We start from the raw sequence: 55,959 nt of genomic DNA, 5'->3' as shown, positions 1-55,959 counted from the left end.
GTCCCCAGCCACAAGCTGCTGGTGCGTGCCGGTTATGTGCGCCGCGTCGCGCCGGGCATTTATACCTGGCTGCCGTTGGGGCTGCGCACCCTGCGCAAGATTGAAGACGTAGTACGCCAAGAAATGGACGCCATAGGCGGGCAAGAGATGCTGTTCCCGGCGCTGCTACCGCGCGAGCCCTATGAAAAGACCAACCGTTGGGTGGAATACGGTCCCAACCTATTCCGGCTGCAGGACCGCAAGAACGCGGACTTGCTGCTGGGCCCCACGCACGAGGAAATGTTTGCCAATGCCGTTAAGGACATGTATTCCTCGTACAAGGACTTCCCGGTCACCTTGTATCAAATTCAGACCAAGTACCGCGACGAGGAACGCCCCCGCGCCGGGGTGCTGCGCGGGCGCGAGTTCGTGATGAAGGATTCCTACTCCTTCGATATGAACGATGAGGGCCTCGATTCCTCCTACGCCCGCCACCGCAAGGCGTATCAAAATGTTTTTGACCGCTTGGAAATCGATTACGCCATTTGTAAGGCCACTTCTGGGGCGATGGGCGGATCCGCCTCCGAGGAGTTCTTGGCAGTTTCTGAGGTGGGCGAAGACCTTTTTGTTCGCTCTACTGAGGGCGATTATGCAGCCAATGTAGAGGCGGTCGTGACCCAAGCGCCCCCAGAAAAGGACATCGCGGGCCAGCCGGCGGCAAAGGAATACCGGACCCCGGATGCCGCCACCATTGAAGCGCTTGTGCACTGGGCGAAGACCGAGGACATTGCGGTCGACGGTCATGAGGTTCGGGCCACAGATATCCTCAAGTGCGTCATGGTGGAAGTAACCCACCCGGCGCTAGAGGATTATGAAGAGAAGAAGGAATTGGCGGCCGTGCTGATTCCGGGCGACCGCGAACTAGATCCCAAGCGCCTTGAAGCGGCCTTGGAACCGGCAGAGTTCAGCCTGGCAAGCGATAAGATTTACGCGCAATACGATTTCTTGGAGCAGGGCTTTGTGGGCCCTCGCGTGCTGAATTCCAATGGCGTGAAGGTCTTTGCCGATCCCCGCGTGGTCAAGGGATCTTCCTGGATCACCGGCGCCGATGCACAAAGCTGCTACGTCGTGGGCTGCGTGGCAGGCCGCGATTTCCACGTCGATGAGTTTGTGGAAGCGGCCGAGGTTAAAGAGGGCGATCCCGCACCAGATAACCAGGGCACCTTGGCTTTGCAGCGCGGCATCGAGCTGGGCCACATCTTCCAGTTGGGCCGGAAGTACACCGAGGCTTTTGACGTGCAGATTCTTGATGAAAACGGGAAGCGCGCTATTCCCACAATGGGCTCTTATGGTATCGGCATCTCCCGCATGCTGGCCGTGCTGGCAGAGCAGCGCCACGATGATAAGGGCCTGAATTGGCCGGTTGCGGTGGCGCCGTACCAGGTGCACGTGGCGGTGGCGAATAAGGATGCAGCGGCCATGGAGGCCGGCGATAAGTTGGTAGAAGAGCTGTCCCAGGCGGGCCTTGAGGTGCTTTTCGATGACCGCCCTAAGGTCTCTCCAGGCGTGAAGTTCAAGGATGCAGAGCTGCTCGGCATGCCGTTTGTGGCCATCTTGGGACGCGCCTTCAAAGATGGCATCATCGAGCTGCGCATCCGCGGGCAGGAAACGCTGGAGGTCCCAGCGGAGAAAATCGTGGATAAACTCCTCGAGTTGGTGCGGGCTTAGCTCAAAGCACCGCGCCAAGGCCCAGCGCTCATAAGCAGCGGCAAGGTATCGTGGGGAAGCATGAGACTTAATAAGAAGGTGCTTCCCACGGCTCTTATCACCATGGGAGCGTTGCATTTCCTACGCGCGAAGAATTTCGAATCCATTGTGCCGCCGCAGCTGCCGGGCTCGCCGCGGTTGTATAACTTTGCCTCCGGCGCCTGGGAAATAGCTACGGGCTGTTTGCTTACCGATCGCGCCACCCGCGAATCCGGCGGCGCGTCAGCCGCGGCGCTATTTCTTGCCGTGTGGCCGGCGAATATGTACCACGCCTGGATCGAGCGCGACGCAGGATGGCCGAAGAAGCTTTATCACATCATTCGGCTGCCGCTGCAGATTCCGTTGATTCGCTACGCATGGAAGATTGCGCAGGGTAGGGCATAAAACCAAAAAGAACCGACTCCCCTGTTTTCCCGGGCAATAGGGTCCGAGAAGAATACCGGGGGGAGTCGGTTGTCTGCGTGATGCCGCGCTGGCGGCGGCATCACGCTACCGCTGTGGGAGGAAGCCGATTAGCCAGCCACGGGGCCGCCGCAATTAGGCCATGCGCCAGCACCCTGGGTGGCAAGAACGTTTTCAGCGATTTCGATCTGCTGTTGCTTGGTGGCTTGATCAGCGGTAGGCGCGTACTGGGTGCCGCCGCTACCGGCCCAGGTTTGCTGCGAGAACTGCAGACCGCCGTGGTAGCCATTGCCGGTGTTGATGTGCCAGTCACCGCCGGACTCGCACGCGGCGACCTGGTTCCACGCGCTTTCCGGGGCGGCGTTGGCGGCAGGGGCGGCAATGCCCGCGATGCCCAACGTAGCTGCGGCCATAGTGAGCAAAGTCTTCTTCGTACGCATTGAGAAAGCACTCCTTCTCATTGTGTTTTGGGGCTTGTGGTATCTCCACCAAGCACGTAATCCACCAAATTACGTAAGGGCCGAACGAATTATCAATGAATAACGGCCTATAACTCGCTGACTTTTCTCTGCCCGCCGGACAGTGAATGTTCAGGTAGACACGGTGGGTCAATACTCGAAGCTATGCGGCCTTGGCTTCGGCGGCGATGCCGATTAACCAGTTCAGCCACTCCTGGTTTGGGCTTTCTTGTTGTGCGGCAGCCACCGCAGCCGCGTGCCACTTGTCTGCGTCTAGTTCAACCAAGGTATCGAGGAAGGCTGCAGCGGAGTCCGCATCGCTGGGAAGCGTGGCTGCGCCGGAAGAATAGGCAGGCTCCGGCTGGGTAGCCCCGCCATTCTGGCTAAGCGCCTCTTGCAGTTGGTCGATGCGGCGGTGATGGAGGCTTAAGAGCTTATCGATGCGCCCCTCGGCAGCAGGATCGCTATAAGCCCGAGCGAAATCCAGGCCAAAGACCTGCTCGTATTCCCACTGCAACAAATCAGCCGCGCTCTCGCGGTGTGGCTGGGAGAGCGTGGGAATATCGGGGACATCGCCAGGCAGCCAGGCATTAAGCGTGATGGCCTGTTGCGTGACTATGGGCCGCGACTCAGAACTGACCTCATCGGCGGCTTCCGTTGTGGCAGAGGCGGCTTCTTCTAGCAGCTGGGAGGAATCTGTGGCAGGTGGTGCCTGCGTCGGGCGTTCCACCTCACAGCTGTGTGGGACGTTTCCTTGGTCATCGGTGCCGCAGAGGCGCGCAATCTTCTCATACAGCGCATCGGCCTGCGAGCTGCGCATATCCGCGGCCACATCATCAACCCCCTGGAGGGCGAGGCTATCGCTCGCGGCGGCCACGGCGAGGCGCTCGAGCGCGTCTTCTGGGCGCGGGCCAAAATAGTCGACGACGGAATCGACTGCGGAACAGCCCGCGAGGGCGGGCAGGGCGGCAGTCGAGGCTACACAGGTTAAAGCAATACGTCGGCGGTTCACCCAAAAGACTGTACCTCGAAGGACGTAGGCTAGTGGGCATGGCTTTCCCAGATGCACAACAATTAACTGATTTGCTCCAACCTCGCCTAGAAGCCCGCGGGCTGGACGTGGAGGATATTAAAACCACCAAGGCGGGAAAGAAATCACAGGTCATCATCCGCATCGATGGCGATAGGCGGCCCAGCTCTGACGTATTGGAGGAAGTCTCCGACGATATTTCGGCCTTCTTCGATGAAAAAGAGGCTGCGGGCGAGCTGAATTTTGGCGCCGGATATACCTTGGAGGTCTCTACCCCCGGTGTGGATTTGCCGCTGACCGCACCGCGCCACTGGCGCCGCAACAAGGGACGGAAGGTGACCTTTAACCGCGGCGACGACACGAGCCACACCGCGCGCATCGGCGCGCTCAACGCGGACGAAAATGCCGTTGTCCTTATCACCTCTGAGAAAAACGAGGTGCATACAGAAGTGGAGCGATTGGAAAACATTGCCCACGCAGTGGTAGAAATTGAGTTTGCACAGCCATCACAGCGTGAGTTAGACGCCGTGCACCAGCCATTTGCAGAAGCCGAGAGTTAACCGGCAATCGAGAGGATAGACAAGTGAATATTGATCTTGAGGCACTTCGTACCATCGAATCCGAACGGCAGGTCCCCGTCAATGACTTGTTGGAGTCGATTGCAAGTGCCTTGTTGTATTCCTACCTGGATTACCGCGAATCCACCGCGGAGGGCAAGGCCGAAGGCACCAAGTCCCGAGTAGACATCGATACCACCACCGGTGCCGTCAGTGTCATCGTTACCGAGCGCGACTCCGAAACCGGGGAGGTAACCAGCGAGTACGATGACACCCCGGATAACTTTGGCCGCGTGGGTGCACGCGCCGTGCGCGAAGCTATTTTGCGCAAGCTGCGCGAGGCTGAAGCCGAGCGCACTTTTGATTCTTATTCGGAGCTTAGCGGGCGTGTAGTCAGTGGCATCGTCCAGCGCGATGCGCGTGCCAATGCCCGCGGCATCGTTGTGGTCCAGCTCGGTTCCGAGTTGGAATCGCAGGACGGAATCTTGCTTCCCGCAGAACAAATCCCCGGAGAGAAGCTGCAGCATGGTGACCGCATCAAGGCGTATGTGGTGGGCGTAAACCGCAATGGCGCCAATGTGCAGATCAACTTGTCCAGGACCCACCCGGAGCTAGTGCGCGGGCTTTTTGAACTGGAAGTTCCGGAAGTTGCAGATGGCAGCGTGGAAATGATCGCCATTGCCCGCGAAGCTGGGCACCGCTCCAAGGTCGCTGTTATTGGCCACGCTAAAGGCCTCAACGCCAAGGGCGCGTGCATTGGCCCGCGCGGTCAGCGGGTGAATAACATCATGCGCCAGCTCGGTGGGGAAAAGATCGACATCATTGATTACAGCGAGGATCCCACCGTATATGTGGGCAATGCTTTGGCCCCCTCCAAGGTGATCAAGGTGACCGTGCTCGATAGCGAAGAGCAGGTGGCGCGAGTTATCGTCCCTGACTACCAGCTGTCCCTTGCCATTGGTAAGGAAGGCCAGAACGCGCGCCTAGCCGCCCGTTTGACCGGCTGGAAGATCGATATTCATTCAGACGCGGACGCGAATTAAGGAAATGCGGATAAATAGCGTAGGCTAGTAAACGGCCCAGATGCAGAAAGGGACATGCAGACGCAGCGAAAGTTAAGGAGTTCGATGTCGCAGACTCAACGGCTTCGTACTTGCATCGCTACGCGTCGCCGCATGCCCGATACGGAGCTGCTGCGGGTGGTCATTGATGCCAATGATCCTCAAGGCAGCCGTGCGGTGGTGGATCCATTCCGGCGGCTTCCCGGCCGCGGCGCATGGATTAGCCCTACGCTTTCTGCACTCGAGCTAGCTGAGCGCAAACATGCTTTTAAGCGCGCGCTCCGCACGTCCGCATCCGTGGACACAGGTCAGGTACGTAGGTACTTGGAAGCACAGTGCGAAAATGTACAGGGCGAAAAGTACCGTGTGCGGAACAAGCTGCACAAGGTTCGTACACACCAGAGTTAAAAAGGAAGACCGAACACTGATGAGCGCACAACGATGAAGCATCAGCGATGAAAGTCCAGAACGTTTAACTAGGAGTCAGGCCAGTTTTTCGCGGCCTTGGCTCCTAGGCGATACCAAGAGGAGACAAGTGCCCGGAAAGCTACGTGTTCACGAGTTGGCAAAACAGCTCGGAGTAACCAGCAAGGAACTGCTCGCCACCCTGAAAGAACAAGGCGAGTTCGTGAAAACCGCATCCTCGACCATCGAACCACCGGTGGTCAAGAAGATGCGTGCTCACTATGAAGCACAGTCCGGTGGCGATGCCACCGAAGCTAAGGCAGATAAGGCTGAGAAAGCTGCCAAGCCCGCTAAGCCCGGTCAAGGCAGCGCCAAGAAGCAGGCATCGCCTGCGCCAAAGCCAGGCGCTGGCGCACAGGGCGGAGCGAAATCCGCTGCCCCTAAGCCCGGCGCACCGAAGCCAGGGGCACAGGCACCGAAGCCATCCGACGCTGCGCCGAAGCCAGGCGCAGGGTCCGCTAAGGCTGCCCCCAAGCCTGGTAAGGCAGCACCAAAGCCGGGCGCTGCCGCTGGCAAGCCAGCACCGAAGCCCGGCCAAGGTGCACCGAAGCCAGGTCAAAACGCAGGCCAAGGCGATGCCAAGAAGTCGGGCGAGCGTCCGACCCCTGGCAACGCCATGCCGCGACCGATGCCTAAGCCCGGCGGATCCCGCCGCGTAGCCAATAACCCATTTTCCACGGGTGGCGGCGACAATCGACCAGGCCCACGCCCCGGTGGCTCCAAGGGGCAGCGCGGCGGCAACCGTCCCGGCGATAACCGCGGTGGAAAACGCGGCGGCCGCAACGAGGGCGGCACTAACCGTCAGGGCCAGGATCAGAACCAAGGCCAGGGTGGCGGCGGTGGACGTCGTCCGTCGCCAGCCATGATGCCTTCGCATCCGAACCCTGCCTCGATGCCCTCCAAGGCACCGAGCGGTGGTGGACGCGGCGGCCGCGGTCGAGGTGGTCACGGCGGACCTGGTGGTCCAGGTGGCCCAGGCGGCGGTCGTCCCGGCGGTTTCCGCGGTGGACGCGGTGGGCGTCGCGGCGGCACCGCTGGTGCATTCGGCCGTCCAGGTGGCGCACCACGCAAGGGCAAGAAGTCGAAGCGGCAAAAGCGCCATGAGTTTGAAGAGCAGCAGAAGCACGTCGTAGGCGGCGTCCGCTTGCCAGATGGCAAGGGACAGACCGTCCGCCTGCGCCGCGGCGCTTCGCTGTCTGACTTCGCGGAGAAGATCGGTGCCGATCCAGCAGCATTGGTACAGGCACTGTTCAACCTTGGTGAAATGGTCACCGCAACCGCATCCGTATCGGAAGATACGCTGCAGCTGCTCGGTGACGAGATCAACTACAAGGTAGAAGTCGTCTCCCCAGAAGACGAGGACCGCGAGCTGCTAGAGTCCTTCGACCTGCAATTCGGCGAGGACGAAGGTGGCGAAGAGGCCCTCGAACACCGCCCTCCAGTCGTCTCCGTCATGGGTCACGTTGACCACGGTAAGACCCGCCTGTTGGACACCATCCGTAAGACCAATGAGGCAGCCGGTGAGGCCGGCGGTATTACCCAGGGAATCGGTGCTTACCAGACCACGGTTGACGTGGATGGCGAGCGCACCATTACCTTCCTGGATACCCCTGGTCACGAGGCCTTTACCGCCATGCGTGCCCGCGGTGCGAAGTCCACCGACTTGGCCATCTTGGTAGTCGCCGCCGACGACGGCGTCATGCCACAAACGGTTGAGGCCATCAACCACGCCAAGGCTGCCGATATCCCGGTGGTCGTGGCCGTGAACAAGGTGGATAAGCCGGAGGCGCAGCCGGAAAAGATTCGTGGCCAGCTCACGGAGTACGGCTTGGTGCCAGAAGAGTACGGCGGCGACACGATGTTCGTGGACATCTCTGCTAAGCAGGGCCAGAACATCGACCAGCTGCTAGAGTCCGTCATCCTGACTGCTGATGCCGCCCTCGAGCTCACGGCTAATCCAGAGATGGATGCCCAGGGTGTGGCCATCGAGGCCCACTTGGACCGCGGTCGCGGCCCAGTGGCTACGGTCATCGTCCAGCGAGGTACGCTGCACGTCGGCGATTCCATCGTGGTAGGCGATGCACATGGTCGCGTGCGCCGCATGCTCGATGAGTTTGGTGAGGACGTCAAGGAAGCCGGTCCTTCCCGCCCGGTACAGGTGCAAGGCCTGTCCGGCGTTCCAGGTGCTGGCGATAACCTGCTCGTGGTCGACGATGACCGCGTGGCCCGCCAGATTGCCAACCAGCGCGATGCTCGTAAGCGTTCTGCCTTGCAGGCAAAGCAGCGCAAGCGCGTGTCTCTGGAAGATCTGGACAAGGTATTGCAGGAGACCTCGACCCTCAACCTCATCCTCAAGGGCGACAATGCCGGCTCCGTCGAGGCGCTGGAAGATGCCCTGTTGGATATCAAGACCGAGGACGAAGTCGAGCTCAACATCATCGACCGCGGTGTTGGTGCCGTAACGGAGACCAATATTTCGTTGGCCGCCGCTTCCGATGCCGTCATCATTGCGTTCAATGTTCGCTCGGAGGGCAAGGCCACGGAGATCGCTACCCAAGAGGGCGTGGATATCCGCTACTACACGGTTATCTACAAGGCCATCGAGGAAGTCGAGGCCGCTCTCAAGGGCATGCTCAAGCCGATCTACGAGGAGCGCGACACCGGTGCGGCCGAAATCCGCGCCCTGTTCAAGTCCTCCTCGGTGGGTACCATCGCCGGTTGTATGGTCACCGAAGGCAAGGTTGTCCGCAACGGCAAGGTTCGCCTGCTCCGCGATAACAACGTGGTTACTGCCGATGCCAAGATCGAGTCCCTGCGTCACGAAAAGGACGACGCTACTGAGATCAAGGCCGGCTATGAGTGCGGTATGGTGCTGTCCTACCCGGATATCCAGGTAGGAGATATCATCCAGGCTTATGAAGAAGTCGAGGTACCGCGCGACTAGTCGCTGCTAGTTTCGGCCCGCTGTGCGTGCCCACCTCAAGATTCTTTCTCCCCGGAGGGAGATCGCGAGGTGCGGCAGGTAGAGCGGGCCGTTTCGCGTTTTCGCATGTGAGGTTTTCAAGCGGTTTCCATTGGGTGCGGTGAGTAACTAAACTGGTGGTTTCTGATACCGCGACACGGTAATTTAGGAATAAATTTTTCCCCTTTAGCTTGGAGGTTCTCATGGTCGATCACGCACGCGCGGCGCGGCTAGCAAAACGAATTCAGGAAATCGTGGCTAGTGCGATTGAGCTGCAGATTAAGGATCGCCGCTTGGAGATGGTCACCGTGACCGATACACGCGTCACCGGTGATTTGCACGACGCTACCGTCTTTTACACGGTGCGTGGCCACGATATCGATGCGGAACCCGATTATGACCAGGCTGAGGAAGCACTCAAGCGCGCGAAGGGACAGTTGCGCAAGATCGTTGGCGATCAGTTGTCCGTTCGCTTTACCCCAACCCTTGCTTTTGAGCTCGATACCGTCCCGGAAGCCTCCGCGCACATGGAAGAGCTCTTGGCGCGCGCTCGGGCTCGCGATGAGGAGCTAGCAAAATTGAAGGAAAACGCTAAGCCCGCGGGCGAGGCCAATCCGTATAAAACCTCCGATGAAGACGAGGCTTAAGTGACCCGCAAGGAATATCAGGACGCAGTCGATGCCATTTCTGGCGCGCAAAGCATCTGTATTATCACTCACTTGCGCCCGGATGCCGATGCCATTGGTTCAGCCACGGCGTTGCTCTTAGCCGTGCAACAAAGTGGGAAAGAAGCCTGTGCGGTCATTGGCCAGGACAAGGACTTTGCGCCTAATCTTTACTCCATTCCCGGCGCAGATCACGTTAAGGTCATGCGGGAGCTCCCGCAGGGATATGACCTTTATGTCACCGTGGATTGTGGGTCGATCGATCGCACTGGTTTGTTTTCTGCAGATATCGCCGAGCTGACAGAGGCAGGGCGCGTGCTGTGCATCGACCACCACTCGTCCAACCTCGGGTTTGGCTCAGTGAACTTGGTTGATTCAGAGTGCGAGTCCACCACGGTGGCCATATTGACCATCCTGGATATGCTGTCGGTGCAAATCGAAAGCAGCATCGCACACTGCCTGTATGCGGGTCTTTTGACCGATACGGGTAGCTTCCGGTGGGGCAGGCCCGCCATGCACGATGTGGCCACGCGCTTGATGCGCTATGGCCTGGATACCAAGCAGATTGCCACGGATCTGCTCGATGCCACGACTCCAGATGATCTGCAGATGGTCGGCCGCGTGCTTGCAGGACTGCGCATTGAACATGCTGGTGAAATGGGTGTGGGCATCCTCGTTGCAGGCTTGGCCGATATCGAAGGTCATTCGGATTCCGCAGTCGAGTCCCTAGTAGATTTCGTGCGTGCCCTTGAAGGCACCGAATTGGGTGTGGTCTTTAAGGAACAGTCGCCTGGGATATGGGCGGTATCGCTGCGTTCGACTACGATCAATTGCGCCGCCTTGGCAACCCAATTTGGTGGCGGCGGGCATATTCCCGCTGCTGGGTACATGACATCGGGAAGCGAAGAACGAATCGTCGCGGAGCTGGTGAGTGCCATCGATGAGCACTAGGCAGTCAACCCCCACGACAGTAAGCGCACGCGAGGTCTTCGGCCTCGCGTTTCCTGCGCTTGGAGTCCTGGCCGCGATGCCGCTCTACCTCTTGCTCGATACCGCAGTGGTGGGGCGCCTGGGTGCCCAGGAATTGGCTTCGCTCGCCGCGGCAACCACGATCCATACCGTGGTGACCACGCAGCTGACCTTCCTGTCCTATGGCACGACGGCTCGCTCGTCTCGCCTTTTTGGCGCTGGTAAGCGCGCCGAGGCAGTGGCAGAAGGTGTGCAAGCAACCTACGTGGCCCTGGGCGTTGGTGGGCTTTTAGCCCTCATCATGTGGATCTTCGGCGGTGTTTTTGCCCAGTGGCTTACCGGGGATCCTACGACTGCGGCCGGAACTGCACTGTGGCTGCGGATCGCTGCACTGGCGATTCCCGTAACGTTGGTGGAAATGGCCGGAAATGGCTGGATGCGCGGTGTGCAAAATACCAAGAAGCCGCTCTATTTCACCCTTGCCGGAATGATTCCCGGAGCCATTGCCGTACCCGCATTCGTGTATTGGTGGGGCCTTGCCGGGTCTGCCATTGCCACCGTATTGGGGATGAGCATTATCGCGAGCCTCTTCGTGCGCGAGCTGTATAAACAGCACGAAGGTTCGTGGAAATTTCGGTGGCACATCGTGCGTAAACAGTTGATCTTGGGCCGCGACCTTATCTTGCGCTCCGCTAGCTTTCAGGTGGCCTTTCTAACTGCAACGGCCGTGGTATCCCGCGTGGGCACGGCCGCGTTGGGCGGCCACCAAATCATGATGCAGCTGTGGAATTTCATGTCGCTGATTTTGGATTCCTTGGCCATTGCCGCTCAGGCCTTGACTGGAGCTGCCTTGGGCGCTGGTTCGGCGCGCCACGCGCGCAGCGTGGGAAGCAAGGTAGTGATGTATTCTACGATTTTCTCAGCCTTCCTCGCCTTGGTTTTCGCCGCTGGGGCCGGGTTCATTCCGCGCGTCTTTACATCCTCTCAGGAGGTCATCGATGCCATGAGCCAACCATGGTGGATCCTGGTCGGCATGGTCATCGCCGGTGGCGTGGTCTTTGCCCTGGACGGCGTTCTATTGGGGGCAGGGGATGCGGCATTCTTGCGCAGCCTGACTATTGCCTCGGTTCTTCTGGGATTTTTGCCCGGGGTGCTCCTCGCACATGCCATGGGCACGGGCCTTACCGGCGTGTGGTGCGGCTTGGCTGCATTCATTACTTTCCGCCTCATTGGCGTGGTCTACCGCTTCTATTCCATGAAATGGGCTGTAGTAGCAGAGTAGTACCTGCGCTACAGTGACTGTAACGAGTAGCAACAGCACTACAGATTTAACTACAGCGAGAGACTCCGTAACGATGATGAGCAAGGCGGGTGGGAGCGGTAATGCCAACGCTATGGGCAGTAGCAGACTTGCACGGCGCGATCCGTGAAAATTTAGCGCGCATTGCAGAACTTAACCCACCCGATCCGGCCGATTGGCTCATTGTGGCAGGCGATGTTGCAGAGCGCAGCGAGCTTATCCTGCGCATCTTGCGGGACTTGGCCGCGCGCTATGACACCGTCATTTGGGCACCAGGCAATCACGAGTTATTTTCTCGTTCCCAAGACCAGTACAAGGGGCGCGAAAAATACGATTACCTGGTGGCCGCCTGCCGGGAAATCGGCGTTATCACCCCAGAGGACCCCTATCCGGCTTTTAATGGGATAACGATTGTGCCGCTTTTTACCCTGTATGACTACAGTTTCCGCCCACCGGGTACCTCGGTGGAAGAAGCGGTGCAGCAGGCACACTCTAAAAAGCTTGTCATGACCGATGAGGTAGCAATCGCTCCCTTCGTAGACGTGCGCGCATGGTGTTGGGACCGCTTGGCGTATTCCATTAAGCGTTTATCCCGAGTACAGGGCCCAACTATCTTGGTTAACCACTGGCCACTGGTGCAAGAACCTACGATGGTTCTGCGCTTTCCAGAGATTGCCCTGTGGAGCGGCTCGCGGCATACGCGTTCGTGGCCGCGACGGTACAAGGCAGAAGCTGTCATTTACGGCCACTTGCACATGCCTTCAAAGATGAATGTGGATGGGGTAGACCATATCGAAGTCTCATTAGGCTACCCGCGCGAATGGCGTAACCAGCCGCACCGTATCCCGTGGCCATACCCAGTTACTTCGACGTTTGGGGAGGTGAATTGATGTTATACCCCGACCTGTTCCCAGAAACTGCCCGGTATTGCTATGTGCGTACGGATGCCCGCGAGTCCGACCTACTCAACTATGATCAGCTCGACCCTAAGGAACAGTCCATAGTCTCGCAGGCGGTCGATATCCGGAAGTCCGAATTTGGCGATGCCCGGTGGTGTGCGCACCAGGCCCTGCGCGAGCTGGGCTTTACAGGTACTAACCCGATTATGCGCGGAGAGCGGGGCATGCCGCTGTGGCCCGAAGGATTTATCGGATCCATGACGCATACGGAGGGCCTGCGCGCAGCGGTGGTGGCCTCTACTACGGATTTTCGCTCCATTGGCCTTGATGCGGAGCCGGCGCAGCGGCTGCCCGAACATGTGTTGACCATGATCGCCCGAGCCGGGGAAATGCCGCAGCTGCCGCGCCTAGAAAAGGCGGGGGTGCACTGCCCAGACCGCCTGCTATTTTGCGCCAAGGAGGCCACCTATAAGGCGTGGTTTCCCATGACGCATCGGTGGCTCGATTTCGATCAGGCAGAAATCGATATCCGCGAAGATGGAACCTTTATTTCTTATATCCTGGCCCGTCCCACGCCAGTGCCGTTTATCACTGGCAAGTGGATCCTAAAGGGCGGTTATGTCGTGGTTTCCACGCTGGTTCCGGCCCTTGATTTCTCCGCCTAAACCGAACGTTCGCACTGGTCCCCTTGGTCTTCCCTCTAAGGCTCTGGTTTAGAGGGTAGACGGCCGCGCCACAAAGACCGTGGCCAACCTTTTTCCCTTCTCTTTAATGAGCGCGATGGCCTGGCCATTGGGGGCTACTGCGGCATGAACCCCGGATAACCCGCGCGGCTCGAGCCATTTGCCCATCGCCAAAGCGGCTGCCTCTTCCTCGGTGACGGGCAGGACGGGGAAACTGCGCTTGAGCGCCTCATCGAGGCTTAAGGACAGGCGGGGGTTTTCTGCGAGATCGTCGAGGAGGTGGGCATCGGCAAGCGCAAAGGGCCCCACCGTCATGCGGCGCAGGGCGGTTAAATGCCCGCCGACGCCAAGTGCCTCGCCCATATCGCGCGCCAAAGAGCGGATGTAGGTGCCGGAGGAACACTCCACGGATACATCGATGTCTAGAAAATCGTCCTCGGTGCGCATGTCATGAATATCAAAACTGTGGACGGTGACCGGGCGGGCGGGGATATCTACCTCTTTTCCCTCGCGCACCAATTCATGCGCCCTTTTACCCTTGATCTTGATGGCGGAAACCGCGGCGGGCTTTTGCATAATCTCACCGGTCAATGTGGCAACCTCGGCCTCGATGGCGGATCGATCAAGCGCTGCTGCGGGCTTGCCCCAGCGAAATTCGCCCTCGGCATCATCGGTGGTGGTAGAAGCGCCGAGGCGAATGGTGGCCGAATAAGACTTGGTGGAGGCGACCATGTGCGCGAGGAATTTGGTGCCGCGTTCGATGCCAAGGACCAGCACCCCAGTTGCCATGGGATCTAAGGTGCCGGCGTGGCCGACCTTTTTGGTGTGAAAATACCTGCGTAGGCGGCTAACAACATCGTGAGAGGTCATGCCGGCAGGCTTATCAACAATGACAAGTCCGGAATGTGCGAGCGCATCAGTCATAGGGTACAAGTCTATGCTCTACGATGGATTCCGTGGATATTTGTTACGGAATCGATGACATCCCCGCGGATGTGGGGCCGACCTCGGTAACCATTGGCGTCTTCGATGGCTTGCACCGCGGCCATCAACAGCTCGTTTCTGCCTGTGTGAAACACGCGCGGGCGAATAATCAGGTCCCCGTCATGGTGACCTTTGACCCGCACCCGGTCTCCGTTTTCTTGCCGGAGCGCGCGCCGCTGTCTGTGGTGAGTTTCGAGCGCAGGCTAGAGCTCGCGGAAGAAATGGGCATCGAGATGGTGCTTGTCATTGACTTCACCAAGGAACTAGAGGGCGTGGAGCCGCGCCCCTATGTGCGCGACCTCTTGGTGGGCAAACTCCATGCGCACCACGTGGTGGTGGGGGAGAACTTCACCTTTGGCGCTGGGGCCAGCGGCACCGCGGAAGCCATGCGGCAGCTGGGGGAGGAGTTTGGATTTAGCGTCGATATCATCCCGCTCTTGGACGAGGACGGTGTGCAGATTTGTTCCACCTATATTCGCCATAGCCTGTCCCGGGGCGCGATAGAATCGGCGAATTGGGCGCTTGGCCGGCACTTTACGGTCACTGGTCCTGTGGTGCGCGGTGCGGGGCGCGGTGGCAAGGAACTGGGATTTCCCACGGCTAATCAATATTTCCCGGATACCGTAGCCATTCCCGCGGACGGGGTCTATGCCGGTTGGTTTATTGTGCATTCTGATTCGCCCCTCGATGGGGATATGCAGCCCGAAGTAGCCTATGCCGCTGCGATTTCTGTTGGCACGAATCCCACCTTTGGTGATGAAGAACGGTCCGTGGAGTCTTTTGTCTTGGACCGCGATGCCGATCTTTATGGCTATGAGGCAACCGTGAAATTCGTGGGCCACCTGCGGGATATGGTGAAGTTTCATTCCGTCGATGAGCTTTTGGAAGCCATGGCTCAGGACGTCGCAGCCGCTCGCAAGGTGCTGGCTGCCGATGCCCGTGCGCAGGGCTGCGATAGCGACGACTATTTCTTAAAGGAGAAGTAAATGAAGGCCATCCTCGATCTTGATACCGGCATTGATGATGCTTTGGCCTTGGCGTATGCCCTGGCCCACCCCAATCTTGAGCTCATCGGTGTGACGTGTACTTATGGCAACGTCACGGTGCCGCTGGCGGTGCGCAATACCCTGGCGCTGCTGGAATTGCTGGATAGGCCTGATATCCCGGTCTTTGCGGGCCCCAGCCCGGACGGTTTCCAGCCCAGCGAGATTTCCTCCTTCATCCACGGCCAGAATGGCGTGGGCGAGGTCGCGCTTACCCCGTCCGATAAGACCGAGGACACGCAGCCGGCCACGGATTTCCTCTTGCAGGCCGTGCGCGATTACGGTGATGACCTGGTCATTATTCCCACAGGTCCGTCGACGACCATCGCCCAGGCTATGCTTGCCGATGCCACCTTTGCCGCCAACGCCCACATCGTCATGATGGGCGGAGCGCTGACCGTTCCTGGCAACGTCTCCGCGTGGGCAGAGGCCAATATTTCCCAAGACCCGGATGCCACCGATTACCTCTTCCGCCACAGCCAAGATGTCACCATGGTCGGCCTTGATGTCACCTTGCGCACCCTCTTGACGGAAAAAGAAACCGCGCGCTGGCGGGAGACCGGAACGACCGCGGGCGAGGTTTTCGCCGATATGGTGGATTACTACATCCGCGCTTATGCCACCACGGCTCCCCACTTGGGAGGTTGCGGTCTGCACGATCCGCTGGCCGTGGCGGTAGCCGCAGATCCGTCGTTGGTAGAGGTCATCGAAACCAATATGAAAACGGATACGCAAGGCCCCACCCGCGGGCGCACCATTGCCGATGAAACCCGGCTGAGCCAGGAACCTACCGCGAAGGTGGCCGTGGGCGCGGACAACGAGCGCTTCGTTCATGAATTCGTGGACTACCTCGAAGAACTTTTCCGGACGGTGGGCGCTAAGTAGTGCAGCGTTTTGATTTGCCGCGCTAATTGGCTGTAAGATGACGATCTGGCTTAGCGACTGTGGTTCACGACAGTTGCGGCACGCGGAGCTCGCCACGGCGGCGCTTTGCGTAGAAGAATAGTGTGGACTGAAATAAAGGAGAAATACTCATGGCACTGACCACTGAGAAGAAGGCCGAAATCCTCAAGGAGTACGGCCTGCACGAGACCGACACCGGTTCCCCTGAGGCACAGGTTGCCCTGCTGACCTCTCGCATCAATACTTTGACCGAGCACTTGAAGTTCCACAAGCACGATCACCACTCCCGTCGTGGTCTGCTGCTGATGGTTGGTCGTCGTCGTGGCCTGCTGAAGTACTTGGCAGAAAACAACGTGGATCGCTACCGTGACCTGATTTCCCGCCTGGGCCTGCGCCGCTAATTGCGACGCGGCTGCGGCCGAATTATTCCCCTTGCCCTGCGGCAAGGGGAATTAGTGGTTTTATACCCACTTTATCCTTGTGGGGAGCAGGGGCGATTGCGGTTGCCGTAGCTCAAAAGTGCGGAATCTCTGTTAGAATTTTCACCGTTGTCAAAAACAATGTGGAAAAGGCGGCACCGACGATCGCCTAAAACATTCAAGGAGATTTACTAGATGAGCGTTCAGAACTCCGTAGAGTTCAATATCGATGAAGAATTCGGTATTACCGAAGCTATCGCTGTCCTCGACAATGGGGACTTTGGTACCCGCACCGTTCGTTTCGAAACCGGCCAGCTGGCCCGCCAAGCAGATGGTTCCGTAACCACGTACCTCGACGATGACACGATGCTGCTGGCCACCACGACCGCCTCGAACCAGCCGCGCGAGAACTTTGACTTCTTCCCGCTAACCGTTGACGTGGAAGAGCGCATGTACGCGGCCGGTAAGATCCCCGGTTCCTTCTTTCGCCGCGAGGGCCGCCCCTCCACGGAGGCTATCTTGGCGTGCCGCCTCATCGACCGCCCGCTGCGCCCCACTTTTGTCAAGGGCCTGCGCAATGAAGTACAGGTTGTTATCACCGTCCTGTCGCAGGACCCAGAAGAGTACTATGACGTCGTAGCCATCAACGGCGCGTCCGCGGCAACCCAGCTTTCCGGCCTGCCGGTATCCGGTGCCGTCGGCGGCGTGCGCATGGCGCTCATCGCCGATGACAAGCACCCAGAGGGCCAGTGGGTGGCTTTCCCGAACCACGAGCAGCACGAGCGCGCGCTCTTTGAGATGGTCGTGGCGGGCCGCATCGTGACTAAGGGCCGCAAAGAAGACGTCGCCATCATGATGGTGGAGGCCGGTGCTGGCACCAACGTTGCAGAGCGCATCGCCGATGGCGCCCCGGCTCCGCAAGAAGCCGCCGTCGCCGAGGGCCTCGAGGCGGCTAAGCCGTTCATCAAGACCCTGTGTGAAGCCCAAAACGGCCTTGCAGAGCGCACTGCCAAGGAGACCCAAGAGTTCCCGCTCTTCCCTGCCTATGAGGACGATGTCTTCGCCGCCGTGGAAAAGGCCGCTTCCAAGAAGCTGGAGAACCTGCTGACCATCCCAGGCAAGCAGGAGCGCGACGAGGCTACGAATGCACACATGGAACAGGTAGAACAAGACCTGTTGCCGCAATTCGCGGACTTGGAAGAAGCAGTGGCCTCCAAGCAGATTCGCGCTGCTTATAACGAGGTCATGAAGAAGATCGTGCGTCGCAAGATCTTGACCGATGGCTTCCGCATCGATGGCCGCGGGCTTACCGATATCCGCGACCTGTCCGTCGAAGTTGACTTGGTACCACGCGCACACGGTTCTTCCTTGTTCGAGCGCGGTGAGACGCAGATCCTCGGTGTAACCACCCTGGATATGCTGAAGATGGAGCAGCAGATCGACTCGCTTACTCCCATCGAGTCCAAGCGCTACATGCACCACTACAACTTCCCGCCATTTTCTACCGGTGAGACCGGCCGCGTCGGCTCGCCCAAGCGCCGCGAAATCGGCCACGGTGCACTAGCCGAGCGCGCCCTGCTTCCGGTCATTCCGTCGCGCGAGGATTTCCCGTATGCCATCCGCCAGGTCTCTGAGGCGCTCGGTTCCAACGGTTCCACCTCCATGGGTTCTGTGTGCGCATCCACCCTGTCCCTCTACAATGCGGGTGTTCCGCTCAAGGCGCCGGTAGCCGGCATCGCCATGGGCTTGGTTTCCGGTGAGGTTAAGGGCAAGGAAAAGTTCGTCGCACTGACCGATATCCTCGGTGCCGAGGATGCCTTCGGTGACATGGACTTCAAGGTTGCAGGTACCTCTGAATTCATCACTGCGCTGCAGTTGGACACGAAGCTCGATGGCATTCCGTCTAAGGTCTTGGCTCAAGCACTCGAGCAGGCCCGCGATGCCCGTGCCACCATCCTGGAAACCATGGCTGAGGTCATTGATTCCCCAGATGAGATGTCTGGCCTGGCCCCGAAGATCACCTCGGTGAAGATTCCGGTTAATAAGATCGGTGAGCTCATCGGGCCTAAGGGCAAGACCATCAACCAGATCACCGAAGATACCGGTGCTGAAGTCTCGATTGAAGACGATGGCACGGTCTACATCTCTGCGGTAACCGGCGAAGCAGCGGATGCTGCGATTGAAAAGGTTAACTCCATTGCCAATCCGCAGTTGCCCAAGGTAGGCGAGCGCTTCCTCGGCACGGTAGTCAAGACCGTTCCATTCGGCGCCTTCGTATCCTTGACCCCAGGCCGCGATGGATTGATCCACATCTCCAACCTGGGTGGCGACGAGCGCATCGAGAAGGTCGAAGATGTCGTCAACGTGGGCGACAAGGTACAGGTAGAAATCGCGGATATTGATAACCGCGGCAAGATTTCCCTAGTGCCCGTTGAGGACTAATTCCTCGCGCGCTCGTTAGAGCAATGGCCCTGTTTCCCGCACATGCTGGGAAACAGGGCCATTGCTATGCCTTCGCTATGATTACCTAATTTTGGAAATCAAGCACGAGGCGCTTGGGGTTCTGCAGGAAGGTCACGGAATACGGCGTTTGCTTCTTCAGGCCGATGATCAACTGCGTTTGCGCCTCGAAGGTGGTGGTGTAGTTGATCTCTTGCACCACGCCGGCACCTGGGGTGATGCCAGTATCCATGAACTTTTGCTCCAACTCTGGCGTCGATGGCCACGGGGTGCCCTCGATGCCAAGGTTGAGGAATGTAGCGCCTTTTACCTCGACAGGAAGTCCCGAGGCCTGGTGGGCGGGCTGATCCGTATAGGTGGTAAACCACCCGGCTTCGCCGTCTCCTTCAAGGTCGACCACGACGCGGGTGAAAGAATCGTGCGCGGCTACCCGGATCTCTGTGGGAACGAGGCCACCCAATCCAGGAGGAAGGTGGTGTTGATCCTCGAGGGAGGGCGTGCCCATGCCACCAAAAGTCGGCTTTGGATTATTGCCTTGCGCCTTTTGTTGATTGTGGCTTAACGGGGCGGTGTCTTCTACCGTCTTGGTTGGGTCATCGTCAGTGGTCGTGGTAGAAGGCTCTGACTTCTTTGCCGATGACGTCGTCGACTCTGCAGTGGAACTGGTTGATTCCTCCTGCGTGGCAAATGAGGCATCGGCGGCCTTGTCATCGCTGGGGCTAGCGCAAGCAGCCAATGAGAGCATGCAGCTTATACCGGCGCCAGCAGCGATAACGCGGGTGAGAGTAGATCGAGACATTGTGACCACTTCCTAGGTTGTCTACCTTGTTGTCTCTTTCAATTCTACCGGTACACAAGTGGCTCAACTGGGGAAGTGATGCAATTGTTGTACAAAGAAAACTAGCGAAGGTGTGGACTAACGCTTCAACTGGACGAGCTGGATGAGGTTGCCCACGGTATCGTCAAAGACCGCGATGATGGAGGGGCCAACGTCGGTGGGCTCCATGGTAAAGTCCACGCCCTTGTCCTTTAGTTCGGCGTATTCTTTCTCCACATCCTGCGACAAGAATTGGGTGACCGGGATATTATCCGCCTTCAGCGCTTCGGTGTACGTCTTGGCGGCTGGGTGGCCCTTGGGCTCATGCAGCAATTCAACGCTGCCATCGCCGTCGGCGTTGGTGACCGTCAGCCACCGGAAATCGCCGTGTGTGACGTCATCTTTTACGCGGAAGCCAAGGACATCGACATAGAAATCGTGGGCACGAGCAACGTCATCTACTGGAACGGAAGCAATATAAATCTGCATGGCAGCCAGTCTAGCAGTGGTATTTCTGGTGTCCGGAGGGCTGCCCGCCGCGCATGAGCGAGCGCGATAGGATAGTTAAACAAGTAGAATTTTAACGCAAAGTTGTTAAGAAAGTGAGGCCCACAATGGCGATCAAAGTAGGAATCTTGGGAGCGCAAGGGCGCGTCGGCAAGGCGATTGTTGAAGGCGTGAATGCCGAAGATGATTTAGAGCTCGTAGCGGAAATTAGCCGCGGGGATGATCTGCAGCAATTAGTTGATAATCATGCAGAGGTCATCGTGGACTTCACCCAGCCTGATTCGGTGATGGGAAACTTGGAGTTTTGCATCGCGAACGGCATCCACTGCGTGGTGGGTACCACTGGCTTTGATAAAGAGCGCTTGGACCAGGTTGAGCAGTGGACCCGCCAAGAAGGTGCTGGCAACGTGCTGATCGCACCTAATTTCGCTATCTCTGCTGTCATGACAATGGTGCTTGCTAAGCAGGCAGCGAAGTTCTTTGAGACTGCTGAGGTCGTGGAATTTCACCACCCCACCAAGCTGGATGCGCCTTCCGGCACCGCTATCCACACCGCAGAAGCCATTGCCCAAGCGCGCCGCGACGCCGACCTGGGGGAGATGCCGGATGCAACGGAAAAGTCCCTCGATGGGGCACGTGGGGCGAATGTAGACGGAATCCCGGTGCATGCCGTGCGTACCCGCGGCATGGTGGCCCACGAAGAGGTCATTTTCGGTGCGCAGGGACAGTCTCTGACCATCCGCCAGGATTCTTACGATCGTTCCTCCTTTACTCCAGGCGTACTGGTCGGCGTGCGGGAGATTGCGCAGCACCCAGGATTGGTCGTCGGGCTAGACAAGTACCTGGGGCTGTAGCGGTATGGCCACTGCGAGTGAGCTAAAAATCCAGCTCATTGCCGCTACCGAGTTTCATCCGCCGCAGGGAACGCAGTGGAGCGCTGATGACACGGCGACTGACGGCGAGGCCCTCGTCGAATTCGCCGGACGGGCGTGTTATGAGTCTTTTGATAAGCCCAACCCGCGCACCGCTACGAATTCCGCCTACCTGCACCACATCATGGAGGTAGGCCATACGGCGCTATTGGAACACGCCACGGCCACGATGTACATCACGGGGCTCTCGCGCTCTGCCAGCCACGAATTGGTTCGACACCGGCATTTTTCCTTCTCGCAGCTATCCCAGCGCTTTGTGCATCCAAAGGAGACGCAAGTAGCGCTGCCCAAGCTGGTGGAAGAAGATGAGCAATTGCGCCGGTTGGTCATGCAGGCGGTCGATGAAACCCGTTTTGTCTACGATGAGCTGCTAGAAGCCTTGGAAGAAAAGCTCGATGAGCCGAATGCGCTGCTGCGAAAGAAGCAGGCGCGCCAGGCAGCGCGCGCAGTATTGCCCAACGCTACGGAAACTAGGCTCGTCGTTACCGGTAATTACCGCGCGTGGCGCCACTTCATTGGAGCTCGGGCGGCCGAGCACGCGGATACGGAATTGCGCCACGTAGCGGTGGAGTGTTTGAAGCATTTGCAGGAGCAAGCACCAGCGCTTTTCGATGACTTCCATATCACCACGTTGGCCGATGGAACGCAGATGGCCGCAAGCCCCTACGCTTAACACGCGGCACCCCGATGCGGCCAAAAGGTGTCCTAGCGGGTAACCTTGACGGCTATGAGCACAGGTATGACAGCAAAGACTGGCGTTGACACCTTCGGTCGCATTGGCGTCGCCATGGTCACTCCGTTTGATCGTGACGGTGCGCTGGATTTAGAAGCGGGTCGCCGCCTGGCAGCTCATCTCGTAGACAACGGCGTGGATTCACTCATCTTGGGTGGAACGACGGGCGAGTCTCCAACCACGTCCTTGGATGAAAAGTTGGAGCTGCTCAAGGCCGTAAAAGAGGAAGTAGGAGACCGCGTCCGGATCTGTGCGGGCGCCGGAACGAATAATACCGCCACCTCCATCGAGGTGGCCCAAGCTTCCGCCGCCGCCGGAGCCGATAGTTTGCTCGTGGTGACTCCCTATTATTCTAAGCCCTCCCAAAAGGGCGTCTACGAGCATTTTGCCGCAGTTGCTGATTCCACGGATCTGCCGATTTGCGTCTATGACATCCCTGGCCGCTCGGGCATCCCAGTGGCGTCGGATACGCTCCGCCGCCTTGCGGAATTGCCGACTATCCAAGCCGTGAAAGATGCCAAGGGCGATCTTTCTGCGGCCGCAGAACTCATCCAAGAAACCGACTTGGCGTGGTACTCCGGTGATGATCCGATTAACCTGCCGTGGCTATCCCTCGGCGCTTCGGGTTTCATCTCCGTCATCGGCCACGCCGCACCGCGTGCCTTGGTAGAACTCTATGAAGCTTTCGATGCGGGCGATTTGGCCCGCGCGCAAGAAATAAATTACTCAACGCTTCTTCCACTGACCCGCGCTCAAGCGCGGTTGGGCGGAGCGACATTTGCAAAGGAAGCTCTGCGCCTGCAGGGCTTTGAAGTTGGCGAGCCCCGCCTTCCTATCACCGCCGCGAGCGAGGAGGAACGCGAGGTACTTCGCCGTGATTTGGAACAATCTGGAGTCCTTTAAGAATGACTGAACCCCGTAACCGTTCCCGCAAGGTCACCCGCAAGGCGGGTCCACCTTCGGAAACTGAGACCGCCTCCAATGAGGCGGCTTCGCCCGTATTTCAGGCCCCTGCCAATAACGCCGGCAATGCCGGAAATGAAGACCAAGGCAACTCTGGCAAGAATAACTCTGCCGATAACAAGAACGACGGCGATAACAACGGCCGCCGCTCGCGTTCCCGTGGCGGCCGCGGTCGTGGTCGTGGCGGAAACGGCAATAATGGCAATGGCCAAGGAAATAACCACGGTGGTAATGGCCACGGCGGCAATAACCACGGCGGCAATAACAAGAACAACAACGGTGGCAACGGAAAGAACGACAAGGGCCGTGGCCGCAATAACAATAACCGCGGCCGCCGCAACGTGCCGAAGTCCATGCAGGGCGCTGATTTAACCAAGCGCCTGCCAGAACCGCCAAAGCAGGCGAAGGATACCCTGCGCATCTACGCCTTGGGCGGTATCTCCGAAATCGGCCGCAACATGACCGTTTTTGAGTACGGCGATGAGCTGCTCATCATTGACTGCGGTGTGCTCTTCCCATCGTCTGGCGAGCCTGGCGTGGACCTCATCCTGCCGGACTTCGGGCCGATTGAAAAGAAGATCGACAAGGTCAAGGCCCTCGTGGTCACCCACGCCCACGAAGACCACATCGGTGCCATCCCGTGGCTGCTGAAGCTGCGCCCGGATATCCCCATCGTGGCCTCCCGTTTCACTATCGCGCTCATTGCGGCGAAGTGTAAGGAACACCGCCAGAAGCCGAAGTTCGTTGAGGTCAACGAAAAGTCCGATGTGACCTACGGCTGCTTCCGCGTTCGCTTCTGGGCGGTTAACCACTCCGTGCCGGATGCGCTCGGCATCATGCTGGGCACCCCGGCAGGCAATATCATCCATACCGGTGATATCAAGCTGGACCAAACCCCGTTGGATAATCGCCCGACCGACCTTCCGGCGCTGTCTCGTTACGGCGACGAGGGCGTCGACCTCATGCTGTGCGATTCCACCAACGCCACCGTGCCGGGCGTATCCGCCTCCGAGGGCGATATCCCAGCCAACTTCAAACGCTTGGTGGCTAATGCGAAGCAGCGCGTCATCTTGGCTTCCTTCGCCTCGAACGTCTACCGCGTGCAGGCTGCCATCGATGCTGCCGTGGCCAATGGCCGCAAGGTGGCCTTCAATGGCCGCTCGATGATGCGCAATATGGAGATCGCGGAAAAGATGGGCTTTTTGAAGGTCCCTCGCGGCACCATCATCCCCATCGATGAGGCCGCGAAGATGGCCCCGCATAAGACCATGCTCATTACCACCGGTACGCAGGGTGAGCCAATGGCTGCGCTGTCCCGCATGGCCCGCCGCGAGCACCGCCAGATTACGGTGCGCGATGGCGATACCATCATCTTCTCTTCCTCGCTCATCCCGGGCAACGAAGAGGCCGTCTTCGGCGTTATCAATATGCTGTCCCAGATTGGTGCCAACGTCATCACCAACCAGGACGTCAAGGTCCACGCATCTGGCCACGGCTACTCCGGCGAGCTGCTCTTCCTGTACAACGCGGCGCGCCCGCGCAATGCCATGCCGGTCCACGGCGAGTGGCGTCACCTGCGCGCCAATAAGGAATTGGCGATTTCCACCGGCGTGGCCCGCGACCGGACGGTCTTGGCGCAAAACGGCGTTGTGGTGGATCTGCGTAAGGGCCGCGCGGAGGTCGTCGGCCAGCTGCAGGTTGGCCACCTCTACGTCGATGGCGTGTCCATGGGCGATGTCGATGCCGATACCTTGGCAGATCGCACCAACCTGGGTGCCGGCGGCGTGGTATCCATTACCTGCGTGATTGATAACCGCACCTCCCGCTTGCTGGAGCACCCGACCGTTGCGACCACCGGCTTCTCCGACGATGACCGCGGCGTCGTGCCCGAGGTGGCAGAGATGGTGGAAAACACCATGAACGATCTCGCCGCTGAGGGTGAAAATGACACCTACCGGATGGTGCAGAAGCTGCGCCGCAAGGTCTCCAAGCTCATGGATTCCAAGTACAAGCGTGAGCCGGTTATTTTGCCCACTATCGTGCCGACGAATTCAGGCACGCTGCTTGCCGATGACGCCGATGTCGACGCCAGCCGCGAGTCCCTGTAGGCTCTCCTACAAAAGGATTTAATTCCGGCATAGTTTCTGTGCCCCAGCATTTCGATGACCTCGGTATGCTGGGGCACATGTCGTTTTCATCTTCCGAACGCGCCAAGATGGTCGCGCTTTTGCATCAACTAGGTCCAGACGCCCCCACGCTGTGTGAGGGCTGGACCACGCGCGACTTAGTTGCCCACCTGTGGGTGCGCGAAAACCGTCCCGATGCCGCAGCGGGCATGTTCCTTTCGGTCCTGCAGCCCCACCTAGAAAAGGAATCCGCTAAGGTCGCCCGCCGCGATTTCGATGAGCTTGTCGATGCCTGGGGGAGGGGACCGGCAAAGTTCAACCCCGCACGTTTTCTCGATGCCCAGCAAAATTTGGGCGAACATTTCATCCACCACGAGGATATTCGCCGCGCCAATGGCCAGACCGAACCCCGCGATTTTTCTGTGGCCGTGCAGAAGAAGCTGCACCGTTTTTTGAAGATCTGGGCCAAATTGAGCCTGCGTAAATCCACCCAGCCGGTGATCCTGCAGCCGGACGGGATGCCGCGCATCGTCGTGGCAGACAAACACGGGGTAGCCGATCGCGGGGATCGCGTGGTCCGCGTAAGCGGGGAGGTCGGGGAACTACTGCGGTGGGCGTACGGGCGCGACGTTGTCCAAGTCACCATCAATGGCGATGAGTCCGCCATTGAAATGTCAACCCTCTAGCCTAAAAATAGGCACTTTTCCTGGCCAGGCGGCAACATTTTGACGCAGACACTGCATAATTTCCAGTTTGCGGACCGCGCCACGCGTGTGGCGTATGTGATTTGTGGGGTTTTCCGGTTAAGGTAAATGACATGTCTGTCAAAAATGCCTCCTCGCGCGGATCGCGCCGCAACCAGACGCGAGCATCGAAAAGCGCGCCTGGCCGGAAAGTCAACCGGTCGCGCCCGTCTGGCCGCAGTCAGTCCAGCGCCGGTATGCCAGAGACCCTGGAGATGACCTCGTCTGGGCGCGCGGCAGGAACGACGCAGGAGCGTACGGGGAGCGCATTTCGGGCCGTCGGCAAGGGGCTTGGCTCTGCATTTGGTGCCACCGCGCGCGGAATGGGCAATGTCGCCCGCGGCCTAGGAAATGGCCTCGCGGGCTTAAAGCCGAGCCAGGATGCACCCGCAGACGGCACGGAGGATTTCGAGAGAACAAGGGAGCCACAGGAAATTTCTGACAGCGCCGGGAAAAAGAAGAAAAGCAAGGTAACTCGCGCGCGCGATATCGCGGCCGAGGAGGAAGCACAGGCTGCCGAGGAGGCCGCGCCATCTTCCCGGGGTGGGTTCCGCGTCAATAATCCGGATGCGGTTGCCTTAGTGCTCATTGGCGTATCCATCGTCCTCGCCGCCACCGTGTGGTTTGGCGTCGCCGGCCAGGTGGGTGCCTGGGTGGGTAACCTGGTGCGCTACGTTATCGGCGCCGGCGCGTGGGTACTTCCCATTGCGCTCGTCGCGCTGGCCATCTCGCTCATGATGGAAATGGACGGTCCATCCGGTCGCATCAATCCGCGTATTGCCGGTGGCACGTCGATCATCGTGCTGGCGATGCTGAGCCTCATCCACATCTTTGCCGGCAATCCGCCGCTCGGTTTTACTACCGATACCGCGGGCGGGGCCGGAGGTGTTGTTGGCTTTGCCATCGGCGGGATCCTCGATGCCGCGTTTACCTCGTATGTTGCGGTGCCGCTGCTCTTCCTTGTCATCATTTACGGTGCGCTGCTGGTTACCGGTATTACCATCCGCGAGGCCTACGAGCTCGTTGCGGATTCGCTGCGCTCGGCCTTTTCCCGCTTTGGCGGCAGCGAGGCGGACTACGACGATGCCGATGAAGACGATCTTTACGGCCACGTATCTGGCGATATCGACGATATTGCGCATGGCCGCGAGCGTTCCGAGCGCTCCGCCCCGAAGCGCCGCAGCACGTCCACTCCGCGCAAGACTGGCAGCTCCTATCCGGTGCAGTCGCTTGCCGAAGTCCCCGAGGACGACCACACCGTCGCCTTCAACACCCCAGTCCGCGCGGGCTATGAGCCGGTGGACCGCAGCGACGAAGAGCTGGGCTACGGCGCGGACTCCCAGGTTGGGGATACCGATGCCTTCCCAGCAGTAGACGACGCTGACTACACTGACGACGCGGAATCCACCCAACCGGCGTTGCCAGAAAGCGAGCCCACCCGCGTTTTGGGTGCTGCCACTGGCGGGTCATCCGCCGGCCGCAAGAAGGGCGATGCAGCTTCGCGCGCTGGTCGAGCCGCGGGTGCCGCTGGTGCTGCTGCTTCTGGGGTGGCTGGTGTTGCTGGTGCCGCTGGCAAAGCCAAAGGTGTTGCTGGAGCCGCCGCGGGCGCGGCTGCCGCAGGTGCTGCCAAGGCCGGATCTGATGCCGTGTCTTCGGCGCACGAGGAGGCTCGGCGCCTGTTCCGTGAGCGCTCTGGTCGCGATGCCGCCACCGGCGCACAGGTAGAATCCGCTGCGGCGGAGCAGCCTGCCGCGCAACCCCAAGCGCCCGCCCCAGCGCAGTTTGGCAACGACAACTATGCGGTGCCCTCTACAGATCTCCTTACCCCTGGTACGCCTGCGAAGGAACGCACCGAGATCAATGACCGCATCATTGAGGCCATTACTGATGTCTTCGAAGAGTTCAACGTCAATGCTCAGGTCACGGGTTTTAGCCGTGGCCCCACGGTGACCCGCTATGAGATTGAACTTGGACCAGGCGTGAAGGTCTCAAAGATTACGAACCTGCAGTCCAACCTGGCCTATGCCGTAGCGACCGATAACCTGCGTTTGCTTACGCCGATTCCAGGCAAGTCCGCGGTGGGCATTGAGGTGCCTAACCCGGACCGCGAAATGGTCCACCTGCGCGAGGTCTTGGATGCGCCAAATATGACGTCTTCCCCAGATCCAATGTTGATTGGTTTGGGCAAGGACATCGAGGGTGAATACACGTCCTTTTCCGTGCAGAAGATGCCGCACCTGCTGGTTGCCGGTGCCACCGGTTCCGGTAAGTCTGCATTCGTGAACTCCATGCTGGTTTCGCTGCTGACCCGCGCCACCCCGGAGCAGGTGCGCCTGATCCTCGTCGATCCAAAGATGGTCGAGCTCACGCCGTATGAAGGCATCCCGCACCTGATTACGCCCATCATCACCCAGCCGAAGAAGGCCGCTGCGGCACTCCAGTGGCTAGTGGAAGAGATGGAGCAGCGCTACATGGATATGAAGGCCGCGCGTGTGCGCAAGATCGAGGACTATAACCGCAAGGTAGTCTCCGGCGAGTACCAGGCACCGGCCGGTTCCGAGCGCGAGGTTCGTCCTTATCCTTATATCGTCTGCGTCGTAGACGAGCTGGCGGATTTGATGATGACCGCCCCGAAGGAAATTGAGGACTCCATCGTTCGCATCACCCAGAAGGCCCGCGCTGCCGGCATCCACTTGGTGCTTGCTACCCAGCGCCCGTCCGTCGATGTGGTCACCGGCCTGATCAAGACCAACGTGCCTTCCCGCTTGGCCTTTGCTACCTCGTCCTTGACCGACTCTCGCGTCATCTTGGACCAAGGCGGTGCGGAAAAGCTCATCGGCATGGGCGATGGCCTATTCATCCCGCAGGGAAAGCGCCCAGTGCGCATGCAGGGCGCATTCGTTTCCGATGACGAGGTCATGGATGTCGTCGAAGCCGCCAAATCCCAGGCTGCCCCGAACTACACCGAGGGCGTGACCGAGGAAAAGCAGTCCGAGGCGAAGAAGGAAATCGACGATGACATCGGCAAGGACATGGATGACCTCCTCGAGGCCGTCGAACTTGTGGTGACCGCCCAGCTGGGTTCCACCTCAATGCTGCAGCGCAAGCTGCGCATCGGCTTTGCCAAGGCGGGCCGCCTGATGGATCTGATGGAATCGCGCGGTGTCGTGGGGCCATCGGAAGGCTCCAAGGCCCGCGAGGTGCTGGTCAAGCCCGAAGAGCTCGACACCATCCTGTGGATGATTAAGGGCGCCGATCCTGCCGATGCCCCCAAGGAAATCCAGGACGAGATGAACCAAGAAGAGGCAGACGATGATGCGGGCGATTCTGCAGAGTCTGCTACTTCCGATGCCCCCGATGCGCCCAATTCCGATACGCGGACGGTGCAAGCAACCTATAACCCATCGCCCGGGGCGTTCTAAGTAGTGTAAGATGGTCACGGTCTTGGAGGGGAGTACCCCACATACGGCATAGATCGTCAACACGGTAGCCTGGCGCTCCCGGTCGTGTCGGCCCAGCAAGGAATAGTCGCTGGGCGGGGGAGACCTCCGGTCACTTTCTTAAAGTAAATTCGACCGGAGGGATCTCGCGATGAATATTCCATTGTGGGTGTGGCTGGTCACCGGTGCGGTGATTCTAGCCTTTTTTATATTCGACTTTTATTCTCACGTGCGCAGCCCACATGAGCCCACCTTGAAAGAGTCGGGTCTGTGGACCCTTTTCTATATTTCCGTCGCCGTAGTTTTTGGCGGCGTCGTCTGGGCCGTTTGGGGCCATGAGCACGGCATCCAGTTCTTTACCGGTTATGTCACCGAGCAAGCGCTCTCTGTGGATAACCTCTTCGTATTTGCGCTTATCATGGGGTCCTTTAAAATCCCGCGCAAATATCAACAAAAGGTGCTGCTCATCGGCATCATCATCGCCCTTTTCTTTCGCTTGGTATTCATCCTGCTGGGCGCGGCGGTTATCGCGGCGTGGTCCGATATCTTCTACCTCTTCGCCATCTTCTTGCTGTATACCGCCATCAAGTTGGTCATCGATGAGATTCGGGACGCGCCGGAGACCAACCCGAACGATATGGCCATCATCAAGCTCGTGCGCAAGGCGGTAGATGTTACCCCGCAGTACCACGGGGACAAGCTCACCCACCGTGCGTACGATGGCTCAAAGAAGGGTAAATTTGCTTTCACGCCGCTGTTTGTGGCGCTGGTGTCCATTGGGCTTATCGATGTCATGTTTGCCTTCGATTCCATTCCGGCAATCTACGGCATCACCTCGGAGGCGTTTTTGGTCTTTACCACCAACGCATTCGCACTGATGGGCTTGCGCCAAATGTACTTTCTTATCGATGGCCTCTTGGACCGCCTCGTCTACCTGCCTTACGGCCTGGGCATCATCCTGGGCTTCATCGGCGTCAAGCTGCTTTTCCACGCTTTGCACGAGAATAACCTGCCGTTTATCAATGGCGGCGACAATATCGAATCCGTGCCGGAAATTTCCACCATCGGCTCGCTAGTGGTCATCGTTGGAGTTCTGGTCATCACCGTTCTTGCATCGGTTATTAAGAACATGCGCGATAAGACCCAAGGCGTAGTGGCTGTCTCCCACAACCGCTACGACTGGGATGAGGAAGGAAATAAGATCGTGCGCAATACCCGCGGGGATTACTTGGGCAAGACCGAGGAGCTGCCCAAAGAAGATCTACCCAACTAGGGGCCTAAAAGCGGGCTTTGACCGGGTTCCACTCGCGGAAGCTTCGGCCCTGGAGGCATCCTTCTTGATAGAAGGGGTCACCGTTCATCAGCTGGATGACATCGGCAACCTGGGTGTCATCATCGTCAAAGCACACAATGATGAGTGCGCCTCCCTGGGAATCCGTGAACGGTCCCGAGGCCACGATGGTGCCCTCATCAAATAACTTCCCAGTGAACTCGCGGTGGGCAGGGCGCACCTTCGCTATCTCTGGATTGGCTGGGTTGTATTCATAATTGACTGCAAAATATTTCATACCTCCCAGTATAAATTCTCGGGGGAGTGTGCCGCGAGACCAGAACCCAAGCGGGTAGTATGTATAGGGTGAATCAACCCGGAGCACAGTCAGCGCAGTCCTCGGATGTGAATCCGCAGGTCTCTAATTGGAATCTGCCAAATGTCCTTACCTGCCTGCGTATCGTTTTCATTCCGGTCTTTGCATGGCTGGTCATCGGCGGCCACCAGTGGTGGTCTTTCGGCGTCTTCGCCGCATTAATGCTCACGGATAAGCTCGATGGCGATATTGCCCGCGCCCGCGGGTTGATTACTGATTTTGGCAAGATTGCCGATCCCATTGCTGATAAAGCGCTCATGACCACAGCGCTTGTCTGCCTTAATATCGTCGATCAGCTTTCGGTCTGGATCACCGTCATTATCTTGATCCGAGAATTCGGCATCACCATCTGGCGCATGGCCCTGCTGCGCCGCGGAAAGGTCGTCCCGGCCTCTAAAGGTGGCAAGTTGAAGACCGTCCTGCAGTCCTTCGCCGTGGGTCTATACTTGTGGCCGCTTCCCTCGTGGATGGATATTCCTACCTCTTTCATCATGTGGATGGCCGTCGTGATTACGGTCGTTACCGGCGTGCAGTATCTCATCGATGGACAAAAGCAAAATAGCTAAACGCAATGACCTTCACAGAATCTGACCTCGTTGCCCTATTGACAGGGCGCCACGAGACTGTGGCCTTGTGCGAATCGCTGACTGCCGGCTTAGCCAGCGCTACCATCGCTTCGGTGCCTGGGGCGTCTGCCGTCTTGCGTGGCGGCCTTATCACCTATGCCACCGAGGTAAAATCTCACTTCTTGCATAAACCAGTCTCAGAGATCGAACGCGTAGGCGTCGTCTCTGGTGAAACCGCAGTCGATATGGCCCGCGCCGCCACCGCGGAAACTGGGGCCGATTGGGGGATAGGGCTTACCGGTGTTGCTGGGCCGGACAAACAAGAAGGAAAAGATCCCGGCACGGTATTTTTAGGAATCTATTCTGCCGACCGCATAGCGCAGTCTTATTGCCTGCGCGACTTGGGTACTGCACGCAACGAAATTAGAAACGCCACGGTAGGAGCAGCGATCGCCCAACTTGGTGCGGTCATCAAAAATTTTCCTACCAGTGGGGAACAAATTTCATCGAAGGAGCGTTAAAACTTACGATGAACATTTCTACAGCAGTCCTCGACCACTCGGCGCAGACTGCCGCGGAACCTGCGGCAGCGGCACCATCGGCGCCACAACCTGCCCGCGCACCCGAGCCACTATTGCGTGAAGCATTGGGCTTGACCCTGCGTGCATTCCGCGCGGATAAGTCAGTTACTCTACGCGAATTGGCTAGCGTTGCCCGCGTGTCACCGGGCTACTTGTCGGAGCTCGAGCGAGGCCGCAAGGAAGTTTCTTCTGAGCTATTGGCCTCCGTGTGCCATGCGCTCGACGCGTCTGTATCGGATGTCCTGATCGAGGCTGCTGGTTATATGGCGCTGCCCTCGATGGATGAAGAGCTCGCGCATACTGCGCCGGCTGCTTCTGAGCTTTAACGCGTGCGCGACTCTAAAGAGAGTAGCCGCGGTGGATACCTGCGATTAGTGGCGGCAGAGCCCTAGGCGTTGGGTTACTATAAACACGACAACGCGACGCATTCCCACATTCCTTAGAAAGGTCTAGAGCATAATGGCGAATCCATTTGTTAAGGGTTGGAAGTACCTCATGGCACTGTTCGATAATAAAATCGAGGAGAATGCCGATCCGAAAATTCAGATTGAGCAGGCCATCGAAGATGCCCAACGTCAGCATCAAGAGCTATCGCAGCAAGCCGCGGCAGTCATTGGCAATCAACGCCAGCTGGAGATGCAACTTAACCGACGCCTCGCCGAGGTTGAAAAGCTGCAGGGCAATACCCGCCAGGCGCTCGAACTTGCCGATAAGGCACGCGCTAATGGCGATGAGAGCAAGGCCGTGGAGTACGAGAACGCCGCTGAGGCCTTTGCCGCTCAGCTGGTTACCGCAGAGGAGTCTGTCGAGGACACGAAGAAGCTCCATGACCAGGCATTGCAACAAGCTGAGCAGGCAAAGCGCGCTGTAGAACGCAATAATGCCGCACTGCGTCAGAAGGTTGATGAGCGTTCGAAGCTGCTATCGCAGCTGGAACAGGCAAAGATGCAGGAAAAGGTTTCTGAGTCTTTGAACTCCATGAACGAGCTCTCGGCCGGCGGCAACACGCCTTCGCTCGATGCCGTGCGCGATAAGATTGAGCGCCGTTACTCCAAGGCTCTGGGGCAGGCGGAATTGGCGGAATATTCTGTAGAAAACCGTATGGCGGAGGTTCAGCAAGCAGGCATCCAGATGGCCGGCCACTCCCGCTTGGAGCAGATCCGTAGCGAGATGAACTCCACGAAGTCCGTAGAAGCTAACCACACTCAGGCCATCGAGAGCAATAAGGCCTCTGGTTCCGCTGCGGATCAGGCCGCTCAGCCGACGTCGAATGATGACGCCGTCCAGGCCCGCCTGCGCGAGCTACGCGGAGAGTAACTCCCTCACCCCTCGCTCTTCATTACGCAAACTGCGCAAAAGCCTCCGATCTTTCCTTTCCCGCTCCGAGCGGTGGGGGAAGGCGGAGGCTTTTGGCGCTAGTCGGGCGTGTGCCTTTGTTGCCTTAGTCTCCGACGCCGCGGGCCTGGAGGGCCTCGCCAATGGCCTGAGCGCGCCGAATAGAGCGGATGATGACGGGCGTGACAAACGCCGAGGGGGAAAACCCAGCCCCGCGCGCCTTCCGTGCATCGAGAACCTCATAGACCGTTTCGAACATTAGGGGGATGAGGCGGATTGTCAGGGACATCGCCAAGCTGATGTTCTCTACTGGGACGCCGAATCGTTTAAGCGGCTGGAGGGATTCCTCCAGGGACTCCATGATCGCGTCGACCGTTGAGGTAAGAGTTAATAAGAAGGCCAGAATCATGGCGGCCAAGATGTTGAGGAACATCACGGCGGCGTAGCCAAAATCTTTCGCCCACCACTGGAACCCGGCAAGAGGAATGAGGATTATCAGGGGCGGCCAGAGCTGGCTCCACGCAATTCGTGGGGGAATGCGGGCAACGATATACGTCAACGCTGCGGCAATTACCGCGCCGCCAGCCCACGGCAAAGAGTCGAAAAAGATGCTGGTAACCAGGATAAATACCAGCAGGATGAGTATTTTCCAACTGGGCTTCATCCGGTGGATTACCGTCGTGCCCGGAACATACACGGAAAGCGGAATATTGGTTTTGCGGCGAGTCATTAGTTGGTGACTTTCTAGAGTGGCCGTTGCGCCATGAGGTCTCGGTAAAAATCGATGACCTCTTGGGGAGCTCCATCGGCGGCAACCTTGTGGTCATCGATGCAGATGACGCGGTCAAAATCCGTGAGAAATTCCAGATCGTGAGTAACCACGATGAGTTGCTGGTCGAGCTGTGCGAACTCGCGCTTAATGCGGTCGCGATTGCGAAGGTCGAGCAGCGTCGTTGGCTCATCGGCGATGATGAGCACCGGGTCAATGACCAGTACGGCGGCTAAGGCGAGTAATTGTTTCTGTCCACCAGATAGCGTGTGCGGGGAACGTTCGGCGAAGTCTAGAAGCCCGAACCGCTCTAGGGCGGCATCGACTCGCGCAGTGCGCTCGGCCTTAGATAACTTGAAACGGCGCAGCGAAAAAGCGATGTCATCGCGCACGTTGGACATGACGATCTGATTTTCTGCATCAGAAAAGACGAAACCCACCTTTTCGCGCACCTTTTTGCCCTCCTCGCTGGGACTTATGCCGTCGACGGTGACGGTACCCGCGGAGGGCTCACCCAGGCCATTGATTAGCCGGGTCAGCGTGGACTTTCCGCCGCCATTTTGACCGATGATGCCGATCCTCTGCTCGCTTAAAGTGAGGTTGATGTCATCGAGGACTACCGTCTCATCAAAGGCTACTGTCACCGAGGAAAAGTCGATGGTGGGCACTAGGAGGCCTTCTTACCCATCAGGTCGGGGAATGCGGAGTGAACACCGACGGCGATGATGATGGCCACGATGAGTTTTGCAGTGTCAACGAGGACGAACGGGCCTTGCGCCGCGATGGCCGGGCCGATGTCCAATCCGGAGCGAAGCATCAAGCCGATCGCGCCACAGGTGTACTGCACCAGGAGGCCTGCGATGGCCGCGATAGCGAGAACAATGGTCATGCCGCCCTTTCCGCGTGGGGCGCGGTAAGCAATGGCGCCTGCGACGATTGGGGAGAGCACGTATCCGACGATGTATCCCACGGTGGGGCCGGCGAGCGCGCGGAGCGTGGTGCCACCACCTGCCAAAACTGGCAATGCCAAACCAAGAAAGAGGAATAGGAGCCCAACGTAGCCGCCGCGTTTGCCGCCTAAGATGAGTCCGGCCAAAATGAGCGCGGCGTTTTGCAAGACGATGGGGACGCCGGCGGTGCCTACGGGGATAGAAACGAAGGCTAAAACGATAACGAGGGCGGTAAATACCGCAACATAGGCAATGGTGGTTGCCACGGAGTTCTTATGCATGGGAAAAGATTAGCATCTTGGGTAAAGGCGCTGTAGACATGCGTATTTGAACGTTGTTCAAGTACAACATTTTTAGGTTCCTGGTAAAGGTTTTGGAAAAATTTCCATGGTGGTGGGTAGGATTGCGCGCATGCGATTGACGGAGTACCACCAATTGGTTGTGGATGAATTTGGCGAATCAAAAGGGGCGTGGATTAGCCATTCGCATGTTTTATCTGCGCTCAATGGAACGCCGGATGAACTTATCGAACGTGGCGTCGATCCCCGCCGTGTATGGATAGGGCTGTGCGATGACTTCGATGTCCCCCAAGAGTGCCGTCTCGGCGTAGATTACCCAACCTTATAGGGCCTGAGAAAAGCCGAAAATGCGTGTCCATTTTCGATATTCGAACAGATGTATGTACTCTAGTTGGGGTGTCGGTGTGGGCGACTACAGTGGGATTGCAATGAGGGCGGAACCATTTAGGGCTCTGCAGCAGTCTAATCAAGTGTTCACGCAGTGTCGTACGAGATAAGGATTTATAACAATGGCAACGAAAAAGAAATCATCTTCAGCCGCAACCAAGGGAGATGACCGCCAGAAGGCGCTAGATGCAGCTATGGCCATGATTGAAAAGGATTATGGCAAAGGCGCCGTTATGCGCTTGGGCGATGATGACCGCCCGCCCATCAAGGCCATTTCTTCCGGCAACACGGCAATCGACGTGGCGCTGGGTATTGGCGGCTTTCCCCGCGGCCGAATTGTGGAAATCTATGGCCCAGAGTCCTCTGGTAAGACGACTGTGGCACTGCACGCAATTGCCTCGGCGCAAAAAGACGGCGGCATTGCAGCGTTTATCGATGCCGAGCACGCCCTCGACCCCCAATATGCACGCCTGCTAGGTGTCGACACCGATAACCTCCTCGTATCCCAGCCTGATACTGGTGAGCAGGCCCTAGAAATCGCAGATATGCTGGTGCGCTCCGGCGCCATCGACATTATCGTTGTGGACTCCGTGGCGGCGTTGACCCCAAAGGCGGAAATTGAAGGCGAGATGGGCGATAGCCACGTGGGCCTGCAAGCTCGCCTTATGTCCCAGGCCTTGCGCAAGATGACCGGTGCGCTATACAACTCCGGTACCACCGCAATCTTCATCAACCAGCTGCGCGAAAAGATCGGTGTGATGTTCGGTTCCCCGGAGACCACCACCGGTGGTAAGGCGCTGAAGTTCTATTCCTCCGTGCGCTGCGATATCCGCCGTATCCAGACCCTGAAGGATGGCCAAGACGCCATTGGCAACCGCACAAAGCTCAAGGTGGTAAAGAATAAGGTCTCCCCACCATTCAAGATCGCCGAGTTCGACATCATGTACGGCGAGGGTATCTCTCGGGAGTCTTCCATCATTGATCTCGGCGTAGAAAACGGCTTCATCCGCAAGTCCGGCTCCTGGTTTACTTACGAAGGCGATCAATTGGGCCAAGGTAAGGAGAAGGCCCGCTCCTTCCTTAAGGACAACCCAGACCTTGCCAATGAGATCGAAAAGAAGATCTTCCAGAAGCTCGGCATTGGGGAAGAGGCGGCAAATGGTGAAGAAGCTACCGCCATGGATGTCCCCGGCTCCGATGACCCATTGACGGATGAATCCGTAGATTTGGTCCCGAACGTCGACTTCGATGACGACTAATCCTGTCCACCTGCAATCCCATCGCTTTTAACCCGCGCTATGAATCAACCCGCCCCTGAAAAGTTAGAGCAACTCCGCCAGGCCCTTGAGGCCTATGAAAAAGGAGAAGCCGGGGGCGGGCTTTTTGATCGGGAGGCCGAAGAGGCAAAATCCAAGGTTCGTTCCCGCGCCTTGGGTTTGCTGGATCAACGTTCGCGATCCCGTCAGGAATTGTATGACCGTCTAGTACAAGCCGAATTCGACCCCGAGGTGGTTGAAGATGTCCTCGATGACTTAGCGCATGCGGGCCTCATTAACGATGCTGCCTTTGCCGCCGAATGGGTGCGGCAGCGGCATAAGCGGAGGGGGAAATCGCGCAGCGTCCTCGACCGCGAGCTCCGGGAAAAAGGCGTAAGCCAAGCGGATAGAGACGAAGCCCTCGAGCAAATTGATGCCGCCGATGAAGAAGCTATGGCCCGAGCCTTGGCGGAAAAGAAGGCGCGCAGCCTGAAATCCGTTCCTGCGGATAGGAAGGAACGGGATAAGGAGCTGCGCAGAATCGTAGGCGTATTGGCGCGCCGTGGGTTCAACGAGGGAATGTCTTTGAACATTGCCATTAGCGCCCTCGAGGAGCGTTGCGAGGAGCTGTCTTCTCCTTAAATCCGTACGCCTAGTGGGACACTAACCTAGGCACTCGCGCGCGCATCCCCACGCACAGCGGGTGCGCACCCTAACGCAGTGCACCACGCCCTGGTCTCATCTTCCAGTCTTCATGGGCGCCTAGCAGCGACGGTTATGAGTTGTTCTGGGTGATGGCTAGACTATGCCGACGTGGAGCAGACAATTCCTGAAACCCGTACCTATGAAGTCCGAACCTTCGGCTGTCAGATGAATGTGCACGATTCTGAGCGCATCTCTGGCCTGCTTGAGGAAGCTGGCTACGCGGCCGCCGACGAGGCCACAGAGCCGGATCTCATCGTCTTTAATACGTGCGCAGTCCGCGAAAACGCCGACAAGCGCCTGTACGGCACGCTGGGCGCATTGAAGAAGACGAAGGAGAACCACCCAGGCATGCAAATTGCCGTGGGCGGTTGCCTTGCGCAAAAGGATAAAGACACTGTCCTTGACAACGCACCGTGGGTGGATGCCGTCTTCGGCACCCACAATATGGCGGCATTGCCAACCCTCCTCGAGCGCGCCCGCCATAACGAGGAAGCCCAGGTAGAAATCGTCGATTCGCTAGAGGCGTTCCCCTCGGTTTTGCCCGCTAAGCGCGAATCCGCCTACGCGGGTTGGGTGTCGGTGTCCGTAGGCTGCAATAACACCTGTACTTTCTGCATCGTTCCCTCCCTGCGCGGTAAGGAAGAGGACCGCCGGCCGGGCGATATCCTGGCCGAGGTACAAGCGCTGGTGGACCAGGGCGTCTCTGAGGTCACCCTGCTGGGCCAAAACGTCAACGCCTATGGCGTGAATTTCGCCGATCCAGAAATGCCGCGCGATCGCTTCGCTTTCTCGAAGCTGCTGCGCGAGGTGGGGAAGATCGATGGCCTCGAGCGTCTGCGGTTTACCTCCCCGCACCCGGCAGAATTTACCTCAGATGTTATCGACGCCATGGCGGAAACCCCGGCGGTGTGCCCGCAGCTGCATATGCCGCTGCAGTCCGGATCGGATAAGGTCTTGAAGGACATGCGCCGTTCCTACCGCACGAAGAAGTTCTTGCGCATTCTCGATGAGGTTCGCGAGAAGATTCCAAACGCGGCGATTACTACCGATATCATCGTCGGCTTCCCGGGCGAGACCGAAGAGGATTTCCAGGACACCATGGAGTTGGTTCGCCGCGCTCGCTTCGCCTCGGCGTTTACCTTCCAGTATTCCCCGCGCCCTGGCACCCCCGCGGCAGAGATGGAAAACCAAGTGCCCAAGGAAGTCGTCCAGGATCGCTTCGAGCGGCTCGTTGCGCTGCAGGATAGCATCCAGGCAGAAGAGAATCAGAAGCTCGTGGGCACTGAGGTGGAGCTCTTGGTCCAGGCTGAAGGCGGGCGCAAGAACGATGAGACCCACCGCATGTCGGGTCGCGCTCGCGATGGGCGCCTCGTGCACTTTAGCCCTATCGACGACAACGGCGCGGATATCTCCGCTGAGATTCGCCCAGGCGACGTCGTGCGCACCAAGGTCACCGGTGCAGGCTCGTTCTTCTTGCTTGCCGATGCCGCAGTAAACACCCACACCCGCACCAAGGCCGGCGACATGTCGGCGGCGGGTCAAACCCCCACTACCGCTCCCATTGGGGTGGGCCTGGGATTGCCGGGCATCGGCAAGCCTGCCAGCGCTGCCGCAGCGGATTCCTGCGGCTGCTAACCGGGGGAGTAGGCTAGGGTGCCATGACAGAGCGAAATACCACCAGCGCCGCCCAGGAGGCGGCACAGGCGGAGCGCCGAGCAGCACAAACCATGGATCTGCGTGGGCAGCAGCTGACGCTGTTGATCGCTGTGGCGGCCTATATTGTCTACCTCATCGTTCCTTATGCCGGCTCTGCCCACGGGTGGCAGGTTCTGAGTTTTGGCACCACCGATGACGGGGTGAAGATCTCGCTGATGGAAACCGTCTCCGCGTGGCTCGCGCTACTCGGCGTGGGCGTGCTGACGACGGCGACCTTGCTGACCCGCCGCGCCACCCTCGGGCTGATTGCGTGGATGATGGTGACGGTTTCTTTCTTCGTCAACCTGTGGGGCTTTTGGTACCGCGGCTCCACCGCAGACGGCCCGGCCATTGGCATGTGGGTGGGCATGCTGGCCACCTTCCTGGCCTTCTTGGGCTTTAGCCTCGTCGCCCTGCGCCGCAGCCCGGAGCAACGCGCGGCCGAGGAGAAGGTCCGCGCCTCGGCGGGCCAGCTGGATGAGGTAGGCAAAATCCAGTCCGATATTGCGTCCCCACAGCCGCAGGAGATGCTTATCGATGACCGCCGCAAGAAGGCCGCCGAGCGTCACCGTCACCAGCAGGAGGGCTAAAGGTGCAGCTCCCAGGCTGAGGATTGGGAGATTTCCCGCGCCCCGAGCCGTGCGTATAGCGCGTTCATAGCTGCGTCACCGGCGGCGACGGAACAATAGCAGCGACGCACCTGCGGCCAGACCTGATTGACCTCGTGCAGGGCGGTGAGTTTTGCCAATTGCGCCAAGCCTTGCCGGCGGTGGTCGCGGTCGGTGACGGTGAGGGTCCATTCGCAGACCTCCGGATCCGCAGCCTCATGGCGCGCCAGTTCCGTGAGCGCCACGATGTCGCCGGCGTCATCAATGAGCGCTACGAGCAACGTATGTCCGCGCCGCGAACGCAGGCGTTGGTGCGCCTCCTCCAATCGCTGCCGAGACCACACGATGGGTTCGGTGGACAGGGTGCCGGTATCGGCATCTGCGGAGGCGACCGTTAAAAGGCGCATGACATCGTCGATGTGTTCTTCCGGTATGGCATAGTCCTGCCATACCGCGGCCGAAAGCCCAGGCGGAAAGAGGGCAGCAGCCGACTGTTCTGGAATATCGATGGTTAGTTGCCGCTCACTATGGCGCTGCGTAAAGCCCAGGGATTGATAGACCTCCGCCATCGCGTCGTACTCCGGCGAAGTCTCCGGCGGGTGCAGCAGACCCACGTGCGCGACGCTGCGGCCGAGCTGTTGGGTGATCTTTAAGGCGGTATCTCCCATCCAGGTAGCCACCTTCTGCCCCTTGGCATCAAGGGGTTCTCCGGGCAGTGGCAGATCGCAGAGGACGCACTCGATTTCCGCGGCATTGCGCTCTTCTAAAAGCGGCAGGCTAATGTGGATAAATCCTACATAGTCCAGCTCGGGGCTCGGTGCGGTGGCGGGGATTTGGGGCAGGCCAAGCTCGGAGACAGGACCGAGCGTCGCCGGCGCATCGACCACGGCGAAAAGGTAGGTCTGCGATTCGCCCGAACCTTGCAGGCGGTGCACCACGCGGCTAGGCGAGGTCGAGGCCGCCGCATCCCCACTGGCTTCCTGCGCCGCCAGGTTTGCCCAGAAAACAAAGGATCGGATGCAATCCGCCGGTTCAGCCTCGGATACCTGGGTGGGGCGCGCAATCTGAACGAGGTGCACTATTTATCGTTGACGGCATTGGCAGCGGCATCGGCAAATTCCTGCCATTGCTCCGCCTGCGCGCGCAGCTCCGCGGCCTTCTTCTCTTTGCCCTTAGCTTCCGCGGCCGCGGACTGGGCCTTGAAGTCTTCCACCTTGGCCTGGAACTGGGCCACGCGAGCCTGCGCTTCAGGGTCGGTGCGCCGCCATTCGGATTCTTCCGCCTGGGTGACGCGCTTTTCTAGCTGCTCGATCTTGGATTCGTACTCGCGCACCTGATTGCGGGGCACAAAGCCGATTTCCTCCCACTTTTCCTGCAGCTCGCGCAGCTTAGCCTTGGCCTTGTCCATGCTTTGCGATGGGTCAATCAGGCTATCGTATTCCGCAAGCAGCGCGTCCTTTGCCTTGGCGTTTTCGGCGAACTCGCGGTCCCGCTCGTCGTTGACGGCATTGCGGGCATCAAAGAAGCGGTCCTGAGCGGCGCGGAACTTTGCCCACAGTTGGTCATCGACCTCGCGTGGGGCGCGGCCAGCCGCCTTCCACTCCGCCATGAGATCGCGGTAGGCGTGGGCGGTAGGGCCCCAGTCGGTGGAGTCCTGGATGGCTTCAGCGCGCTCGACGAGTTCTTCCTTCTTCTTTCGCGCCGCCGCGCGGGCGCGATCGAGTTCTGCAAAGTGCGAACCGCGGCGCCTATTGAAGGCATCGCGGGCGCGAGAGTAGCGTTTCCACAGGCCGTCATCGGTCTTCTTATCGATGCCCTTAATCTGCTTCCACTCTTCCAAAATGGCGCGGATGCGGTCACCGGCGGCCTTCCATTCGGTGGAATTTTCGGCAATCTCTTCCGCCTCGGCGGCGAGTTTTTCCTTCGCCGCAATGGCATCCAGTCGGCGCTTTTCCTTATCCGCCTGCGCCTGCTCCCCGGCCACAACGGAGTGATCGATAACCGCGCCCAGGCGGCGATCCAATGCGGCGATATCGCCAATAACCGCAGCGGTAGGCAGGGTCTCGCGCAATTCCGCGGCCGTCTGCTTGATTCCTGCGGCTTCGCTGGGGTTGGCGCGCAGGCGAGCCTCCAAAAGCTCGATCTCGGTGGCTAGATCGTCATAGCGGGCGCCGAAGTGCTCGAGGCCCTCTTGCGCAGAGCCTGCCTGCCATTCCCCAATCTTGCGCTCGCCCTCGGGGGCGGAAACGAAGACGGACCCATCGGCATCGACGCGCCCCCACTTGGTTGGATCGTTCTTGCTCGGAGATTGAACGGGCACGGGCTTGGCTGTAGGGCGGGGGCCCTTCTTGGGCATGGAACCTGGAGTAGGGGTGGGAGACATGGAAAGCCCTCCTAGACATATATCGCCGCGCGTCACGGCTGCCGGATGAAATCACTGGTTACATTACCGCGAAAAATCGCTGTGTGCCTAGAATCTATTTAATTACCTCCTCTTGGGTAGATAGTATGGAGGAATAATGTTCAATCTCATGGTTATGCCCGCCTCGCCGGCGCTGGCAGTCGAGCTAGCTCCCAACGACGCCGCCTCGCGGGCACTGCTCGCGGCAGCGCGCACCTTGGCGGTTGAAGCCGCTGCCGCCGGCATTAACGAGGCAGAAATTATCGGATCCCGCTCCCCACGGTGGCATACTAGCCACACCGGAAGCCTGCGCGCCTGGGGGGCCGACCAAGTGCACGTGGGCGCCGGAAGCTACCTGCCAGAGATCATGGCCCACTACGTCTTGTCCACGGTCCCGCAGATAGCGGTCCGCGATAGCCGTGATCGCTTGGGCGCGCCAGACCCTAAGGTCCTGAGCGTCGTGGTCGCAGACGGCAGCGCGGGCCTTACCGAGAGGGCACCGCTGGCCCTTATCCCCGGCGCGCAGGAGGCGCACCGGTGGTGCGAGGAGGTGCTGATGGGGGCATCGGCAAGCAGCAATGCCGAGAGGCTTCAGCAACGCGGCGTGGAAGAGCCGGAGCTTTGGCTTGAGCTTGCCGGCTGCACGCCCAAGCGCGCGCAGGTGCGGGCGACGGATGCCACCCTCGGAGTAGGCCGCTACGTGGCTGGTTGGGAGGTAGCATGCGCCCCATCGCAGTAGTTGGCCCCACCGCCTCCGGCAAATCTGCGCTCGGGCTGGCCCTAGCCCATGAACTGGGTGGGGAAGTGGTCAATGTCGATTCCATGCAGCTATACCGCGGCATGGATATCGGGACCGCGAAGCTTTCCCCCGCAGAGCGCGAAGGCATTCCGCACCACCAGCTCGATGTCTGGGACGTGACGGAAACCGCCTCCGTGGCGCGCTATCAGCAGGCGGCCTTGCGCGATATCGAGGACATCATGTCCCGCGGTAAGACGCCCATCCTCGTCGGCGGATCCATGCTCTATGCTCAGGCATTGGTGGATGATTGGCAATTCCCGCCCACCGATCCGCAGGTCCGTGCCAAATACGAGGCCCGCCGCGCCGATATCGGAACCGACGCACTCCACGCCGAGCTGGCGCGCGTCGATCCGGCCGCGGCCGCCATCATTGAGGACAAAGACCCCCGGCGCACCGTCCGGGCACTCGAGGTCATCGAGCTGACCGGCAAGCCCTTTAAGGCCAGCCAGCCGCCGAAGAATGGCCCGCCTCGGTGGGGAACCAAGCTGCTGGGGCTGCGCACAGACAGCGAGTGGTTGAACCCGCGCATCGAAAAGCGCACGCGCCTCATGTTTGAGCAAGGCCTCGTCGAAGAAGTAGAGCGCCTGCAGGATAAGGGGCTTGTGGCCGATTCCACCGCCGGCCGCGCGATTGGTTATGCGCAGGTGCTACAAGCCCAGCGCGGCGAGCTGACGTGGGAGGATGCGGTAGAACGCACGATTACTGGCACCCGCCGGTACGTGCGCCGCCAGCGTTCCTGGTTCAACCGCGATAAGCGCATTACCTGGCTCGATGCCGCGGGCGATACTACCGCCGAGGCTTTGCACGCGCTTCGGCGCTAGGGTAGAAGGCATGAAATTTGCCAAAGGCCATGGAACTGAAAATGACTTCGTCATCGTAGAAGACTTCGACGCCGACGTGCCGATTGCACCGGAGCGCGTGGTGGCGCTGTGTGACCGCCGGGCGGGCATCGGCGGCGATGGCCTGTTGCGCGTTGTGCGCGCCGGCGCCCTCGTGGACGCGGGCGAGTTGGCGGCACTTCCGGACGGGGTGGATTCCGCCGACTGGTTTATGGATTACCGCAACGCCGATGGGTCCGTGGCGGAAATGTGCGGCAATGGCACCCGCGTCTTTGCCCACTGGCTGCGCTCGCACGACTTGGTTAGCGAGGACGCATTCACCATCGGCACCCGGGCGGGCGCCAAGCAAGTAACGGTGCATTCCTGCGATGCCACTGCCGCTAGCGTCACCGTGGAGATGGGGCCCGCGCGCGTGACCGGGGTATCTACCGCGTCCGTGGGCGGTGAGTCCTACGCCGGCCTCGGGGTGGATATGGGCAACCCGCACCTCGCCGCCGTCATTCCAGGCCTCGAACCGGAAGCATTGGCCGCCAAGGACCTCACGGCGCCGGTCTACGACGAGTCCTTCTTTCCCGGCGGGGTGAATTTTGAGCTGGTGACCCCGCTGCGGGAGGGGCACGTGCATATGCGCGTCTTCGAGCGCGGGGTTGGGGAGACGCAGTCGTGCGGTACGGGCACGGTCGCGGCAGCTACCGCCGCGCTTGCCGATGCCGCCCAAGCCCTCGGCACCGTCCACGTCCACGTTCCTGGCGGCGAGGTCACCGTTGAGGCCTATGACGGCGGTACGCGCTTGACGGGCCCCTCCGCCATCGTTGCTACGGGAGAAACAAGCCTGTAGAGGCGTTAGTTTCCGTCGTCGATCTGGCGCGTGCGGTAATCCGGGCCGAGCTGGAAGGCCGCGCGGCGGGCCGCCAGCCACGATTCTTTCAGCTCGCGGGCGCGCTCATCGGTGACGCGGAGGAGTGATTCTAACTCCTGCGTGCGCATGCCGTGGGCGTGGATTCTGATATTGAGGCGGCGGAGGAAGCGGCGCGCCCCGGCTAATTCGTAGTGGAACGCATCTATGGCGGGGTGGGAGCAGTCGAGGTCGAGCAGCGCCGGCCGGTACAGCGTGCGATCCGCCAGTGGCTCCGCCTCCGTGGACGTTTCGAATTCCTCGAATTCGGCGATGACGTCCTGGATATCGTCCGCCGAAAGCGAGATGGAGCTGCGCAGGGCCTTTCTTTCCGCGGTATCGGGGCGCGTGCGCAGCATGAACCAGCCCGCGCCCACCAGCATGGCGGCGATGATGAGGCCGGGCAGTTTTAGCGTTACAACGATCGCGATCGCGCAAAGGACAAGCAGGATAAAGACAAGTATCCTCCGGTTTTGCGGATCGCTAAGGAAAGGCATGGCCTAAAAATCTAGTGTCCGCCGCAGCCGCAACCGCCGGATCCGCAACCGCATCCGCCATCGCCGCAGCCGCCGGACGGCATGTCAATAGCGGCGGTGAGCAGGGCCGTACCGGAGATCACGGAATCCTTGGCCGGCAATTCGCCACGGTCCGCCGGCAGGCAGAGATCGAAGGGGAAAAGCCCGTCCATGACGAGGTGCGCGAACTTTTCGCCGGTGAGTTCATTGGTGCGCCATTCGGCTTCCATCACCCGGGCGGCAAAGGTGGCGGCGGGCGTGGGGGCCTGCGCGCCGGAGCCAGAGGCGATGACGCGTGCGCCTTCGGAGTCAAAAAGGGCGGGGTACTCACCGGTCTTGGCCTCGTAGGCAGAAGGGGAGTCGTAGGTGGTGATATCAAGCCCCATTGCGGTCAGCGATACCTGCTGCCAGTCCTGGCGCGGTTCTTCTACCAACAGTGGACCCTGCGCGAGATTCGCCGTGACCTGGGCCAGCGGCGTGCCGAATGGATCGATGATGTCCATGATCGCTAGCACGTCATTAAACATCTCTACGTGGGCAAAACCCTGCGTGACCGCATCGAAACCGATAAAGGTGGCGTAGGGCTCTACCGCCAAGATATTAAGCTGGGCGCCCGAAGGATCACCGTATTGGATGAGCTGGCCACCTCGGACCTCACCGGTTACGGCAAGGCGGTCCGTGGCGATGGCTGCCTCGACCGCGTCCTGCCAGCGTTCGAAATCCAAGCCGATGGCCTGCATTTCGGTATTCTTTTTCTGGGTAGTAGTCGTTGGCCTAGGCTGCGTGGTTTCCATAGGCACCATTGTATCGCTTTGTCCAGTACGCCCGGAAACCGCAATTCCCGTTTTGCCGCCTAACGTGCCAAAATAGATAGCAATATGAACAAATTTTCCCCGCAGAATTCTGATAGCTCCGCGAGCAAGGACGAACTTCTCGCCCAGGCCTTCCGCGACCACGCGGATACCCCGCAGGAAACCACGCCCACCAGCGGCGATCTAGATTTGGCCGAACGCAACGCCTTCCGCCGCGTTACCCGCGAGACCTCCATCCGCGCCGAGGACACCACCGATGGCTACGAGGTGGAATACCGAAAACTGCGCCTCGAGCGCGTTATCCTCGTGGGCGTGTGGACCGAAGGCACCGTAGCGGAGGTTGAGGCCACGATGGATGAGCTGGCGGCCCTAACCGAGACCGCCGGCGCCGACGTAGTCGAAATGATCTACCAAAAGCGCGATAAACCCGACCCGGGCACCTTCATCGGCTCGGGCAAGGTCAAAGAGCTCCACGATATCGTCGAGGCCACTGGGGCCGATACCGTCGTCTGCGATGGTGAGCTAAACCCCGGCCAGCTCACGGCGCTCGAGCGGGCGCTAAATACCAAGGTCATCGACCGCACCATGCTCATCTTGGACATCTTTGCCCAGCACGCAAAGTCCAAGGAAGGCAAGGCGCAGGTCTCGCTAGCACAGCTGGAATACCTCTATACCCACACCCGCGGTTGGGGTGGCAACCTTTCGCGCCAGGCCGGTGGCCGCGCCGGTTCTAATGGCGGCGTGGGCCTGCGCGGTCCCGGTGAAACCAAGATCGAAACCGACCGCCGGCGCATCCGCACCGAGATGGCGCGCCTGCGCAAGGAATTGCGCGGGATGAAAACCGCCCGCGAGGTCAAGCGCTCTCGGCGCCAGTCCTCCACGATCGCTCAGATCGCCATCGCAGGCTACACCAACGCCGGCAAATCTTCGCTCATTAATGCCATGACGAACGCGGGCGTGCTTGTTGAAGACGCGCTTTTTGCCACCTTGGATCCCACCACGCGCCGCGCCTCGCTTGCCGATGGCCGCCAGGTCGTCTTCACCGATACCGTCGGCTTCGTCCGCCACCTGCCCACCCAGCTGGTGGAGGCCTTCAAATCCACCCTGGAAGAGGTGCTCGCCGCCGATATCATGCTGCACGTCGTCGACGGATCGGACCCGTTCCCGCTCAAGCAAATCGAGGCGGTCAATAAGGTCATCTACGATATCGTCAGCGAGACTGGTGAGCAGGCCCCGCCGGAAATCATCGTGATCAATAAGATCGACCAGGCCGATCCGCTTGTGCTCGCGGAGCTGCGCCACGTCCTAGATCATGAGGACGTCGTCTATGTTTCGGCGCGCACGGGGGAGGGCATCGACGAGCTGAGCGCGCGCGTGGAGCTCTTCCTCAACTCCCGCGATAGCCACGTTAAGCTGCAGGTTCCCTTCACCCGCGGCGATGTCGTCTCCCGCGTGCATGCCGAGGGCACCGTGCGCAGCGAGGAATATACCGAAAATGGCACGCTTGTCGATGTCCGTCTGCCTGCCACCACCGCCCGCGAGCTCGCCGAATTCATCGTGGAGGAAGATTCCTAAAATTCGTGCTCCATGGCCCATAATGGTGGTTCGTGAGCATACTAGGTTGGACCGTCCACGGCGACGGTAAGAAGATTGCACCAGGCGCCGTGGTCGCGCCCGAGGAACGTTTAAGCTGGGGCCGAACCATTGGCATCGGCATGCAGCATGTGGTGGCGATGTTTGGTGCCACGCTGCTGGTGCCCACCCTGACCGGATTTCCGGTCAATACCACGCTGCTATTTTCCGGCATCGGCACCATCCTCTTCCTGCTGATTACGCGCAATCGCCTGCCGTCCTACTTGGGCTCGTCGTTTGCTTTCATCGCTCCGCTGACAGCCTCGCAGCAATACGGGATTGCGGCGCAGGCCGGATCCATTCTGGTGACCGGTTTGGTGCTGGTGGCGGTCGGTATCGTGGTCAAGGCTGCCGGCAGGCGGGTGCTCGATGCTGTGATGCCACCGGCGGTTACCGGCGCCATCGTCGCGCTCATCGGGCTTAACTTGGCACCGAATGCGACCGAAAACTTCGCCAGCCAGCCGTTGGTAGCAGGCATTACGCTGCTGGTTATTCTCTTGGCCACTGTGGCCGGGCGCGGCATGGTCTCGCGCCTGTCCATCCTCATCGGAGTGGTCGTCGGCTGGATTTTCGCCGCCCTGACCGGCAACTTGGGCGAGGATGCCAAGGCCGCCATCGATGCCGCCCCGTGGGTAGGACTGCCCGAATTCCATGCCCCTGAGTTCCATCTTTCGGCCATCGCCGTGGCCCTGCCGGTGCTCGTGGTGCTGATTGCGGAAAACGTCGGCCACGTCAAGGCCGTTTCTTAGATGACCAACCGCGATTTGGACGACCTTGCCGGCGATGCCCTGATTGCCGATGGCCTCGCCTCCTCCCTCGCCGGTGGTTTCGGCGGCTCCGGTACCACCACCTATGCCGAGAATATCGGCGTCATGGCCGCCACGCGCGTCTATTCCACCGCCGCGTATTGGGTTGCGGCCCTGACCGCCATCTTGTTGGCCTTCGTCCCGAAGTTCGGCGCGCTGATTTTTACCATCCCCACCGGCGTGCTCGGCGGGGCCACCCTGGTGCTCTACGGCCTTATCGGCATGTTGGGCGTGCGCATCTGGATGGATAATGAGGTCAACTTCAATAACCCGGTGAACCTGACCGCGGCCGCGGTGGCCTTGATCGCGGGCATCGGCAACCTGACGCTGACCGTGGGCGGGGTGAGCTTGGAGGGCATCGCCTGGGGCTCGGTCGGCATCATCGTTGCCTATCCGATCATGCGGAAGCTGTACGAAACCGTGGGCGAAGGCCACGACGCTAAATACTAAATTCTGTGGATAACTTTGTTGAACCCGCCGCGAAATAGGGCCGTAGCGGTACGGTTTGCAGCCTAATCCACAGGCCTTCGTGCGTGCGGTCGCGGCTGCGCCGGGTTCTGCGCTGTACTAGGCGGCATGAACGCACTCGACCGTTACTTATCCGCGCTGGGCCAGGGGATGGACATCATCGCCGCCGCCCAGGGCTTAAGCGAGCGCGACTTGGTGGAGCGCGGTGCCAGCGACGTCGCCGCGCGCGATGTGGTGCAGCTTTGCGATATCTATTTTGGCCGCAGTGCCTTTAGCGCCAAGCAACGCACGGCCCGCTCGACGACGCACCCACTAGACGTGCTCACCCTGATCGAGAAATTCGCACTGCGCGCTCGCACCCAGCGCGATGCCTGGGCCGTGCGCTCCGAGTTGTGTAAATTTCGCGGCAGCGCCACGGCCTTGCGCAAACGGGCGCGCGCCATGTTGCGGGAGCTCCAACCGCCCCGCACTCCCAAGAAAGGAGTGCGCATTACCCGCCGGCCGCGCGGACCGTGGTCGTTGACCATTACCGGGGAATCCGCCGATGTCGCCGATATGCACGCCGCCCTTGATAACCAGAGCCCACTGGACTCAGTTAAGTCCATCTTCTTCGGCGGGAAATCTGGGGCGCGCACCACTGCGAGCACGCAGGTGGTCATCACCTTGGACGAGCTCGATCGCATCGTTGACGGCGATGGCGAGGAAATAACCCTGCAGCTCACCAATGGCTCGCGAATCAGTGGTGCTGACCTCGTGAGCCGGGTTTTAAGCGATCACGGATACATCACGCTTGTGCATCCCGTTGAGGGACCGGTCAATTTGTACCGCACGTCCCGGTTCGCCAACGCGAAGCAGCGGTTGATGGCTGCCGCAGTCAATCCCGTATGTCCCTGGGAAAAGTGCAACTATCCTGCGGATGAGTGCCAGATCCACCACCTAGAAAGCTGGCAGCACGGTGGCAATACCAATGCCGCTAATCTCGCTACCTGCTGCCCGTACCACAACGGCGTTAACGACGATGACCCGAAGGCGCCACCGCGGCGCGGGCGATTGGCCCGAATACCAGGAAAGGTTCGTTGGCTTCCTCCCTGGGCCACGCCTCCCGGAAGCCCTAACGGAAACGACCGGCCGACGACCGATGGCCGCAATTGAGTGCTGCACTAACGAGTTAAATCTGCTCACAGGGGTAGCGAAGAACTGCCTGCGGATCGCAAAAGCTCCCCGCCATCAAGGCGAGGAGCGTACGAATCGTGCTTAAACGCTAGTTATGAGCAGCAGCGTTTAGGAAGCATCAAGATCCTGCTCGATGAGGCCGGCGATCTTCTCAACGGCTTCTTCGTTGTCAGAGGTAACGGTGACCTCGTCGCCCTGCTCAGCACCGAGGGCCATGATCATCAGGGAAGAAGCGGCGTCGGTTTCGTTATCGTCATCTTCACCAACAAGGTTCAGGAAAATGTCCTCGTCGAATTCGCCGGCAGCGTCAGCAATGATGGAGGCAGGACGTGCGTGCAGTCCTACGGAGGAGCCGACCTTTACAGTCTTGGAAGCCATGGAATTTATCCTTTCTGTGGTTAATTTATCGTGATCCAGTGTACGAGTGTTTGGTTTATGCCGCCACGTTCTGGGAACTGGTCTTGGGCTCTGGAGCAGCCTTTTGAGCAGCTTGCTGGACGGTTTTATTTGGACAGAATTGCTTCATGGCCAAGACTGCGACGGTGGATACCGCCACGCCGGCAAGGATTGCGACCAGGTAAGCCCAGAACGGATCGATAGCGAAGGCGACGAAGACACCACCGTGCGGGGCACGGGACTCGACCGACAGCGCCATGGAGATAGCACCCGTCACGGCACCACCGGCCATCATAGAAGGGATGACGCGGAACGGATCGGCCGCGGCGAACGGAATGGCGCCTTCGGAGACGAAGGACAGGCCGAGCAGCCAGGCGGACTTACCGTTTTCCTGCTCAGCAGGAGTAAACAGTGACTTGCGAATGAAGGTTGCCAAGGACAGTGCGATGGGCGGAACCATGCCGGCGGCCATGACCGCGGCCATGATTTGCATGGAGGCTACATCGCCAGTGGACAAGCCCGCGGTGGCAAAGAGATAGGCGGCCTTGTTGACCGGGCCACCCAGGTCGACGCACATCATCAGGCCCAAGATGATGCCGAGCACTACGGCAGAAGACCCGGACATGGACGACAGCCAATCTTGCAGGCCCTCCATCAGCGCAGCCAGTGGGGCGCCCAATAGCAGGTACATCGCCAGGCCAACGACCAGGGAGGTCAAAAGCGGAATGATGACCACCGGCATGAGGGAACCGAGCCAGCGCGGGACTTTCCAATTGCCAATCCACAGGGCGATAAAGCCGGCCAACAAACCGGTCACCAGGCCACCGATAAAGCCCGCGTCGAGGGTTACGGCGATAGCACCGCCGACGAAGCCCGGCGCAATACCCGGGCGTCCGGCTAGGGCGTAGGCGATATAGCCAGAAAGTGCGGCGACAATAAAGCCCATTGCGGCTTGGCCGATGGCAAAGAGTACCGCGCCTATATAAAGCGAGTAGCCGGAATGCTCGAACGACATCGTCTCGCCGTCGACGATGATGTCATTGCCCGGCAGGTTGGAGAGGGAGTAATTGGTGGAAAGTGCCTGCCAGCCATTGGCCATATCGGCGCCACCGAAGAGGAATCCGAGGGCGAGCAGCAGGCCGCCGGCGGCGACGAACGGCACCATGTAGGACACACCGGTCATAATCGCCTGCTGGATGCGCTTGCCCCAACCCAGCGACTGGCCCTCTTCTTCGGCGGAGGAAGAAGTAGCCGTGCCAGAAACCTTGCGGGCATTCGGGTTCTTTGCCGCCGCAATGGCTTCATCGAGCATCTTGCCGGGCTCGTTGATGGCGCGCTTGACGCCGGATTCGATGACGGGTTTGCCCGCGAAGCGCTCGCGGTCGCGCACGCCGACGTCCGTGGCAAAGATGACGGCATCGGCAGCATCGATGGTGGACTGCGAGACCGATTCATTATTGGACGAGCCCTGGGTTTCGACGGTAAGATCGACGTCGTCGCGCTCGCCGGCGGTCTGGGTGAGGGCATCGGCAGCCATGTAGGTGTGCGCGATGCCGGTTGGGCAGGCTGTGATGGCAACGATGCGGGTAGCTTGCGCCGAAGCACCCGCGCTAGCCGATGCCCCTTCCACAGTCCCAGCTGCAGCCTCCGCAGTGTTCTGCTTTTTCTTCTTCGGCTTTTCCGCGTTGACGACGGCGAGGATTTCTTTGACGATTTCTTCCTTCGTCGTCGCGGTGCGCAGGGCCTCTAGGAAGTCCTTGCGCACGAGGGCGCGGGCGAGCTTGGAAAGAATCTGCAGGTGGGCCTTGCCGCCGCCAGCAGGTGCGGCAATGAGAAAGACTAACTGGGCATCGTCGTCGGGGCCGGAAAAATCCACGCCGCGGGACAGGCGGGCGAAAGCCAACGTCGGCTCGGTGACGGCCTCGGAACGGCAGTGGGGGATAGCCACGCCGCCAGGTACGCCAGTACCGGCCTTGGCTTCGCGGTCGATGGCGGGCTGGGCGAGGCCTTCGACCTCGGTTGCGCGCCCGGTATCGTGCACCAGGGTGGCGAGGTTGGTGATTACGGAATCGACGCTATCGCCGAAGTCGGCGTCGAGCGCTACCAGTTCGGTAGTGATGAGATCGGATGCCATGATGGAAGGCTCCTTTAGCTATAGAGCGGAGATGGAGGTGTGGGCGGTATCGAGTTCTTCGGGGCGGGGGAATTGGGTGCCCGGTTTTGCGGCCGCAGCGGTGCCATAAGCCACCGAGAGTGCGAGGGAATCTGCTGGGCCTTGCCCCTGCGTGCGCCCTAATAGGTATCCGGCCAACGCGGCATCACCCGCGCCGACCGTGGATTTCACCGTGGCGGGAGGCGGGGTGGCAGCCCATGCGCCGTCTGCGTTTACCAGCACGGCGCCGGCGCCGCCGAGGGTGACAAGGACTTCCTTGATGCCGCGCTTTACGACATCCCTTGCAGCCTCCACGACCGGGCTATAATCCCCGGCCGCAGCGGCGCGCTCGAGGGCGAGGCCATCCTGACCGGTGAGCTGCCCCAGTTCGAAGCCGTTGGGTTTGATGAGGTCTGGGGCTGCGGAATCGAGCTGCTGGGCGATGGCCCTCATCGGGGCATCAGAGGTATCCACGGCGATGCGCGCCTGCGGGGCGGCAGTGCGGATCTCCTTGATGAGGTCGGTATACCAGCCAGCGTCTACGCCCTTGGGCAGCGATCCGGCAAGGGCTACCCAATCGGCAGATTGGGCATGGCGGGTAAGGGTGGCGATGAGGTGGTTTTGGGTGGCATCGGAAAGCAGCGGGCCAGGGCCGTTGACCTTGGTGGTCGTGCCATCTGGCTCGGTGATGGTGGTATTGACGCGCACGCCGCCATCCATGTCCACGTGGGCGTAGGGGAGATCGACGTCGTGGATGAGGTTGATGAACGGATCGGCCGCGCGGGCGGGGAAGAGGGCTAGGGTTTCTTTCCCGGCGAGGTGAACCGCGTGGGCGACGTTGACGCCTTTACCGCCGGCAACCTGGGTAACACTGGCGGCGCGGTGGACATCGCCTGAGGCCAAAGGCTGATTGAGCGCCAGGGTGGCGTCGATGCTTGGGTTTGGGGTGAGCGTGAGGATCATCGAGAGCTTATCCCTTTCGCAGAGTGCGTATATTGGGGGCCACACGCAGTCGGTCCGGTTGGAACACGCGCTTAAGCCCGCCAATAATGTTTATTCTTGCCCGATTGTGTTGGAAAGTCAATAGAAACCGTGTGGCATACATTGCATTTCTGTTGGATTTGTGATGATCTGGAAATAAATAAGCCGCTATCTTCGAAGGAAGTATCGCCATGGAAAATACGCTTCAGTCCACTGTTAAAGGAACCGGCGTTGTCGCTGGAGTCGCCTATGCAGAAGCCGTATGGGTCCGCCCCCGCCCGGACCTTCCTACTGAAGGAAGTATTGACCAAGAGGCCAGCAGCGAAGCCGAATACGATCGCTTCCTCGAGGCAGTCGATATCGTTGCCAGTCGCTTGGAAAACCGCGCCGCAGCCGCGGAGGGCCAAGCCTCGGAAGTGCTGACCGCAACCGCTGGCATGGTCAAGGACCGTGGCTGGCACAAGGCCGTGCGCAAGAACATCCGCTCCGGCAAGAATGCCGAGTTCGCCACGGTGGGAGCCACGGACAAGTTCGTCACCATGTTTGAGGCGGCCGGCGGCGTTATGGCTGAGCGCACCACCGATCTGAAGGACGTGCGCGACCGCGTCATCGCCCAGCTGCGCGGCGAGCAGGAGCCCGGTTTGCCCATGGTGGAAGGCCAAGCGGTACTTTTTGCCGATGACCTCGCGCCTGCCGATACAGCCACCCTGGATACCGCGCATATCCGCGCGCTCGTTACCGAGTTGGGCGGGCCCACCAGCCACACCGCGATCATCGCTCGCCAGCTCGATATTCCGTGCATCGTTGCCGTGGGAAATAAGCTGCGGGAGATCGAAAGCGGCACGCTTGTCTTCGTAGACGGTGCCCTCGGCACCGTGACGCTGGGCGCGGACGAGGCAGAATCCACCAAGGCGGTCGAAGAATATCGCGAGCGCGCCGCCCGCGTGGCCGAATGGACTGGGCCGGCGCAAACTAAGGACGGCCACCGCGTGCAGCTTTTAGCCAACGTGGCCGATGGCAACGCCGCCCGCATTGCCTCTGACTCGCAGGCAGAGGGTATTGGCCTCTACCGAACGGAGCTGTCGTTCCTTTCCGCGAGCGAGGAGCCTTCCGTTGACGAGCAGGCAAAGATTTACAGAAAGGTCTTCAACGCCTACCCCGATTCCAAGGTCGTGGTGCGCACCTTGGATGCTGGCTCCGATAAGCCGATTTCTTATGCCACGTTGTCCTCTGAGGAGAACCCGGCGCTGGGTGTGCGCGGTCTGCGCATTGCCCGCGATAACGAATCCCTCTTGACGCGCCAGTTGGATGCGATCGCACAGGCTGCGGAGTCCCGCGGCGAAGCTGCCGAGACCTGGGTCATGGCACCGATGGTGGCGACGTCGAAGGAGGCCCAGTGGTTTGCGGAGCTGTGCCGGGAGCGTGGCCTGACCGCGGGCGCGATGATTGAGGTGCCCGCAGCAGCGCTGATGGCAGATAAGATCATGCCGCATCTGGACTTCGTATCCATCGGCACCAACGATCTCACCCAGTACACGATGGCCGCTGACCGCTTGTCGCCACAGCTTGCTTACCTCACCGATCCGTGGCAGCCGGCCGTGCTTCGTCTGATCCAGCACACCTGCATCGCTGGACACGAATACAACGTCCCGGTTGGCGTCTGCGGTGAGGCCGCCGCCGATCCGCTACTGGCTTGCGTATTGACCGGCCTTGGCGTCAACTCCTTGTCGGCTGCATCGACCGCAGTAGCCGGCGTCGGTGCCCAATTAGCCGAGTTGACCTTCGACCAGTGCCAGCAGCTTGCCGATGCCGCCCTCAATTCCGAAGGTCCCTCCGCCGCCCGTGCCGCGGCGATGGAGCAGATAGAAAAATTCAACTAGCGGCATAAAGCTTCGCCCTCCCCACCTCGGTGAACTGGCCCCCGAAAGTTGGACTGGTTTAATTCTAGCTGATGAGGGGTTCAAGGGTCTGATTCCGATATTGCATCGGGGTCAGGCCCTTGAGTCGTTGTTGGATGCGTTCGGTG

Annotated in this window: 54 protein-coding genes and 1 pseudogene (1 of these 55 only partly in view); 38 read left to right on the top strand and 17 right to left on the bottom strand. The window is 59.7% G+C overall.

The genetic code is table 11. From position 1 onward, the window contains the following. Nucleotides 1-1,707, top strand: partial view of a proline--tRNA ligase gene (locus ABRP64_RS06255; protein ID WP_349838377.1) — the 3' portion only. It extends 63 nt beyond the left edge of the window; 1,707 of the gene's 1,770 nt are visible here — the last part of the coding sequence; the start codon falls outside the window, past its left edge; the stop codon is at nucleotides 1,705-1,707. A 60-nt stretch (nucleotides 1,708-1,767) separates the two neighbouring features. Next, nucleotides 1,768-2,130 (top strand): DoxX family protein, encoded by a 363-nt coding sequence (locus tag ABRP64_RS06250; protein WP_284769613.1) that lies wholly within the window; start codon nucleotides 1,768-1,770, stop codon nucleotides 2,128-2,130. A gap of 128 nt (nucleotides 2,131-2,258) precedes the next feature. Here the strand turns inward: ABRP64_RS06250 and ABRP64_RS06245 are convergent, their stop codons facing one another. Next, complete coding sequence (locus tag ABRP64_RS06245) at nucleotides 2,259-2,588, bottom strand: transglycosylase family protein (protein WP_502880516.1); 330 nt, start codon at nucleotides 2,586-2,588, stop codon at nucleotides 2,259-2,261. 181 nt (nucleotides 2,589-2,769) lie between these two features. Continuing rightward, nucleotides 2,770-3,618 (bottom strand): DUF4439 domain-containing protein, encoded by an 849-nt coding sequence (locus ABRP64_RS06240; protein WP_349865848.1) that lies wholly within the window; start codon nucleotides 3,616-3,618, stop codon nucleotides 2,770-2,772. Nucleotides 3,619-3,656: 38 nt separating this feature from the next. Here ABRP64_RS06240 and rimP point away from each other — a divergent pair, with 38 nt between their 5' ends. The 9 genes from rimP (at nucleotide 3,657) to ABRP64_RS06195 (ending at nucleotide 13,179) form a co-directional block, all read left to right on the top strand. Beyond that, complete coding sequence (gene rimP / locus ABRP64_RS06235; RefSeq protein ID WP_349858286.1) at nucleotides 3,657-4,196, top strand: ribosome maturation factor RimP; 540 nt, start codon at nucleotides 3,657-3,659, stop codon at nucleotides 4,194-4,196. Nucleotides 4,197-4,219: 23 nt separating this feature from the next. After that, nucleotides 4,220-5,236: a transcription termination factor NusA gene (nusA, locus tag ABRP64_RS06230; protein WP_349858285.1), complete on the top strand. Its 1,017-nt coding sequence runs from the start codon at nucleotides 4,220-4,222 to the stop codon at nucleotides 5,234-5,236. A gap of 84 nt (nucleotides 5,237-5,320) precedes the next feature. After that, entirely contained in the window at nucleotides 5,321-5,662 is a 342-nt protein-coding gene (locus ABRP64_RS06225) for a YlxR family protein (protein ID WP_349865846.1), read from the top strand. Between the two features lie 127 nt (nucleotides 5,663-5,789). Continuing rightward, the gene (gene infB, locus ABRP64_RS06220) at nucleotides 5,790-8,663 is read left to right on the top strand and encodes a translation initiation factor IF-2 (protein ID WP_284784314.1); all 2,874 of its coding nucleotides are present in this window, start codon (nucleotides 5,790-5,792) and stop codon (nucleotides 8,661-8,663) included. Nucleotides 8,664-8,884: 221 nt separating this feature from the next. Further along, complete coding sequence (rbfA, locus tag ABRP64_RS06215) at nucleotides 8,885-9,328, top strand: 30S ribosome-binding factor RbfA (protein WP_284769620.1); 444 nt, start codon at nucleotides 8,885-8,887, stop codon at nucleotides 9,326-9,328. After that, nucleotides 9,329-10,297 (top strand): DHH family phosphoesterase, encoded by a 969-nt coding sequence (locus tag ABRP64_RS06210; RefSeq protein WP_284769621.1) that lies wholly within the window; start codon nucleotides 9,329-9,331, stop codon nucleotides 10,295-10,297. Further along, a complete protein-coding gene (locus ABRP64_RS06205; RefSeq protein WP_284769622.1) occupies nucleotides 10,287-11,597 on the top strand; it encodes an MATE family efflux transporter in 1,311 nt (436 codons plus the stop codon). Before ABRP64_RS06210 ends, ABRP64_RS06205 begins: the two co-directional genes overlap by 11 nt. A gap of 101 nt (nucleotides 11,598-11,698) precedes the next feature. After that, nucleotides 11,699-12,505 (top strand): metallophosphoesterase family protein, encoded by an 807-nt coding sequence (locus ABRP64_RS06200; protein WP_349865844.1) that lies wholly within the window; start codon nucleotides 11,699-11,701, stop codon nucleotides 12,503-12,505. After that, nucleotides 12,505-13,179: a 4'-phosphopantetheinyl transferase family protein gene (locus ABRP64_RS06195; RefSeq protein ID WP_349865842.1), complete on the top strand. Its 675-nt coding sequence runs from the start codon at nucleotides 12,505-12,507 to the stop codon at nucleotides 13,177-13,179. The genes ABRP64_RS06200 and ABRP64_RS06195 overlap by 1 nt, the downstream gene beginning before the upstream one ends. A 48-nt stretch (nucleotides 13,180-13,227) precedes the next feature. Here the strand turns inward: ABRP64_RS06195 and truB are convergent, their stop codons facing one another. Then, nucleotides 13,228-14,121 (bottom strand): tRNA pseudouridine(55) synthase TruB, encoded by an 894-nt coding sequence (truB, locus tag ABRP64_RS06190; RefSeq protein WP_349865840.1) that lies wholly within the window; start codon nucleotides 14,119-14,121, stop codon nucleotides 13,228-13,230. Nucleotides 14,122-14,144: 23 nt separating this feature from the next. Between truB and ABRP64_RS06185 the strand changes: the two genes are divergently transcribed. The 4 genes from ABRP64_RS06185 (at nucleotide 14,145) to ABRP64_RS06170 (ending at nucleotide 18,988) form a co-directional block, all read left to right on the top strand. Further along, nucleotides 14,145-15,167, top strand: coding sequence for a bifunctional riboflavin kinase/FAD synthetase (locus tag ABRP64_RS06185; RefSeq protein WP_349865838.1), 1,023 nt, complete (start codon nucleotides 14,145-14,147; stop codon nucleotides 15,165-15,167). Beyond that, complete coding sequence (locus ABRP64_RS06180; RefSeq protein WP_284852002.1) at nucleotides 15,168-16,109, top strand: nucleoside hydrolase; 942 nt, start codon at nucleotides 15,168-15,170, stop codon at nucleotides 16,107-16,109. It abuts the gene before it with no gap. A 149-nt stretch (nucleotides 16,110-16,258) separates the two neighbouring features. Then, nucleotides 16,259-16,528: a 30S ribosomal protein S15 gene (rpsO, locus tag ABRP64_RS06175; RefSeq protein ID WP_005278802.1), complete on the top strand. Its 270-nt coding sequence runs from the start codon at nucleotides 16,259-16,261 to the stop codon at nucleotides 16,526-16,528. Between the two features lie 213 nt (nucleotides 16,529-16,741). Beyond that, complete coding sequence (locus tag ABRP64_RS06170) at nucleotides 16,742-18,988, top strand: polyribonucleotide nucleotidyltransferase (RefSeq protein ID WP_284782138.1); 2,247 nt, start codon at nucleotides 16,742-16,744, stop codon at nucleotides 18,986-18,988. Between the two features lie 85 nt (nucleotides 18,989-19,073). Here ABRP64_RS06170 and ABRP64_RS06165 read toward each other — a convergent pair whose 3' ends face one another. Both ABRP64_RS06165 and ABRP64_RS06160 read right to left on the bottom strand, forming a co-directional pair. Beyond that, nucleotides 19,074-19,805 (bottom strand): AMIN-like domain-containing (lipo)protein, encoded by a 732-nt coding sequence (locus ABRP64_RS06165; protein ID WP_284769629.1) that lies wholly within the window; start codon nucleotides 19,803-19,805, stop codon nucleotides 19,074-19,076. A gap of 117 nt (nucleotides 19,806-19,922) precedes the next feature. After that, complete coding sequence (locus ABRP64_RS06160; protein ID WP_349865836.1) at nucleotides 19,923-20,312, bottom strand: VOC family protein; 390 nt, start codon at nucleotides 20,310-20,312, stop codon at nucleotides 19,923-19,925. Nucleotides 20,313-20,437: 125 nt separating this feature from the next. Between ABRP64_RS06160 and dapB the strand changes: the two genes are divergently transcribed. The 7 genes from dapB to ABRP64_RS06125 all read left to right on the top strand — a co-directional run bounded on the left by dapB (nucleotide 20,438) and on the right by ABRP64_RS06125 (nucleotide 30,540). Beyond that, the gene (dapB, locus tag ABRP64_RS06155) at nucleotides 20,438-21,184 is read left to right on the top strand and encodes a 4-hydroxy-tetrahydrodipicolinate reductase (protein WP_284782137.1); all 747 of its coding nucleotides are present in this window, start codon (nucleotides 20,438-20,440) and stop codon (nucleotides 21,182-21,184) included. A gap of 4 nt (nucleotides 21,185-21,188) precedes the next feature. Then, nucleotides 21,189-21,935: an FAD-dependent thymidylate synthase gene (gene thyX / locus ABRP64_RS06150; RefSeq protein ID WP_284769632.1), complete on the top strand. Its 747-nt coding sequence runs from the start codon at nucleotides 21,189-21,191 to the stop codon at nucleotides 21,933-21,935. Between the two features lie 54 nt (nucleotides 21,936-21,989). Beyond that, nucleotides 21,990-22,898 carry a 4-hydroxy-tetrahydrodipicolinate synthase gene (gene dapA / locus ABRP64_RS06145; protein WP_284769633.1) on the top strand — a complete coding sequence of 303 codons (909 nt, stop codon included), beginning with the start codon at nucleotides 21,990-21,992 and terminating at the stop codon, nucleotides 22,896-22,898. A gap of 2 nt (nucleotides 22,899-22,900) precedes the next feature. Beyond that, nucleotides 22,901-25,066 carry a ribonuclease J gene (locus ABRP64_RS06140; RefSeq protein ID WP_284852005.1) on the top strand — a complete coding sequence of 722 codons (2,166 nt, stop codon included), beginning with the start codon at nucleotides 22,901-22,903 and terminating at the stop codon, nucleotides 25,064-25,066. Nucleotides 25,067-25,131: 65 nt separating this feature from the next. Beyond that, on the top strand, nucleotides 25,132-25,770 hold the full coding sequence (locus ABRP64_RS06135) for a TIGR03085 family metal-binding protein (RefSeq protein WP_349865862.1): 639 nt from the start codon (nucleotides 25,132-25,134) through the stop codon (nucleotides 25,768-25,770). 254 nt (nucleotides 25,771-26,024) lie between these two features. Continuing rightward, entirely contained in the window at nucleotides 26,025-29,249 is a 3,225-nt protein-coding gene (locus ABRP64_RS06130) for an FtsK/SpoIIIE family DNA translocase (protein WP_502879904.1), read from the top strand. Between the two features lie 169 nt (nucleotides 29,250-29,418). Beyond that, nucleotides 29,419-30,540 (top strand): TerC family protein, encoded by a 1,122-nt coding sequence (locus ABRP64_RS06125; RefSeq protein WP_349865834.1) that lies wholly within the window; start codon nucleotides 29,419-29,421, stop codon nucleotides 30,538-30,540. A gap of 4 nt (nucleotides 30,541-30,544) precedes the next feature. Here ABRP64_RS06125 and ABRP64_RS06120 read toward each other — a convergent pair whose 3' ends face one another. After that, nucleotides 30,545-30,835: a YciI family protein gene (locus ABRP64_RS06120; RefSeq protein WP_284864379.1), complete on the bottom strand. Its 291-nt coding sequence runs from the start codon at nucleotides 30,833-30,835 to the stop codon at nucleotides 30,545-30,547. Nucleotides 30,836-30,894: 59 nt separating this feature from the next. Here ABRP64_RS06120 and pgsA point away from each other — a divergent pair, with 59 nt between their 5' ends. From pgsA to ABRP64_RS06100, 4 genes are all read left to right on the top strand, one after another. Further along, complete coding sequence (gene pgsA / locus ABRP64_RS06115) at nucleotides 30,895-31,479, top strand: CDP-diacylglycerol--glycerol-3-phosphate 3-phosphatidyltransferase (RefSeq protein WP_349838365.1); 585 nt, start codon at nucleotides 30,895-30,897, stop codon at nucleotides 31,477-31,479. A 5-nt stretch (nucleotides 31,480-31,484) separates the two neighbouring features. Further along, the gene (locus ABRP64_RS06110) at nucleotides 31,485-32,000 is read left to right on the top strand and encodes a CinA family protein (protein WP_284782133.1); all 516 of its coding nucleotides are present in this window, start codon (nucleotides 31,485-31,487) and stop codon (nucleotides 31,998-32,000) included. Between the two features lie 8 nt (nucleotides 32,001-32,008). Beyond that, nucleotides 32,009-32,386: a helix-turn-helix domain-containing protein gene (locus ABRP64_RS06105; protein ID WP_005278839.1), complete on the top strand. Its 378-nt coding sequence runs from the start codon at nucleotides 32,009-32,011 to the stop codon at nucleotides 32,384-32,386. Nucleotides 32,387-32,519: 133 nt separating this feature from the next. Then, entirely contained in the window at nucleotides 32,520-33,377 is an 858-nt protein-coding gene (locus ABRP64_RS06100; protein ID WP_349865832.1) for a PspA/IM30 family protein, read from the top strand. A gap of 124 nt (nucleotides 33,378-33,501) precedes the next feature. On the opposite strand, the gene ABRP64_RS06095 is transcribed toward ABRP64_RS06100, so the two are convergent. The 3 genes from ABRP64_RS06095 to ABRP64_RS06085 are packed head-to-tail and all read right to left on the bottom strand — an operon-like array spanning nucleotide 33,502 to nucleotide 35,395. After that, nucleotides 33,502-34,125, bottom strand: a complete 624-nt coding sequence (locus ABRP64_RS06095) for an energy-coupling factor transporter transmembrane component T family protein (RefSeq protein ID WP_284852006.1) — start codon at nucleotides 34,123-34,125, stop codon at nucleotides 33,502-33,504. 14 nt (nucleotides 34,126-34,139) lie between these two features. Then, nucleotides 34,140-34,832 (bottom strand): energy-coupling factor ABC transporter ATP-binding protein, encoded by a 693-nt coding sequence (locus ABRP64_RS06090; RefSeq protein WP_349865830.1) that lies wholly within the window; start codon nucleotides 34,830-34,832, stop codon nucleotides 34,140-34,142. Continuing rightward, complete coding sequence (locus tag ABRP64_RS06085; protein ID WP_349865828.1) at nucleotides 34,832-35,395, bottom strand: biotin transporter BioY; 564 nt, start codon at nucleotides 35,393-35,395, stop codon at nucleotides 34,832-34,834. The genes ABRP64_RS06090 and ABRP64_RS06085 overlap by 1 nt, the downstream gene beginning before the upstream one ends. A 130-nt stretch (nucleotides 35,396-35,525) precedes the next feature. Here ABRP64_RS06085 and ABRP64_RS06080 point away from each other — a divergent pair, with 130 nt between their 5' ends. From ABRP64_RS06080 to ABRP64_RS06060, 5 genes are all read left to right on the top strand, one after another. Then, nucleotides 35,526-35,741, top strand: coding sequence for a DUF3046 domain-containing protein (locus ABRP64_RS06080; RefSeq protein WP_349865826.1), 216 nt, complete (start codon nucleotides 35,526-35,528; stop codon nucleotides 35,739-35,741). A 181-nt stretch (nucleotides 35,742-35,922) separates the two neighbouring features. Next, nucleotides 35,923-37,059 (top strand): recombinase RecA, encoded by a 1,137-nt coding sequence (gene recA, locus ABRP64_RS06075; protein ID WP_005283473.1) that lies wholly within the window; start codon nucleotides 35,923-35,925, stop codon nucleotides 37,057-37,059. Between the two features lie 39 nt (nucleotides 37,060-37,098). Then, a complete protein-coding gene (gene recX / locus ABRP64_RS06070) occupies nucleotides 37,099-37,698 on the top strand; it encodes a recombination regulator RecX (protein ID WP_284784281.1) in 600 nt (199 codons plus the stop codon). Nucleotides 37,699-37,869: 171 nt separating this feature from the next. Next, nucleotides 37,870-39,396, top strand: a complete 1,527-nt coding sequence (gene miaB, locus ABRP64_RS06065; protein WP_349865824.1) for a tRNA (N6-isopentenyl adenosine(37)-C2)-methylthiotransferase MiaB — start codon at nucleotides 37,870-37,872, stop codon at nucleotides 39,394-39,396. Between the two features lie 23 nt (nucleotides 39,397-39,419). Then, nucleotides 39,420-40,046 carry an Rv2732c family membrane protein gene (locus tag ABRP64_RS06060; protein WP_284853255.1) on the top strand — a complete coding sequence of 209 codons (627 nt, stop codon included), beginning with the start codon at nucleotides 39,420-39,422 and terminating at the stop codon, nucleotides 40,044-40,046. Here ABRP64_RS06060 and ABRP64_RS06055 read toward each other — a convergent pair. Both ABRP64_RS06055 and ABRP64_RS06050 read right to left on the bottom strand, forming a co-directional pair. Further along, the gene (locus ABRP64_RS06055) at nucleotides 40,043-41,143 is read right to left on the bottom strand and encodes a GNAT family N-acetyltransferase (RefSeq protein ID WP_284853254.1); all 1,101 of its coding nucleotides are present in this window, start codon (nucleotides 41,141-41,143) and stop codon (nucleotides 40,043-40,045) included. The two genes, ABRP64_RS06060 and ABRP64_RS06055, sit on opposite strands and share 4 nt — an antisense overlap. Next, nucleotides 41,143-42,447, bottom strand: a complete 1,305-nt coding sequence (locus ABRP64_RS06050; RefSeq protein WP_349865822.1) for a DUF349 domain-containing protein — start codon at nucleotides 42,445-42,447, stop codon at nucleotides 41,143-41,145. Before ABRP64_RS06050 ends, ABRP64_RS06055 begins: the two co-directional genes overlap by 1 nt. 136 nt (nucleotides 42,448-42,583) lie before the next feature. Between ABRP64_RS06050 and ABRP64_RS06045 the strand changes: the two genes are divergently transcribed. From ABRP64_RS06045 to dapF, 3 genes are read left to right on the top strand one after another with little or no spacing between them, the layout of a single operon-like run. Beyond that, nucleotides 42,584-43,204 carry a protein-L-isoaspartate O-methyltransferase family protein gene (locus tag ABRP64_RS06045; protein WP_349865820.1) on the top strand — a complete coding sequence of 207 codons (621 nt, stop codon included), beginning with the start codon at nucleotides 42,584-42,586 and terminating at the stop codon, nucleotides 43,202-43,204. Further along, a complete protein-coding gene (gene miaA, locus ABRP64_RS06040; protein ID WP_284769650.1) occupies nucleotides 43,186-44,085 on the top strand; it encodes a tRNA (adenosine(37)-N6)-dimethylallyltransferase MiaA in 900 nt (299 codons plus the stop codon). Before ABRP64_RS06045 ends, miaA begins: the two co-directional genes overlap by 19 nt. A 10-nt stretch (nucleotides 44,086-44,095) precedes the next feature. Beyond that, nucleotides 44,096-44,941, top strand: coding sequence for a diaminopimelate epimerase (gene dapF, locus ABRP64_RS06035; protein ID WP_349865818.1), 846 nt, complete (start codon nucleotides 44,096-44,098; stop codon nucleotides 44,939-44,941). A gap of 5 nt (nucleotides 44,942-44,946) precedes the next feature. Here the strand turns inward: dapF and ABRP64_RS06030 are convergent, their stop codons facing one another. Both ABRP64_RS06030 and ABRP64_RS06025 read right to left on the bottom strand, forming a co-directional pair. Then, complete coding sequence (locus ABRP64_RS06030) at nucleotides 44,947-45,495, bottom strand: hypothetical protein (protein WP_349865816.1); 549 nt, start codon at nucleotides 45,493-45,495, stop codon at nucleotides 44,947-44,949. Nucleotides 45,496-45,506: 11 nt separating this feature from the next. Beyond that, complete coding sequence (locus tag ABRP64_RS06025; protein ID WP_349865814.1) at nucleotides 45,507-46,316, bottom strand: hypothetical protein; 810 nt, start codon at nucleotides 46,314-46,316, stop codon at nucleotides 45,507-45,509. 75 nt (nucleotides 46,317-46,391) lie between these two features. Between ABRP64_RS06025 and hflX the strand changes: the two genes are divergently transcribed. The 3 genes and pseudogenes from hflX to ABRP64_RS06010 all read left to right on the top strand — a co-directional run bounded on the left by hflX (nucleotide 46,392) and on the right by ABRP64_RS06010 (nucleotide 50,383). Further along, nucleotides 46,392-47,900, top strand: a complete 1,509-nt coding sequence (hflX, locus tag ABRP64_RS06020) for a GTPase HflX (protein ID WP_284899596.1) — start codon at nucleotides 46,392-46,394, stop codon at nucleotides 47,898-47,900. Between the two features lie 32 nt (nucleotides 47,901-47,932). Next, nucleotides 47,933-49,213: pseudogene (locus tag ABRP64_RS06015) on the top strand (uracil-xanthine permease family protein). A gap of 126 nt (nucleotides 49,214-49,339) precedes the next feature. Then, nucleotides 49,340-50,383: an HNH endonuclease signature motif containing protein gene (locus ABRP64_RS06010; RefSeq protein WP_349865812.1), complete on the top strand. Its 1,044-nt coding sequence runs from the start codon at nucleotides 49,340-49,342 to the stop codon at nucleotides 50,381-50,383. 129 nt (nucleotides 50,384-50,512) lie between these two features. Here the strand turns inward: ABRP64_RS06010 and ABRP64_RS06005 are convergent, their stop codons facing one another. Genes ABRP64_RS06005 through ABRP64_RS05995 form a run of 3 tightly spaced genes read right to left on the bottom strand, consistent with a single transcriptional unit; the run spans nucleotide 50,513 to nucleotide 53,915 of the window. Then, complete coding sequence (locus tag ABRP64_RS06005; protein ID WP_023022720.1) at nucleotides 50,513-50,782, bottom strand: HPr family phosphocarrier protein; 270 nt, start codon at nucleotides 50,780-50,782, stop codon at nucleotides 50,513-50,515. Nucleotides 50,783-50,837: 55 nt separating this feature from the next. After that, nucleotides 50,838-52,934: a PTS fructose transporter subunit IIABC gene (locus tag ABRP64_RS06000; protein WP_349865810.1), complete on the bottom strand. Its 2,097-nt coding sequence runs from the start codon at nucleotides 52,932-52,934 to the stop codon at nucleotides 50,838-50,840. 18 nt (nucleotides 52,935-52,952) lie between these two features. Then, complete coding sequence (locus ABRP64_RS05995) at nucleotides 52,953-53,915, bottom strand: 1-phosphofructokinase family hexose kinase (RefSeq protein WP_284864375.1); 963 nt, start codon at nucleotides 53,913-53,915, stop codon at nucleotides 52,953-52,955. Nucleotides 53,916-54,124: 209 nt separating this feature from the next. Here ABRP64_RS05995 and ptsP point away from each other — a divergent pair, with 209 nt between their 5' ends. Then, entirely contained in the window at nucleotides 54,125-55,813 is a 1,689-nt protein-coding gene (gene ptsP, locus ABRP64_RS05990; protein ID WP_284769659.1) for a phosphoenolpyruvate--protein phosphotransferase, read from the top strand. A 64-nt stretch (nucleotides 55,814-55,877) separates the two neighbouring features. Here the strand turns inward: ptsP and ABRP64_RS05985 are convergent. After that, nucleotides 55,878-55,959: IS3 family transposase (locus ABRP64_RS05985; RefSeq protein WP_349865860.1), on the bottom strand; the 82-nt coding region annotated here is incomplete at its 5' end.

This window comes from Corynebacterium sp. KPL4015, from assembly GCF_040225725.1.
GTDB lineage: Bacteria > Actinomycetota > Actinomycetes > Mycobacteriales > Mycobacteriaceae > Corynebacterium > Corynebacterium rhinophilum.
Note: the sequence above shows the minus strand (reverse complement) of the source record. Positions and strands in the feature narration are given on the sequence as shown.

What these genes read in the sequence shown, in the direction of transcription:
- truB (WP_349865840.1), bottom strand. Translation starts at nt 14,121, where the DNA reads ATGACTGATGCGCTCGCACATTCCGGACTTGTCATTGTTGATAAGCCT.
- ABRP64_RS06120 (WP_284864379.1), bottom strand. Translation starts at nt 30,835, where the DNA reads ATGAAATATTTTGCAGTCAATTATGAATACAACCCAGCCAATCCAGAG.
- ABRP64_RS06225 (WP_349865846.1), top strand. Translation starts at nt 5,321, where the DNA reads ATGTCGCAGACTCAACGGCTTCGTACTTGCATCGCTACGCGTCGCCGC.
- ABRP64_RS06195 (WP_349865842.1), top strand. Translation starts at nt 12,505, where the DNA reads ATGTTATACCCCGACCTGTTCCCAGAAACTGCCCGGTATTGCTATGTG.
- ABRP64_RS06085 (WP_349865828.1), bottom strand. Translation starts at nt 35,395, where the DNA reads ATGCATAAGAACTCCGTGGCAACCACCATTGCCTATGTTGCGGTATTT.
- ABRP64_RS06170 (WP_284782138.1), top strand. Translation starts at nt 16,742, where the DNA reads ATGAGCGTTCAGAACTCCGTAGAGTTCAATATCGATGAAGAATTCGGT.
- ABRP64_RS06135 (WP_349865862.1), top strand. Translation starts at nt 25,132, where the DNA reads ATGCTGGGGCACATGTCGTTTTCATCTTCCGAACGCGCCAAGATGGTC.
- ABRP64_RS06100 (WP_349865832.1), top strand. Translation starts at nt 32,520, where the DNA reads ATGGCGAATCCATTTGTTAAGGGTTGGAAGTACCTCATGGCACTGTTC.
- hflX (WP_284899596.1), top strand. Translation starts at nt 46,392, where the DNA reads ATGAACAAATTTTCCCCGCAGAATTCTGATAGCTCCGCGAGCAAGGAC.
- ABRP64_RS06140 (WP_284852005.1), top strand. Translation starts at nt 22,901, where the DNA reads ATGACTGAACCCCGTAACCGTTCCCGCAAGGTCACCCGCAAGGCGGGT.
- ABRP64_RS05995 (WP_284864375.1), bottom strand. Translation starts at nt 53,915, where the DNA reads ATGATCCTCACGCTCACCCCAAACCCAAGCATCGACGCCACCCTGGCG.
- thyX (WP_284769632.1), top strand. Translation starts at nt 21,189, where the DNA reads ATGGCCACTGCGAGTGAGCTAAAAATCCAGCTCATTGCCGCTACCGAG.
- ABRP64_RS06050 (WP_349865822.1), bottom strand. Translation starts at nt 42,447, where the DNA reads ATGTCTCCCACCCCTACTCCAGGTTCCATGCCCAAGAAGGGCCCCCGC.
- ABRP64_RS06125 (WP_349865834.1), top strand. Translation starts at nt 29,419, where the DNA reads ATGAATATTCCATTGTGGGTGTGGCTGGTCACCGGTGCGGTGATTCTA.
- rpsO (WP_005278802.1), top strand. Translation starts at nt 16,259, where the DNA reads ATGGCACTGACCACTGAGAAGAAGGCCGAAATCCTCAAGGAGTACGGC.
- rimP (WP_349858286.1), top strand. Translation starts at nt 3,657, where the DNA reads ATGGCTTTCCCAGATGCACAACAATTAACTGATTTGCTCCAACCTCGC.
- ABRP64_RS06200 (WP_349865844.1), top strand. Translation starts at nt 11,699, where the DNA reads ATGCCAACGCTATGGGCAGTAGCAGACTTGCACGGCGCGATCCGTGAA.
- ABRP64_RS06010 (WP_349865812.1), top strand. Translation starts at nt 49,340, where the DNA reads ATGAACGCACTCGACCGTTACTTATCCGCGCTGGGCCAGGGGATGGAC.
- ABRP64_RS06080 (WP_349865826.1), top strand. Translation starts at nt 35,526, where the DNA reads ATGCGATTGACGGAGTACCACCAATTGGTTGTGGATGAATTTGGCGAA.
- ABRP64_RS06105 (WP_005278839.1), top strand. Translation starts at nt 32,009, where the DNA reads ATGAACATTTCTACAGCAGTCCTCGACCACTCGGCGCAGACTGCCGCG.
- ABRP64_RS06205 (WP_284769622.1), top strand. Translation starts at nt 10,287, where the DNA reads ATGAGCACTAGGCAGTCAACCCCCACGACAGTAAGCGCACGCGAGGTC.
- dapB (WP_284782137.1), top strand. Translation starts at nt 20,438, where the DNA reads ATGGCGATCAAAGTAGGAATCTTGGGAGCGCAAGGGCGCGTCGGCAAG.
- ABRP64_RS06250 (WP_284769613.1), top strand. Translation starts at nt 1,768, where the DNA reads ATGAGACTTAATAAGAAGGTGCTTCCCACGGCTCTTATCACCATGGGA.
- ABRP64_RS06130 (WP_502879904.1), top strand. Translation starts at nt 26,025, where the DNA reads ATGCCAGAGACCCTGGAGATGACCTCGTCTGGGCGCGCGGCAGGAACG.
- ABRP64_RS06110 (WP_284782133.1), top strand. Translation starts at nt 31,485, where the DNA reads ATGACCTTCACAGAATCTGACCTCGTTGCCCTATTGACAGGGCGCCAC.
- dapF (WP_349865818.1), top strand. Translation starts at nt 44,096, where the DNA reads ATGAAATTTGCCAAAGGCCATGGAACTGAAAATGACTTCGTCATCGTA.
- ABRP64_RS06000 (WP_349865810.1), bottom strand. Translation starts at nt 52,934, where the DNA reads ATGGCATCCGATCTCATCACTACCGAACTGGTAGCGCTCGACGCCGAC.
- recX (WP_284784281.1), top strand. Translation starts at nt 37,099, where the DNA reads ATGAATCAACCCGCCCCTGAAAAGTTAGAGCAACTCCGCCAGGCCCTT.
- ABRP64_RS06245 (WP_502880516.1), bottom strand. Translation starts at nt 2,588, where the DNA reads ATGCGTACGAAGAAGACTTTGCTCACTATGGCCGCAGCTACGTTGGGC.
- miaA (WP_284769650.1), top strand. Translation starts at nt 43,186, where the DNA reads ATGCGCCCCATCGCAGTAGTTGGCCCCACCGCCTCCGGCAAATCTGCG.
- ABRP64_RS06095 (WP_284852006.1), bottom strand. Translation starts at nt 34,125, where the DNA reads ATGACTCGCCGCAAAACCAATATTCCGCTTTCCGTGTATGTTCCGGGC.
- ABRP64_RS06060 (WP_284853255.1), top strand. Translation starts at nt 39,420, where the DNA reads ATGACAGAGCGAAATACCACCAGCGCCGCCCAGGAGGCGGCACAGGCG.
- ABRP64_RS06030 (WP_349865816.1), bottom strand. Translation starts at nt 45,495, where the DNA reads ATGCCTTTCCTTAGCGATCCGCAAAACCGGAGGATACTTGTCTTTATC.
- ABRP64_RS06180 (WP_284852002.1), top strand. Translation starts at nt 15,168, where the DNA reads ATGAAGGCCATCCTCGATCTTGATACCGGCATTGATGATGCTTTGGCC.
- ABRP64_RS06185 (WP_349865838.1), top strand. Translation starts at nt 14,145, where the DNA reads ATGGATTCCGTGGATATTTGTTACGGAATCGATGACATCCCCGCGGAT.
- ABRP64_RS06160 (WP_349865836.1), bottom strand. Translation starts at nt 20,312, where the DNA reads ATGCAGATTTATATTGCTTCCGTTCCAGTAGATGACGTTGCTCGTGCC.
- pgsA (WP_349838365.1), top strand. Translation starts at nt 30,895, where the DNA reads ATGTATAGGGTGAATCAACCCGGAGCACAGTCAGCGCAGTCCTCGGAT.
- ABRP64_RS06165 (WP_284769629.1), bottom strand. Translation starts at nt 19,805, where the DNA reads ATGTCTCGATCTACTCTCACCCGCGTTATCGCTGCTGGCGCCGGTATA.
- ABRP64_RS06045 (WP_349865820.1), top strand. Translation starts at nt 42,584, where the DNA reads ATGTTCAATCTCATGGTTATGCCCGCCTCGCCGGCGCTGGCAGTCGAG.
- recA (WP_005283473.1), top strand. Translation starts at nt 35,923, where the DNA reads ATGGCAACGAAAAAGAAATCATCTTCAGCCGCAACCAAGGGAGATGAC.
- rbfA (WP_284769620.1), top strand. Translation starts at nt 8,885, where the DNA reads ATGGTCGATCACGCACGCGCGGCGCGGCTAGCAAAACGAATTCAGGAA.
- dapA (WP_284769633.1), top strand. Translation starts at nt 21,990, where the DNA reads ATGAGCACAGGTATGACAGCAAAGACTGGCGTTGACACCTTCGGTCGC.
- ABRP64_RS06005 (WP_023022720.1), bottom strand. Translation starts at nt 50,782, where the DNA reads ATGGCTTCCAAGACTGTAAAGGTCGGCTCCTCCGTAGGACTGCACGCA.
- ABRP64_RS06025 (WP_349865814.1), bottom strand. Translation starts at nt 46,316, where the DNA reads ATGGTGCCTATGGAAACCACGCAGCCTAGGCCAACGACTACTACCCAG.
- ptsP (WP_284769659.1), top strand. Translation starts at nt 54,125, where the DNA reads ATGGAAAATACGCTTCAGTCCACTGTTAAAGGAACCGGCGTTGTCGCT.